Annotated in this window: 55 protein-coding genes (2 of these 55 cut by a window edge); 24 read left to right on the forward strand and 31 right to left on the reverse strand. The window is 71.1% G+C overall.

Translation table 11 applies throughout. From position 1 onward, the window contains the following. Nucleotides 1–294, reverse strand: partial view of a VOC family protein gene (locus tag O1W71_RS12550; RefSeq protein ID WP_269268186.1) — the 5' portion only. 162 nt of this gene lie to the left of the window's left edge; only the first 294 of its 456 coding nucleotides appear in the window; it begins with the start codon at nucleotides 292–294; its stop codon lies beyond the left edge, outside the window. A 101-nt stretch (nucleotides 295–395) separates the two neighbouring features. Here O1W71_RS12550 and O1W71_RS12555 point away from each other — a divergent pair, with 101 nt between their 5' ends. Beyond that, a complete protein-coding gene (locus O1W71_RS12555) occupies nucleotides 396–1370 on the forward strand; it encodes a helix-turn-helix transcriptional regulator (RefSeq protein ID WP_269268187.1) in 975 nt (324 codons plus the stop codon). A 26-nt stretch (nucleotides 1371–1396) separates the two neighbouring features. On the opposite strand, the gene O1W71_RS12560 is transcribed toward O1W71_RS12555, so the two are convergent. Both O1W71_RS12560 and O1W71_RS12565 read right to left on the reverse strand, forming a co-directional pair. Further along, nucleotides 1397–3316: a M3 family metallopeptidase gene (locus O1W71_RS12560; RefSeq protein WP_269268188.1), complete on the reverse strand. Its 1920-nt coding sequence runs from the start codon at nucleotides 3314–3316 to the stop codon at nucleotides 1397–1399. 26 nt (nucleotides 3317–3342) lie between these two features. Continuing rightward, entirely contained in the window at nucleotides 3343–3954 is a 612-nt protein-coding gene (locus tag O1W71_RS12565; protein ID WP_269268189.1) for an NUDIX hydrolase family protein, read from the reverse strand. Between the two features lie 57 nt (nucleotides 3955–4011). Here O1W71_RS12565 and O1W71_RS12570 point away from each other — a divergent pair, with 57 nt between their 5' ends. The 4 genes from O1W71_RS12570 (at nucleotide 4012) to O1W71_RS12585 (ending at nucleotide 12345) form a co-directional block, all read left to right on the forward strand. Next, complete coding sequence (locus tag O1W71_RS12570; RefSeq protein WP_269268190.1) at nucleotides 4012–4665, forward strand: alpha/beta hydrolase; 654 nt, start codon at nucleotides 4012–4014, stop codon at nucleotides 4663–4665. A 216-nt stretch (nucleotides 4666–4881) separates the two neighbouring features. After that, nucleotides 4882–6549: an ABC-F family ATP-binding cassette domain-containing protein gene (locus tag O1W71_RS12575; protein ID WP_269268191.1), complete on the forward strand. Its 1668-nt coding sequence runs from the start codon at nucleotides 4882–4884 to the stop codon at nucleotides 6547–6549. Nucleotides 6550–6737: 188 nt separating this feature from the next. Continuing rightward, on the forward strand, nucleotides 6738–11579 hold the full coding sequence (locus O1W71_RS12580; protein WP_269268192.1) for an Lhr family ATP-dependent helicase: 4842 nt from the start codon (nucleotides 6738–6740) through the stop codon (nucleotides 11577–11579). Continuing rightward, complete coding sequence (locus tag O1W71_RS12585) at nucleotides 11572–12345, forward strand: DNA-formamidopyrimidine glycosylase family protein (protein WP_114588815.1); 774 nt, start codon at nucleotides 11572–11574, stop codon at nucleotides 12343–12345. The genes O1W71_RS12580 and O1W71_RS12585 overlap by 8 nt, the downstream gene beginning before the upstream one ends. Before the next feature lie 35 nt (nucleotides 12346–12380). On the opposite strand, the gene O1W71_RS12590 is transcribed toward O1W71_RS12585, so the two are convergent. Further along, entirely contained in the window at nucleotides 12381–13028 is a 648-nt protein-coding gene (locus O1W71_RS12590; protein WP_112617752.1) for a YitT family protein, read from the reverse strand. A 230-nt stretch (nucleotides 13029–13258) separates the two neighbouring features. Between O1W71_RS12590 and O1W71_RS12595 the strand changes: the two genes are divergently transcribed. Both O1W71_RS12595 and O1W71_RS12600 read left to right on the forward strand, forming a co-directional pair. Further along, nucleotides 13259–13666, forward strand: a complete 408-nt coding sequence (locus O1W71_RS12595; RefSeq protein ID WP_023953942.1) for a UDP-3-O-(3-hydroxymyristoyl)glucosamine N-acyltransferase — start codon at nucleotides 13259–13261, stop codon at nucleotides 13664–13666. Nucleotides 13667–13688: 22 nt separating this feature from the next. Further along, complete coding sequence (locus tag O1W71_RS12600) at nucleotides 13689–14450, forward strand: LysR substrate-binding domain-containing protein (protein ID WP_269268193.1); 762 nt, start codon at nucleotides 13689–13691, stop codon at nucleotides 14448–14450. A gap of 28 nt (nucleotides 14451–14478) precedes the next feature. Here the strand turns inward: O1W71_RS12600 and O1W71_RS12605 are convergent, their stop codons facing one another. Then, complete coding sequence (locus O1W71_RS12605; protein WP_269268194.1) at nucleotides 14479–14778, reverse strand: hypothetical protein; 300 nt, start codon at nucleotides 14776–14778, stop codon at nucleotides 14479–14481. Nucleotides 14779–14853: 75 nt separating this feature from the next. Between O1W71_RS12605 and O1W71_RS12610 the strand changes: the two genes are divergently transcribed. Next, a complete protein-coding gene (locus O1W71_RS12610) occupies nucleotides 14854–15579 on the forward strand; it encodes a glutamine amidotransferase-related protein (protein ID WP_269268196.1) in 726 nt (241 codons plus the stop codon). Nucleotides 15580–15697: 118 nt separating this feature from the next. On the opposite strand, the gene O1W71_RS12615 is transcribed toward O1W71_RS12610, so the two are convergent. From O1W71_RS12615 to O1W71_RS12645, 7 genes are all read right to left on the reverse strand, one after another. Further along, a complete protein-coding gene (locus O1W71_RS12615) occupies nucleotides 15698–16549 on the reverse strand; it encodes a tryptophan-rich sensory protein (RefSeq protein WP_269268197.1) in 852 nt (283 codons plus the stop codon). Nucleotides 16550–16580: 31 nt separating this feature from the next. Next, a complete protein-coding gene (gene treZ / locus O1W71_RS12620; protein ID WP_269268198.1) occupies nucleotides 16581–18317 on the reverse strand; it encodes a malto-oligosyltrehalose trehalohydrolase in 1737 nt (578 codons plus the stop codon). Further along, nucleotides 18314–20764: a malto-oligosyltrehalose synthase gene (gene treY, locus O1W71_RS12625; protein ID WP_269268199.1), complete on the reverse strand. Its 2451-nt coding sequence runs from the start codon at nucleotides 20762–20764 to the stop codon at nucleotides 18314–18316. Before treY ends, treZ begins: the two co-directional genes overlap by 4 nt. Next, the gene (gene glgX / locus O1W71_RS12630) at nucleotides 20761–22974 is read right to left on the reverse strand and encodes a glycogen debranching protein GlgX (protein ID WP_269268200.1); all 2214 of its coding nucleotides are present in this window, start codon (nucleotides 22972–22974) and stop codon (nucleotides 20761–20763) included. Before glgX ends, treY begins: the two co-directional genes overlap by 4 nt. A gap of 127 nt (nucleotides 22975–23101) precedes the next feature. Further along, nucleotides 23102–23866 (reverse strand): hypothetical protein, encoded by a 765-nt coding sequence (locus O1W71_RS12635; RefSeq protein WP_269268201.1) that lies wholly within the window; start codon nucleotides 23864–23866, stop codon nucleotides 23102–23104. 89 nt (nucleotides 23867–23955) lie between these two features. Beyond that, nucleotides 23956–25272, reverse strand: a complete 1317-nt coding sequence (locus O1W71_RS12640) for a hypothetical protein (protein WP_269268203.1) — start codon at nucleotides 25270–25272, stop codon at nucleotides 23956–23958. A 166-nt stretch (nucleotides 25273–25438) separates the two neighbouring features. Next, entirely contained in the window at nucleotides 25439–25726 is a 288-nt protein-coding gene (locus tag O1W71_RS12645) for a WXG100 family type VII secretion target (RefSeq protein WP_112617469.1), read from the reverse strand. 209 nt (nucleotides 25727–25935) lie between these two features. Here O1W71_RS12645 and O1W71_RS12650 point away from each other — a divergent pair, with 209 nt between their 5' ends. The 5 genes from O1W71_RS12650 (at nucleotide 25936) to O1W71_RS12670 (ending at nucleotide 30546) form a co-directional block, all read left to right on the forward strand. Further along, nucleotides 25936–27342 (forward strand): HNH endonuclease signature motif containing protein, encoded by a 1407-nt coding sequence (locus O1W71_RS12650; protein ID WP_269268204.1) that lies wholly within the window; start codon nucleotides 25936–25938, stop codon nucleotides 27340–27342. Nucleotides 27343–27551: 209 nt separating this feature from the next. Then, nucleotides 27552–28382 carry a hypothetical protein gene (locus O1W71_RS12655; RefSeq protein ID WP_269268205.1) on the forward strand — a complete coding sequence of 277 codons (831 nt, stop codon included), beginning with the start codon at nucleotides 27552–27554 and terminating at the stop codon, nucleotides 28380–28382. Continuing rightward, nucleotides 28372–28788, forward strand: coding sequence for a phage holin family protein (locus tag O1W71_RS12660; RefSeq protein ID WP_112617740.1), 417 nt, complete (start codon nucleotides 28372–28374; stop codon nucleotides 28786–28788). Before O1W71_RS12655 ends, O1W71_RS12660 begins: the two co-directional genes overlap by 11 nt. After that, nucleotides 28785–29360, forward strand: coding sequence for a DUF3618 domain-containing protein (locus O1W71_RS12665; protein WP_269268206.1), 576 nt, complete (start codon nucleotides 28785–28787; stop codon nucleotides 29358–29360). Before O1W71_RS12660 ends, O1W71_RS12665 begins: the two co-directional genes overlap by 4 nt. Nucleotides 29361–29502: 142 nt before the next feature. After that, entirely contained in the window at nucleotides 29503–30546 is a 1044-nt protein-coding gene (locus tag O1W71_RS12670) for a YihY/virulence factor BrkB family protein (protein WP_269268207.1), read from the forward strand. 37 nt (nucleotides 30547–30583) lie between these two features. On the opposite strand, the gene O1W71_RS12675 is transcribed toward O1W71_RS12670, so the two are convergent. From O1W71_RS12675 to O1W71_RS12685, 3 genes are read right to left on the reverse strand one after another with little or no spacing between them, the layout of a single operon-like run. Next, nucleotides 30584–31057, reverse strand: coding sequence for a glutaminase (locus O1W71_RS12675; RefSeq protein ID WP_269268208.1), 474 nt, complete (start codon nucleotides 31055–31057; stop codon nucleotides 30584–30586). 9 nt (nucleotides 31058–31066) lie between these two features. Continuing rightward, complete coding sequence (locus tag O1W71_RS12680) at nucleotides 31067–31930, reverse strand: transposase (RefSeq protein WP_269268209.1); 864 nt, start codon at nucleotides 31928–31930, stop codon at nucleotides 31067–31069. Nucleotides 31931–31940: 10 nt separating this feature from the next. Next, the gene (locus O1W71_RS12685) at nucleotides 31941–32081 is read right to left on the reverse strand and encodes a hypothetical protein (protein ID WP_269268210.1); all 141 of its coding nucleotides are present in this window, start codon (nucleotides 32079–32081) and stop codon (nucleotides 31941–31943) included. A gap of 88 nt (nucleotides 32082–32169) precedes the next feature. Here O1W71_RS12685 and O1W71_RS12690 point away from each other — a divergent pair, with 88 nt between their 5' ends. Beyond that, nucleotides 32170–32514 (forward strand): DUF7882 family protein, encoded by a 345-nt coding sequence (locus O1W71_RS12690; protein WP_269268211.1) that lies wholly within the window; start codon nucleotides 32170–32172, stop codon nucleotides 32512–32514. Nucleotides 32515–32565: 51 nt separating this feature from the next. Here the strand turns inward: O1W71_RS12690 and O1W71_RS12695 are convergent, their stop codons facing one another. The 5 genes from O1W71_RS12695 to O1W71_RS12715 form a co-directional block, all read right to left on the reverse strand. Beyond that, nucleotides 32566–32883 (reverse strand): DUF7882 family protein, encoded by a 318-nt coding sequence (locus O1W71_RS12695; protein WP_112617734.1) that lies wholly within the window; start codon nucleotides 32881–32883, stop codon nucleotides 32566–32568. Nucleotides 32884–32944: 61 nt separating this feature from the next. Further along, complete coding sequence (locus O1W71_RS12700; RefSeq protein ID WP_269268212.1) at nucleotides 32945–33196, reverse strand: hypothetical protein; 252 nt, start codon at nucleotides 33194–33196, stop codon at nucleotides 32945–32947. 74 nt (nucleotides 33197–33270) lie between these two features. Further along, nucleotides 33271–33825, reverse strand: a complete 555-nt coding sequence (locus tag O1W71_RS12705) for a MarR family winged helix-turn-helix transcriptional regulator (RefSeq protein WP_240309765.1) — start codon at nucleotides 33823–33825, stop codon at nucleotides 33271–33273. 127 nt (nucleotides 33826–33952) lie between these two features. Then, entirely contained in the window at nucleotides 33953–35218 is a 1266-nt protein-coding gene (nhaA, locus tag O1W71_RS12710) for a Na+/H+ antiporter NhaA (protein WP_269268213.1), read from the reverse strand. Between the two features lie 78 nt (nucleotides 35219–35296). Next, nucleotides 35297–36607, reverse strand: a complete 1311-nt coding sequence (locus tag O1W71_RS12715) for a hemolysin family protein (protein ID WP_269268214.1) — start codon at nucleotides 36605–36607, stop codon at nucleotides 35297–35299. Between the two features lie 184 nt (nucleotides 36608–36791). On the opposite strand from O1W71_RS12715, the gene O1W71_RS12720 reads away from it, so the two are divergent. Next, nucleotides 36792–37643 carry a hypothetical protein gene (locus O1W71_RS12720; RefSeq protein ID WP_269268215.1) on the forward strand — a complete coding sequence of 284 codons (852 nt, stop codon included), beginning with the start codon at nucleotides 36792–36794 and terminating at the stop codon, nucleotides 37641–37643. Here the strand turns inward: O1W71_RS12720 and O1W71_RS12725 are convergent. Then, nucleotides 37628–38167 (reverse strand): YaeQ family protein, encoded by a 540-nt coding sequence (locus tag O1W71_RS12725; RefSeq protein ID WP_269268216.1) that lies wholly within the window; start codon nucleotides 38165–38167, stop codon nucleotides 37628–37630. The two genes, O1W71_RS12720 and O1W71_RS12725, sit on opposite strands and share 16 nt — an antisense overlap. A gap of 53 nt (nucleotides 38168–38220) precedes the next feature. Between O1W71_RS12725 and O1W71_RS12730 the strand changes: the two genes are divergently transcribed. Continuing rightward, on the forward strand, nucleotides 38221–39066 hold the full coding sequence (locus tag O1W71_RS12730; RefSeq protein ID WP_269268217.1) for an NAD-dependent epimerase/dehydratase family protein: 846 nt from the start codon (nucleotides 38221–38223) through the stop codon (nucleotides 39064–39066). 6 nt (nucleotides 39067–39072) lie between these two features. Here the strand turns inward: O1W71_RS12730 and xylB are convergent, their stop codons facing one another. Both xylB and xylA read right to left on the reverse strand, forming a co-directional pair. Then, on the reverse strand, nucleotides 39073–40389 hold the full coding sequence (gene xylB / locus O1W71_RS12735; protein ID WP_269268219.1) for a xylulokinase: 1317 nt from the start codon (nucleotides 40387–40389) through the stop codon (nucleotides 39073–39075). 47 nt (nucleotides 40390–40436) lie between these two features. Continuing rightward, the gene (gene xylA / locus O1W71_RS12740) at nucleotides 40437–41624 is read right to left on the reverse strand and encodes a xylose isomerase (RefSeq protein WP_114588790.1); all 1188 of its coding nucleotides are present in this window, start codon (nucleotides 41622–41624) and stop codon (nucleotides 40437–40439) included. Between the two features lie 88 nt (nucleotides 41625–41712). On the opposite strand from xylA, the gene O1W71_RS12745 reads away from it, so the two are divergent. From O1W71_RS12745 to O1W71_RS12760, 4 genes are read left to right on the forward strand one after another with little or no spacing between them, the layout of a single operon-like run. Further along, a complete protein-coding gene (locus O1W71_RS12745) occupies nucleotides 41713–42942 on the forward strand; it encodes an ROK family protein (protein ID WP_269268221.1) in 1230 nt (409 codons plus the stop codon). Nucleotides 42943–43001: 59 nt separating this feature from the next. Continuing rightward, nucleotides 43002–43358 carry a DUF6804 family protein gene (locus O1W71_RS12750; RefSeq protein ID WP_269268222.1) on the forward strand — a complete coding sequence of 119 codons (357 nt, stop codon included), beginning with the start codon at nucleotides 43002–43004 and terminating at the stop codon, nucleotides 43356–43358. Beyond that, nucleotides 43355–43597, forward strand: coding sequence for a hypothetical protein (locus O1W71_RS12755; protein WP_269268223.1), 243 nt, complete (start codon nucleotides 43355–43357; stop codon nucleotides 43595–43597). The genes O1W71_RS12750 and O1W71_RS12755 overlap by 4 nt, the downstream gene beginning before the upstream one ends. Beyond that, nucleotides 43594–44064, forward strand: coding sequence for a BLUF domain-containing protein (locus O1W71_RS12760; protein WP_269268224.1), 471 nt, complete (start codon nucleotides 43594–43596; stop codon nucleotides 44062–44064). The genes O1W71_RS12755 and O1W71_RS12760 overlap by 4 nt, the downstream gene beginning before the upstream one ends. Here O1W71_RS12760 and O1W71_RS12765 read toward each other — a convergent pair whose 3' ends face one another. From O1W71_RS12765 to O1W71_RS12775, 3 genes are all read right to left on the reverse strand, one after another. After that, nucleotides 44065–44274, reverse strand: a complete 210-nt coding sequence (locus O1W71_RS12765; RefSeq protein ID WP_112617918.1) for a DUF3072 domain-containing protein — start codon at nucleotides 44272–44274, stop codon at nucleotides 44065–44067. It abuts the gene before it with no gap. Nucleotides 44275–44644: 370 nt separating this feature from the next. Continuing rightward, on the reverse strand, nucleotides 44645–45541 hold the full coding sequence (locus tag O1W71_RS12770; protein WP_269268225.1) for an NAD(P)-dependent oxidoreductase: 897 nt from the start codon (nucleotides 45539–45541) through the stop codon (nucleotides 44645–44647). Between the two features lie 20 nt (nucleotides 45542–45561). Further along, nucleotides 45562–46992 (reverse strand): four-carbon acid sugar kinase family protein, encoded by a 1431-nt coding sequence (locus tag O1W71_RS12775; RefSeq protein ID WP_269268226.1) that lies wholly within the window; start codon nucleotides 46990–46992, stop codon nucleotides 45562–45564. A 186-nt stretch (nucleotides 46993–47178) separates the two neighbouring features. Between O1W71_RS12775 and O1W71_RS12780 the strand changes: the two genes are divergently transcribed. Continuing rightward, a complete protein-coding gene (locus O1W71_RS12780) occupies nucleotides 47179–47370 on the forward strand; it encodes a hypothetical protein (protein ID WP_269268227.1) in 192 nt (63 codons plus the stop codon). A gap of 7 nt (nucleotides 47371–47377) precedes the next feature. Here O1W71_RS12780 and O1W71_RS12785 read toward each other — a convergent pair whose 3' ends face one another. Together O1W71_RS12785 and O1W71_RS12790 are read right to left on the reverse strand one after the other, a co-directional pair. Continuing rightward, nucleotides 47378–48079: a FadR/GntR family transcriptional regulator gene (locus tag O1W71_RS12785; protein ID WP_269268228.1), complete on the reverse strand. Its 702-nt coding sequence runs from the start codon at nucleotides 48077–48079 to the stop codon at nucleotides 47378–47380. Then, nucleotides 48076–48684, reverse strand: a complete 609-nt coding sequence (locus tag O1W71_RS12790) for a TetR/AcrR family transcriptional regulator (protein ID WP_269268229.1) — start codon at nucleotides 48682–48684, stop codon at nucleotides 48076–48078. The genes O1W71_RS12785 and O1W71_RS12790 overlap by 4 nt, the downstream gene beginning before the upstream one ends. Nucleotides 48685–48754: 70 nt before the next feature. On the opposite strand from O1W71_RS12790, the gene O1W71_RS12795 reads away from it, so the two are divergent. Continuing rightward, entirely contained in the window at nucleotides 48755–50044 is a 1290-nt protein-coding gene (locus tag O1W71_RS12795; RefSeq protein ID WP_269268230.1) for an MFS transporter, read from the forward strand. Here the strand turns inward: O1W71_RS12795 and O1W71_RS12800 are convergent. Then, entirely contained in the window at nucleotides 50041–50316 is a 276-nt protein-coding gene (locus O1W71_RS12800; RefSeq protein WP_269268231.1) for a hypothetical protein, read from the reverse strand. The two genes, O1W71_RS12795 and O1W71_RS12800, sit on opposite strands and share 4 nt — an antisense overlap. Before the next feature lie 161 nt (nucleotides 50317–50477). Between O1W71_RS12800 and O1W71_RS12805 the strand changes: the two genes are divergently transcribed. Continuing rightward, the gene (locus tag O1W71_RS12805) at nucleotides 50478–51722 is read left to right on the forward strand and encodes a maltokinase N-terminal cap-like domain-containing protein (protein ID WP_269268232.1); all 1245 of its coding nucleotides are present in this window, start codon (nucleotides 50478–50480) and stop codon (nucleotides 51720–51722) included. 125 nt (nucleotides 51723–51847) lie between these two features. Here O1W71_RS12805 and treS read toward each other — a convergent pair whose 3' ends face one another. Both treS and O1W71_RS12815 read right to left on the reverse strand, forming a co-directional pair. Next, entirely contained in the window at nucleotides 51848–54145 is a 2298-nt protein-coding gene (treS, locus tag O1W71_RS12810) for a maltose alpha-D-glucosyltransferase (RefSeq protein ID WP_269268233.1), read from the reverse strand. Between the two features lie 62 nt (nucleotides 54146–54207). Continuing rightward, nucleotides 54208–54867: a YoaK family protein gene (locus O1W71_RS12815; protein WP_269268234.1), complete on the reverse strand. Its 660-nt coding sequence runs from the start codon at nucleotides 54865–54867 to the stop codon at nucleotides 54208–54210. Nucleotides 54868–54939: 72 nt separating this feature from the next. Between O1W71_RS12815 and O1W71_RS12820 the strand changes: the two genes are divergently transcribed. Continuing rightward, nucleotides 54940–55554 carry the 5' portion of a hypothetical protein gene (locus tag O1W71_RS12820; RefSeq protein WP_269268235.1) on the forward strand. Its footprint extends 237 nt past the window's final position, so 615 of the gene's 852 nt are visible here — the first part of the coding sequence; the start codon lies at nucleotides 54940–54942; its stop codon lies beyond the right edge, outside the window.

Below are 55554 nucleotides of genomic sequence, written 5' to 3' on the forward strand. Positions count from 1 at the left end.
CGAGACGAAGCACGCCTGATCGGTGATGGTGGCGTTGTCCTGACGCCGCGTCGAACCGCCGCCGGCGATGGATCCCTCGGTGCTGCCCGGGATGTCGTACGCCATCACACGGAAGCCGGTGTTCCCGGCGACGAGGCCGAAGACGACGGCATCCGCACCAGGGAGGTCGGCGGGCATACCGACCTCGGCGTACGTCGTGATCGAGACGTGTCCGTCGAAGGCGGCGCCGTAGAACTCGAGTGCCCGACGGGCGTCGCCGCGGAAGTTGAGGTGAGGGGTGGTCTGAATGGTCATCGCTGCTCCTGAGGAAAGGGCCGGCCCGATCGGCTCGACGACCTCACCCTGACAGCCCTTCCGGTCAGCTTTTGTCCGCAAGGGGCGGATACGGTGAGGCGATGACGACGACCTCGCGACTGCTGACCCTGCTGTCGCTGCTGCAGGCCCGCCGCGACTGGCCGGGCGGAGTCCTCGCCTCGCGGCTGGGGGTGAGCGATCGCACGGTGCGACGCGACGTCGAGCGCCTCCGCGAGATGGGCTACCGCATTCGGGCGACCACCGGGCTCGACGGCGGGTACCGGCTGGAGTCCGGCAGTGAGCTACCGCCGCTGCTGTTCGACGAGGACCAGACCGTAGCCGTGGCCCTCGCCCTGCGAACCGCTCCCGCCCTGGGCGCGGGCATCGGAGAGGCCGCGGCACGCGCGCTCGCCACGATCCGGCAGGTCATGCCCTCGCGACTCCGGCACCGCCTCGACGCCCTGAGCCCGACCGTCGTGGGCCGTCCGGGGGATGCCGCCGCCGCGGACGTCTCGCTCGAGGTTCTGTCGACGCTGGGGAACGCCATCCGCGACGGTGTCACGGTGCGGTTCGACTACGGCGAGGTGCGCGACGCGGATGCCGCGGGGTCCGCGCCGACCCGACGCGCGGAGCCGCATCATCTCGTGGCGTCGGGCGGCCGCTGGTATCTCGTCGCGTGGGACCTCGACCGCGACGATTGGCGCCTGTACCGGGTCGACCGCATTCGGCCGCGCACACCGCTCGGCGGTGGCTTCGCGCGGCGAACGGTGCCCGGCGGTGACGTCGACGCGTTCGTCTCCGCGCGCTTTCGCGGGTCGGACACGGCGGAGTGGCCCTGTCGCGGCTCCGTCGTAATGCACCTGCCGGCATCCGCGGTCGCGCCGTTCGCGGGCGATGGCACGGTCACCGCGCTCGACGACGGGCACTGTCGGCTCGAAGCCGGGTCGTGGTCGTGGACCGCGCTCGCGGCCTCGTTCGGGCGGTTCGACGCCGAGCTCGAGGTCGTCGGTCCGCCCGAGCTCGCCGACGCGTTCGCGTTCCTCGCCGCGCGCTACGCCCGCGCTGTCACCACCTGACGGATCACCGGCCCGACGGCCGCCGCTCAGACGCCCGCGAGCCAGGCCCGGTAGGCGTCGAACGAGTACGGGCGACCGAGGAAGGCGGCGACGAGGTCGGCCGCGTCGCGGCTGCCACCCGGCTCGAGGATGCGCTCGCGGTAGCGGGTCGCAACGGCCGGGTCCATGAGGTCGTCGCCGAACGCCGAGAGCAGGTCGCGGGCGATGACGAGGCTCCACTGGTACGTGTAGTAGCAGGCGCCGTATCCGGTGAGGTGGCCGAAGCCCGCGTACGTGTGCCCGTTCGGCAGCGGGTGCACCGGCGACGACGCGCGGTACCAGCCCTCGACGGCCGCCTGCAGGTCGCTCGGCCGCTCGACGTGCAGGCCGTACGAGACGTTGGCGTGTCCGAGCTGGCGGGTCACCTCGAGGGCGCGACCGAAAGCGTCGGCCACCCGCATCCGCTCGACGAGGTCGGCCGGGATCGGCTCGCCGTCGGCGTTGCGCGCGAACGTCGCCAGCACACCGGCATCCCACGCCCACTCCTCGAGCAGCTGGCTCGGCGCCTCGACGAAGTCCCACTCCGTCTCGATGCCGCTGAAGTCGGCCCAGACGGCGTCGGCGCCGCCGAGGATGCCGTGGACGAGGTGCCCGAACTCGTGGAAGAACGTCACGACCTGGTCGTGCTCGAGGAGTCCCCGCGAGAAGTTGCAGAGCAGTACGCCCTCGGGAAGCGAGCGGCCCGCGATGCCGGGCGCGAGGTTGAAGCACGCGGCGTGGTTGTACTTTCCTTCGCGCGGGTGAAGATCGAGGTGGATCCGACCGAGCCGGCGCTCGCCGCGGACGACGTCGTAGCTGCGGACGTCGTCGTGCCAAGCACCCGCGTCGACGGGGACGTAGGCGACGTCGAGCAGTCGCTCCGTGACATCGAGCACGCCCGCCAGGACGTTGTCGAACGCGAAGTAGGCGCGCACTGCCTGCGCGTCGACGGCGTAGTCCTCGCGCTTCAGCGCGCTGAGGAGGTACCAGAGGTCGGCCGCGGTGACCGCCTCGGCATCCGGCTCGTCGACGCGCAGCCGCGCGAGCAGCCGGTCGTACTCAGCGGCGGCGGCCTCGCGGGTGGCTGTATCGATGTCGTCGAGGAACGACCGGATCGCCGCGCTCGAGCCGATCATGCGCGTCTCGGTCTCGTAGTCGGCCCAGTCGCCGTAGCCGAGCAGCTCCGCGCGCTCGGCGCGCACGGCGAGCAGTTCGGCGAGCACCGGGTCGTTGTCGGGCCAGGCGAGGTCGTTGTAGACCGACAGCAGTGCCGTGCGCGTCGACCGGCGCACCGCGAACTCGCGCACCGGCATGAGGTCGGTGTACTCGGTCGTGAGGGTGATGAGGCCCTCGTCGTCGACCGGGTGAGCGTCGATGAAGTCCTGCGGCAGCCCCTCCAGCGCGTCGGCGGGGAGCTTCAGCTCGCGCCGGCCGTCGCGGATGTTGCGCGAGAAGGTCAGCGAGAGCTCGGTGTCACGCTCGGCCAGCGCCCGCAGCCGTTCGCGTGTCGCCTCGTCGCGGTCGACGCCGCCGCGGCGGAAGTCGCGCTGGATGTGAGCGAGCAGGCGGCGGGCGGCGGCATCCAGCCCGTCGGTCGCGAGGCCGTCGAAGACGGCGAAGAGAGCGGGGTCGAGCGCCCGCTCGGAAAGCAGGGCGTCGATGGCCTGCACCCGGGCCTCGGCGGCAACGCGGACGTCGGCATCGGGGTGCGACTCGCTCAGCAGGGATGCCTCGGACGCCGCCTCGGCGATCGCGATCGACGCCTCGTTCCACAGCTGCAGACGGGCCAGGGGCGACAGCTCACGCCCCGCGATCAGCTGCGAGTCGATCTCGCGGACGCGGGCGATGCGGGCATCCGGGCGCTCGGCGGCGAACGCGAGCCATCCGGCGGTGTCGGCGGGGAAGGCGAGGGGCTTCGGATCGGTCATGACCCGAGCCTACGCAGGAGCGGGCCTCAGCGAAGAGCACCCACCGAGGCGAGCGCGAGGCGGATGAGCGTGCCGCGGCCACCCTCCATCTCGGCGGCGAGGGCGTCGGATGCCGCTTCCACGGGGTCGAGCCATGTGACCTCGAGAGCATCCTGACGGGGCTCGCACGTGCCCGTGACCGGCACGACGAAGGCGAGCGACACGGCGTGCTGGCGGTCGTCGTGGAAGGGGCTGACCCCGGGGATCGGGAAGTACTCGGCGACCGTGAAGGGCGTGGGCGACGCGGGCAGGAGCGGGAAGGCCATGGGCCCGAGGTCGTTCTCGACGTGCCGGAACAGTGCGTCGCGGATCGTCTCGCCGTAGCGCACGCGGCCCGAGACGATCGTGCGCGTCATCTCCCCGACCGGCGTGGCACGGAGCAGGATGCCGACCTGGGTGACGGCCCCGAGCCCGTCGGTGCGCACCGGCACCGCCTCGACGTAGAGCATCGGCAGCCGGCGGCGCGCTTCGGTGAGCTCGACGTCGCTGAGCCAGGCCGGGTTCGTGGCTCCGCCGCCCGGGGCTCCGCGCAGCGGGTCGGCCGGGAGCGACGACTCGCCGCGCTCGTCGGGATCGGGATCGGGGGTGCGCACGGCCATGCCTCATGTATACCAATGACCCCCGGCGGTGTCGGATGAGGCTGGCAGGATGGTCGCATGTCGTCCGATCCGGTCCTCGATCCTGCGGCCGTGCGCTGGTCGGCCGCTCCCGCCGACCGCGATCGCCGCCCGTTACTGGTGATGGTGCACGGCTACGGCTCGGATGAGAACGATCTGTTCGCCCTCGCGCCGCACCTGCCGGCCGAGTACGTCGTGGCTGCGGTCCGCGCCCCGCTCACCCCGCCCTTCCCCACGCCGGGGTGGTCGTGGTACCCGATCGAGGGCCTGAACGGTCGCGATCCGCACGCGGCGACGGCATCCGCCCGCGCGCTGACGGCGTGGATCGACGCGGAGCGGGGCGATGCGGCATCCGTCGGGCTGCTCGGCTTCTCGCAGGGCGGGGTCATGGCGATCGAGGCGCTTCGCCTGCGCCCGGACGACTACGCGTTCGCCGTCACCCTGTCGGGCTACGCCAATCCTGGCGATCTCGACACCGACGCCGAGCTCGCCGAACGCCGCCCGCCCGTGTTCTGGGGTCGCGGGGCGCTCGACGATGTCATCCCGCCCGCACTCGTCGCACACACGGCGCAGTGGCTGCCCGGCCGGGTCGACCTGAGCGGCCGCGTCTACCACGATCTCGGACACGCCGTCTCGGCGGAGGAACTGCGCGACGTCGCGACGTTCCTGCACAAGCAGCTCCCGTCGGCGTAGACTTCCCGGGCCCCTGTCCCGAGTGTGAGGAACGACCGTTGATCGGTTTCGACGCGACCGCGCTGTGATCCCGCGCTGATCCGTCGACCCTTCGGGCGTCCGACCTGGCCAGCGCATTCTCCGATTTCCGCGCTGGCCGCCGGACCGTTCCATCCCCGGTCGGGGTGTCTTCGGTGTCGGTCGCGCCTGCGCCCGACGACATCCGAGGAGGCAGTCATGCCCCATCCCGCTCCCGCGGTCGTCCTCGACCGCATCACCCTCATCCACCCCGACGGCACCCCCGCCGTACGTGACGTGTCGGGAACCTTCGGTGCCGCGCGCACCGGCCTCGTCGGCCGCAACGGCTCGGGCAAGACCACGCTGCTGCGACTGATCGCGGGCGAGCTCGCGCCGACCTCCGGCTCGGTCATCACGTCCGGACGGGTCGAGCTGCTGCCGCAGCGCTTGACCCTCGACATCGGGCGGCGCGTCGCCGACCTGCTCGGAGTCGCTCCCGTCGTCGACGCCGTGCGCGCCGTCGAGTCGGGAGACGTCCACCCGCGCCACTTCGACACGATCGGCGACGACTGGGATGCCGAGGCACGAGCGGTCGCCGCGCTGACCGCGGCCGGTCTGCCGCCGGGAGCGCTCGACCGCCGCGTCGGAGAGCTCTCCGGCGGTGAGGCGGTTCTCGCGGCACTCGTCGGCGTGAGACTGCGCGGAGCCGAGATCGCGCTGCTCGACGAGCCGACCAACAACCTCGACCGCGACGCGCGCGAGCGGGTCGGCGAGCTCGTGCGAGCGTGGCGGGGTGCGCTCATCGTCGTCAGCCACGACACCGCGCTGCTCGAGCTGATGGACGACACCGCCGAGCTCTACGGCGGGGCGCTCGATACGTTCGGCGGGCCCTACTCCGAGTGGCGAGCCTGGCGCGACGACGAGCAGGCGGCGGCGCGCGCCGCGGAGACCGCCGCGGCGGCGGCCCTCCGGCGCGAGCGGCGCGACCGGGCCGAGACCGAGACGAAGCTCGCGCGGCGTGCCGCGATGGGAGCGAAGGCGCAGCGCGAGAAGCGCGTGCCTGGGATCGTCGCCGGCAACCGCGCGTCGGCCGCGCAGGTGTCGGCGGGTCGCGCGCGCGGCGAGGCATCCGATCGGGAAGCCTCGGCTCGGGCGGCCCTCGATGCGGCAGGGCGGCGGGTCCGCGACGACGACGCCGTGCGGATCGACCTGCCCGATCCCGGCGTCGCGGCGGGCCGGCGCCTCGCGACGATCGGCGATGGCGAACGCTCGTGGGTCGTGCAAGGGCCCGAGCGTGTCGCGCTCGTCGGGCCGAACGGCACGGGGAAGACAACGCTGCTCGAGGTGCTGGTGCGGTCGGCGGACGCTAACTCCTCAGAACCGGGTGCTGCGGCATCCAATCGTCGCTCGGGCGGCCCCGGCGCGCCCGATCTGAGGAGTTATGGCACGGCGGTCGCGCATACCGACCGCATCGGCTACCTGTCGCAGCGGGTCGACGGGCTGCGGGATGAGGCGACGGTGCTCGACAGCGTGCGCGCGGCCGCGCCCGCCGCCACCGACGTCGAGCTGCGGAACCGGCTCGCGCGATTCCTGCTGCGCGGCGACACCGTGCTGCGCCCGGTCGCGGCACTGTCGGGCGGGGAGCGGTTCCGGCTGGCCCTGGCCTGCGAGCTGCTGGCCGATCCCCCGCCGCAGCTGCTGGTGCTCGACGAGCCGACGAACAACCTCGACCTCGACACGGTCGAGCAGCTCGTGCAGGCTCTCGCCGCCTACCGCGGTGCCGTGCTGGTGGTCAGCCACGACGATGGCTTCCTCGCCCGCCTCGCGCCCACCCTGATGCTCGAGCTGCGCGACGGCCGGCTGAGCGAGGTCCCCGCTGGCCCGTGAGCCGAGGCCCCGTTGGGCCGGTGTCACCGTCGAGGTCCCAGTTGGGCCGGGAATCTGCGCCCGATTCCCGGCTCAAGTGGGACCTCGCGGGGTAGCGCGCGGGCAGCGGGGCACGGCGGGACCTGGCACGGCGGATGCCGCGGGCGCAAGGCCGCGCCGATGTCGGAGGTCCGCGCGAAGATGAAGGCATGGCCGATGTGCTCGCCCGATTCTCCGCGCCCACCGCGGACTGGTTCCGCGGCGCGTTCTCGAAGCCCACGTCGGCGCAGGCCGGCGCGTGGGACGCGATCTCCGCCGGCAAGCACGCCCTCGTGGTCGCGCCGACCGGGTCGGGCAAGACCCTGTCCGCGTTCCTCTGGGCGATCGACCGCATCTTCCGCGACAAGGTCGCGGCCGGCCCCGTCGACGACAAACCGGCGAAGCGCAGAAAGGCGGATGCCGCGCCGGCCGACACCCGCGTCCTGTACGTCTCACCGCTGAAGGCGCTGGGCGTCGACGTCGAGCGAAACCTGCGGTCGCCCCTCGTCGGCATCGGACAGTCGGCGCGCCGCCTCGGTCAGCCCGTCCCCGACGTGACGGTCGGAGTGCGGTCGGGCGACACCTCCTCAGCCGACCGGCGCGCCCTGGTCGCCCGACCGCCCGACATCCTCATCACGACGCCCGAGTCGCTCTACCTCATGCTCACCTCGCAGGCTTCCGAGACACTGCGCGGCGTCCACACCGTCATCGTCGACGAGGTGCACGCCGTGTCGGCCACGAAGCGCGGTGCGCACCTGGCCGTGAGCCTCGAACGCCTCGACGCGATCCTCGAGAAGCCGGCTCAGCGCATCGGCCTCTCGGCCACGGTGCGTCCCATCGACGAGGTGGCGCGCTTCCTCGGCGGAGCGGCGCCCGTCGAGATCGTCGCACCGAAGGCGTCGAAGGCGTTCGACCTGAACGTCGTCGTGCCGATCCCCGACATGCTGCATCCCCCGGCCCCGCCCGGCGCCGAGGATGCGGGCGGCCCCAGCGCTCCGGGCGGTCGCGACGATGACGAGGGCGAAGACGACGATGGCGACGGCGCCTGGTACCGCGCCCCGCAGGCGACGGAGGTCACGGGGTCGGTCTGGCCCCACGTCGAGGAGGCGATCGTCGACCGCATCCTGCAGCACCGCTCGACGATCGTGTTCTCGAACTCGCGCAGGCTCGCCGAACGCCTGACCGGACGACTCAACGAGATCTACACCGAGCGTCTCGGGGGCGACCTGCCCGAGCCCGCTGTCCCCGCGGGCATGATGGCGCAGGCCGGGGCCTCCGCCGGCGCCGAGTCGGTGCTCGCGAAGGCCCACCACGGCTCGGTCTCGAAGGAGCAGCGCGCCCAGGTCGAAGACGAGCTGAAGTCGGGTGTGCTCCGCTGCGTCGTGGCGACCTCGAGCCTCGAGCTCGGCATCGACATGGGGGCCGTCGACCTCGTCATCCAGGTCGAAGCACCGCCGTCGGCGGCATCCGGACTCCAGCGCGTCGGACGCGCCGGCCACCAGGTCGGCGAGGTCAGCCGGGCAGCACTGTTCCCCAAGCACCGCGGCGACGTGCTGCACACCGCGGTCGTGACCGAGCGGATGCTGGCGGGCAAGATCGAGGCGATCGCGGTTCCGCAGAATCCCCTCGACATCCTCGCCCAGCAGACGATCGCCGCGTGCGCGACCGGCACGATCGAGGTCGAGGCCTGGTTCGAGACGGTGCGGCGCAGCGCGCCCTTCCGCACGCTCCCCCGCTCGGCGTACGAAGCGACGCTCGATCTGCTCGCGGGCCGCTTCCCCTCCGACGAGTTCGCCGAGCTGCGTCCACGCCTGGTCTGGGACCGCGATCAGGGCACGCTCACGGGGCGCCCGGGAGCGCAGCGCATCGCGGTCACGAGCGGTGGCACGATCCCCGACCGCGGTCTGTTCGGCGTCTTCGTCGCCGGCGAGAGCCGTAACGCGCGCGTCGGCGAGCTCGACGAGGAGATGGTCTACGAGTCGCGCGTCAACGACGTCTTCACGCTCGGCACGACCAGCTGGCGCATCGTCGAGATCACTCATGACCGGGTCAACGTCGTGCCCGCGTTCGGCCAGCCGGGCAAGCTTCCGTTCTGGCACGGCGACGGCCTGGGGCGTCCCGCCGAGCTCGGCGAGGCGCTCGGGAAGTTCAGCCGCGAGGTGTCGGCGGCCGGTCCCGAGAATGCGTCCGAGCGGTTGCGCGAATCGGGGCTCGACGACTACGCGATCGAGAACCTCCTGGCGCATCTCGCCGAGCAGCGCGAGGCGACCGGCAGTCTACCCACCGACCGGACGCTGACCGTCGAGCGCTCCCGCGACGAGGTCGGCGACTGGCGCGTCATCCTGCATTCCCCGTACGGCATGCACGTGCACGCTCCGTGGGCGCTGGCCGTCAACGCACGCATCCGCGAGCGTCTCGGGGTCGAAGGCGCAGCCGTCGCGAGCGACGACGGCATCATCGCGCGGGTCCCCGACGCGGCTGCCGAACCGCCCGGCGCCGACCTCTTCGTCTTCGACGCCGACGAGCTCGAACAGATCGTCACGGACGAGGTCGGCGGATCGGCGCTGTTCGCCTCGCGCTTCCGCGAGTGCGCGGCGCGGGCCCTGCTGCTGCCGAGGCTCAACCCCAACAAACGCGCGCCGCTCTGGCAGCAGCGGCAGCGCTCGGCGCAGCTGCTCGAGGTCGCGCGGCGGCATCCGTCGTTCCCGATCATCCTCGAGACGCTTCGCGAGGTGCTGCAGGACGTCTACGACCTTCCCGCACTCCTGCGCATCACCCGCAGCATCGCCGACCGCCGCATCCGCCTCGTCGAGACGACGACATCGCAGCCGTCGCCGTACGCCCGCGATCTGCTCTTCGGCTACGTCGGCGCCTTCATGTACGAGGGCGATTCGCCGCTCGCCGAACGCCGCGCCGCGGCCCTGTCCGTCGATCCCGCGCTGCTGTCGGAGCTGCTCGGCAAGGTCGAGATGCGCGAGCTGCTCGACCCCGAGGTCATCGCGCAGTTCGAGCGCGAGGCCCAGCGTCTCGCTCCCGACCGACGCGCGCGCGGGGTCGAGGGCGTCGCCGATCTGCTCCGCATCCTCGGCCCGCTCGACCCCGGGGAGGTCGCAGCCCGCCTCGAAGAGTCCGCAGGCACCGGGACCGGCACCGGCACCGGCATCGGTCCCGCGGAGGAAATCGGAACAGCGGCGGATGCGACCGCCGCGCCCGTTCCGCCGGACGGCGAATCTCCTCCCGAGCACCGGGTCGCCGAGGCCGCCGACCTGCTGCAACAGCTCGTGACCGCCCGCCGCGCGATCCCGGTCACGATCGCAGGCACGCAGCGGACGGCGGCGATCGAGGATGCCGGCCGCCTGCGCGACGCGCTGGGCGCGGCGCTCCCCGTCGGAATCCCCACCGCCTTCCTCGAGCCGGTCGTCGACCCGCTCGCCGACCTCGTCGCACGGCACGCCCGCACCCACGGTCCCTTCCGCACCGCGGATGTCGCGGCGCGGCTCGGCATCGGCACCGCCGTCGCGCGACAGACGCTGCAGCGGCTCGAGTCGCAGGGGCGCATCGCGAGCGGCTACTTCCTGCCCGAGACCTCCGGCAGCGAGGCCGACGACCTCGAATGGTGCGACTCCGAAGTGCTGCGCCGGCTGCGGATGCGGTCGCTGGCGGCGATCCGCGGCAGCGTCGAGCCCGTGTCGCCCGAGGCGTTCGCGCGGTTCCTGCCCGTGTGGCAGCACGTCACCCGGCCGCTCGAGGGCGTCGACGGCGTCGCCGCCGTGATCGAGCAGCTCGCCGGTGTGCCGATTCCTGCGAGCGCCTGGGAGTCGCTCGTCCTGCCCTCGCGCGTGCGCGACTACGCACCCGGGATGCTCGACGAGCTGACCGCGACGGGCGAGGTGGTCTGGTCGGGGCACGGCACCCTGCCGGGGCGCGACGGCTGGATCGCGCTCCATCCCGCCGATATGGCGCCGCTCACCCTCGCGCTGGCCAACGCCGACTCCGAGGCCGACGAGTCGTCGACCTCGGGCGACCTCGACGTGCGCATCCTCGAAGCTCTCGCCGTCGGCGGCGGCTGGTTCGCGGGGCAGCTCGTCGCCGCGATCGGTGCCCCCAACGAGCAGAGCGTGCTCGACGCACTCTGGCGCCTCGCGTGGGCGGGGCGCCTGACGAACGACACGTTCACGCCGGTCCGCTCCCTCCTCTCGGGCGGTTCGCAGGCACACCGCAGCGCCCGCCGCACACCGCGGTCCCGCCTGTATCGCGGCACACCGCTCGCGCGCCCCACGACGCCGGCGGCGCCGCGCCCGTCGACGCTCGGCGGCCGGTGGTCGCTCCTGCCGGCCGTCGAGCCCGATCCCTCGCTCCGCGTCACGGCATCGGCGGGGCTCCTGCTCGACCGCTACGGCGTCGTCACTCGGGGCAGCGTCCAGTCCGAGGGGGTTCCCGGCGGTTTCGCGCAGGTCTACCGCGTTCTCGCGGGCTTCGAAGAGGCGGGCCACTGCCGCCGCGGCTATGTCATCGAGACCCTCGGCGCCGCACAGTTCGCGGCATCCGTCACCGTCGATCGCCTGCGTGAGTTCGCGGCGCTCCCCGACCCGCCGCCGCGGCGTGCGGTCACGCTGGCCGCGACCGACCCGGCGAATCCCTACGGCGCAGCCCTCGGCTGGCCGGCGCTCGAGGGCGTCTCGCATCGACCGGGCCGGAAGGCCGGCGGCGTCGTGGTGCTCGTCGACGGTGCGCTCGTGCTCTATCTCGAGCGCGGCGGGCGTTCGGCGCTCGCCTTCACCGACGACGAGGAGGTGCTGACCGCGGCCGCAGCCGATCTCGTGAGGACGGCGCAGGAACGCCGTCTCGACACGCTCACCGTCGAGCAGGTCAACGGCGAATTCGTCTACAACACCCCGACCGGGCGGGCGCTGCGCGCAGGCGGTTTCGTCGAGTCGTCGCGCGGCCTCACGCTGCGCCGGCTGACCGCGGGCTCACGGGCGGCGATGTCCGGAAGCAGCGAGCGTGCCTGAGGGCGACACCGTCTTCCGAGCCGCGCGGAAGCTGGGTGAGGCGCTCGTCGGACAGGAGGTCACCCGCTTCGACATCCGTGTTCCCGGCAGCGCGACAGCCGACCTGCGCGGTGAGACCGTCTCGTCGTCGATCGCCCGCGGCAAGCACCTGCTGCTGCGCATGGGCGCATTCAGCCTGCACTCGCACCTGAAGATGGAGGGTCGCTGGCACGTCTACCGCCACGGCGAGCGCTGGCGGGCACCCGCGTTCCAGGCCCGCGCGATCGTCGGAACGCGCGATCGGGATGCCGTCGGCTTCGAGCTCGCGATGGTCGAGGTCCTCCCCACCGCCGACGAGGATCGCCTCGTCGGCCACCTCGGGCCCGACCTGCTCGGCCCCGATTGGGATCTGGCCGAAGCGGTGCGTCGCGTGAGCGCCGACTCCCGAGCCGCACACGTCGCCCTGCTCGACCAGCGGAACGTCGCCGGCTTCGGAAATGTCTACGCGAACGAGCTGCTCTTCGTGCGCGGCATCCTGCCCATGACCCCCGCCACCGAGATCGACGCGGCCGCCGTGCTCGAGACCGGGTACCGGATGATCCACGCCAATCGCGATCGCGCGGCGCGCACCTTCACCGGCAACGACCGGCCCGGGCAGCGGATGTGGGTCTACGGTCGCGAGAACAAGCCCTGCCGCCGGTGCGGGACGCTGATCCGCGCCGGCGAGATCGGAGCGCTGCCGACGAGCGAGCGGAACATCTTCTGGTGCCCGCGCTGCCAGAGCTGAACCCCGCCGGGCCTGGAGCGATCCGACGCTTGCAGTCAGCGGCCGATGTACCGACCGGGGCGGTGGTTCAGGACGAGCACGACGCTCAGCACGACCGCTCCGGCAGCACTGAGCAGCACCGCCGGCCACGGCAGCACCAGCAGCGCGGACGCGATGATCACGACGTCGAAGATCATCTGGGTCCATCCCGCACTGAAGCCCATGCGCTCCTGCAGCACCAGGGCGATGATGTTGACCCCGCCGAGGCTCGAACGGTGACGGAACAGGATCAGCAGCCCGACGCCGGCGAGCAGGTTGCCGCCCAGCGTGCCGTAGATGGGTTCGATGCTCGCGAATTGCAGCAGGTGCTGGTGCACGAAGGTGAACGCCGAGACCAGGCCGATCGAGACGAAAGTGCGGATCGTGAACGACACCCCCTTCTTCCACAGGGCCAGCGCCGCGAACGGCGCGTTCACGACAGCGAACAGCACCGGGAACGACCATCCGGTCGCATAGCCGAGAAGCAGCGCGAGGCCCGCGGTACCGCCGGTGACCGAGCCCGACGACTGCAGCAGGTAGAGGCCGAGGGATGCCACGAACGTGCCGGTCACGATGCCGAGCAGATCCTCCGCGCGGGTGTGGCGCGTGAGCGCCGCCTCGAACACGAGGGAAGGTCCGGTCGACGGTGCGCGAGAAGGCTCCACCCGCCCATCCTCGCAAACCGGGGCGCGAGTGGAAGCAAGCCCCGCGGCGGCGGCATGTTATCGCGCGAAGGTCAGCTCGCACACCCCTTCGACCTCGGCGGCTGCGCATCGCACGCTTGTTCCAGCAAACCGGTCGACCTGCCGCTCCGAATGATTCGTGGGAATGAAAACGCGGGTCGCGGGGTTGTTTCCAGTACTCAGTACCGGACCCGGAACTGTCGGAGGGGATCGTGGGCAAGAACTACATCGACATCGAGAACGACCGCGGAGAGACGCTGCGTTACCGCAAGCACGCGAACGGTCGGGGCTTGATCGCGAACGGGGCCAAGGTGCACCCGACTGCACTGGTCGAAGCAGGCGCCTACGTCGAACCCGGAGTCCAGGTCGCGGCGGGCGTTCACATCGGCCGGGGCGTGTGGATCGAGCGCGAAGCCGTCATCGGCCCGAACGTCGAGATCGCACCGCACGCGCACGTCGGCTCCGGCGCCGCCATCGGCCCGCGGGCGAAGATCGGCATCCGTGCCTTCATCGGAGCGCACGCGCACGTCGCCGGTGGCTCGCTCATCGGCGACGACGAGAACATCGCCGACGGCGAGCACGTGGCGACCGACCAGCGCGGACTGCGTCTGGCCGCCTGACCCGCCGGGATACGCTTCAGGCATGACACCCGGACGTTCCTCGGGCCGCCCCGCTCGCAGCGGCGGCCGAGGCGGCGGTGCCCCCGGGCGCCGCGGCGCCCCGGCATCCGGGCAGCGGTCCGTGGCCCGCAAGGCAGACCGCACCTCGGGAACCCGCCGCGAGTCGGATGCCGCCACACCGGACCTGAGCGGCCTCGGCGCTTTCCGCCTCGGAGCGGCCCCGGGTGCCACACCCGGCAAGTGGATCGACGTGTGGAAGCAGCGGATGCCGGCGAACCCGGTCGATCTCGTCACCCTCGAGTTCGTCGACCAGGCCGCCGCCCTCGCGAGCGGTGAGGTCGACGCCGCCCTCGTGCGGCTTCCGATCGAACGCGCTGGGTTGAGCATCATCCCGCTTTACGACGAGATCACGGTCGCCGTGTGCAGTGCCGACTCGTCCCTCACCGTCGCCGATGAGCTGACCCTCGCCGACCTCGCCGGGGAGGTCGTCATGGTGACCGGTGATGACGCTCTGGGTATCGAGGTCCCCGGCGCCATCGCCCCCGCCTTTTCCGCCATTGCCACGACGGGTGACGCGGTCGCGACGGCGGCCACCGGCGTCGGCATCGTGCTCGTGCCGATGTCGCTCGCGCGACTGCATCACCGCAAAGACACCACGTACCGGCCCGTGGTCGACGCTCCGACGTCGACGGTCGCGCTCGCCTGGCCGACGGAGGCGACCACGCCGCTGGTAGAGACGTTCATCGGGATCGTGCGCGGCCGTACCGCGAACTCCTCGCGCTGACGCGCACCGCCAGCGCCGGTCGCCCGAATCACGCCCCGTGCAGCCGCCGCGCCCCGTCGGGGATCGCACCCGCAACCGGAGTGCGGCTCAGCAGGGCGGCGGCGTCGATCGGGTCGTCCGGCGCGGCGGCATCCGGATCCGCCTCGAGCTCGACCACGACGGGAGCGGGCAACCGGATCGCCGTGCGAGCGTCCCGCGCCCGCGACTCGATGCCGGCCGCGTCGACGGGGCGGCGCACCCGCCAGCCCCGGCGCGCGGCGGCGACGTCGAGCCGGTGGAGCACCGCGATGAGCTCGCTGGGGTCTGAGATGATCACGCGGGCGGTCATCCGGCCATTGTCCTCCGCTCGTCACGGAAGGTCATCCCCACCGGGTCGGCTCGGCGGGAACCATAGACTTTCGGCATGGCCCCGCTCGTGTACGTCTGCGTGCGCCCGCAGCAGGCGGCCGCGGATGCGGAGTACGCGTCGTTCCGCACCGCCATGGGCCTCGATGAGTCTCAGCTCGAGCGCTTTGATCTGACGCGCGACGCCCTGCCCGCGGACGCGTTCACGCGCTGGCGCGGCTTCGTCGTCGGCGGCAGCCCCTTCAACGCCACTGACGATCCCGGCGCGAAGCCGGAGGGCCAGCTGCGCCTGGAGGCCGACCTCGCGCGCATCGCCGAGGCGGCGGCATCCGCTCGGACGGCGGCGCTGTTCACCTGCTTCGGCATCGGCGTGGCCACGGCCTCCCTCGGCGGGACGATCTCGCGCGACTACCCCGAGGACACCGGACCGACCGACGTGACCCTGACGGATGCCGGCCGGGCCGACCCGCTGCTCGGCTCGCTCTCCCCGACCTTCGCCGCGCTCACCGCGCATAAGGAGGGGACGCAGACGCTTCCCGCCGGGGCGGTGCTCCTCGCCACGAACAGCGCCTGTCCCGTGCAGGCCTACCGCGTGGGAGATCGCCTGTACGCGACGCAGTTCCACCCCGAGCCGACGCCGCAGGACTTCACCGAGCGCATGACGATCTACCGCAACGACGGCTACTTCGACGCGGCGGACTACGACCGCGTCGCGGCCCGCGTGCTCGCGGCCCCCGTGACCGAGCCGAGCCGCTTCCTCGCCGCGTTCGCCGCGACGTTCTGACGCCGGGCGCGATACAACCGTCGGATCGGTGGTGCGGATGTCGCCTCCGACGACGTTCGAGGTGACACCAGCACCATGGGTCCGACGAATGTATCGGCGCGACCGGTCAGGCGACCGATCAGGCGGTGCGGGTGCGGCGCAGGATGCCGCGATGCTCGCGGCCGTTCGAGCGCCAGGCCGTCACGGCTGCGGCGGCGACGACCACGACGATGACGGCGACGGCGGCGATGGCCACCGGCGTCGAGTGGGGCTGATCGGTCGTGCGGGCGATGGCCACCCACGCCAGGCCCCACGACAGCGCAATGATCGGCGAGGGGCGCCCGCGCGAGAAGGCTGCGATGCCCGCGCCGACGGCGGCCACGAGCACGAGCACGGCCACACCCCACACGTCGGCCTGCATGCCCCACGACTCGGGGACGGTGCGGCTGAGCCACGCTGTGACGTTCGCGACCGTCGCCAGCGAGACCCATCCGAGGTGCAGGCCCACCGTGGCGTCCATGAGCAGCCGGTCGCCGACCGACTGCGGCCGCGAGCGCACCAGCAGGTGGAACGTCCAGCCGAGGGCGGCGAGGAGCGCCACGATCGCGACGACCGTCAGCGGCAAGGTCGTGAACTGCGCCGCGAGCAGCCATCCCCCGTTGAGCACGGCGGTCAGCGCGATCCACCATCCCACGAGCCGCTGCCGGTCGCGGGAGCGCTGCGCGGGCAGCGCCTGCCAGATCGTGTAGCCGATCATGAAGAGGTAGATGACCGACCAGATGCTGAACGCCTGAGTTCCCGGCGCGAGCACCGTCGAGTCGGCGTCGAGCGCGCCGCCCTGCAGATCGCGCACGTTCGTCCCGCCGAAGAGCCCGGTCCCGACCATCGCGGCGATGATCATGAAGACGACGGCCGAGATGACCGCGATCTGCCGGACGAGGTCCGACGACTGCTGCGGAGGGCGGGCGGCGTGGTGCGCTGTGGTGCTCATCCCTTCACGGTAGATCCGACCCCGCGGCCGGTCATCCGCTTGACAGATCCGGCCCCACAATGACGGCCGAGTTCGGCTCGACGACCAACAGATCGTCGACGATCCGGCTCGGCAGCGTCTCGAGCCACACCACGTCGCCGTTCGGCTCGACCCGCCACGGCGCCTTCGAGAGGTTAACAAGCACGCGTGCACGACCTCGCTGGAGGTCGTAGAGCCGGCCGCCCTCACCTTCCGCCGCACCGGCACCGCGCGCGGTGAATCGCGGGTCGGTCAGGTCGAGCACCGAACGGCGCAGCCGTCCGAGCTCGCGGTACAGCGCGAGCAGGCGAGCGTGGTCGCCTTCGCCGGCCTCCGTCCAGTCGAGCTTCGACCGCAGGAAGGTCGCCGGATCGTTGGGGTCCGGGACGAGGTCCTCGTCCCAGCCCATCTCGGCGAACTCCTGCTTCCGTCCGGCAGCGGTCGCCTCGGCGAGCTCGGGCTCGGGGTGCGACGTGAAGAACTGCCACGGCGTGGACGCGCCCCACTCCTCGCCCATGAACAGCATCGGCGTTCCCGGCGCGGTCAGCGTGAGGACGGCCGCGACGGCGAGCCGGTCGGCGTCGAGCGTCGCCGACAGCCGATCGCCGGCCGCGCGGTTGCCGATCTGGTCGTGATCCTGCGCGAAGGTCACCAGCCGCCACGACGGCGACTCGGGCGGAATCGGACGGCCGTGCTCGCGGCCCCGGAACGACGAGTAGGTGCCGTCGTGGAAGAAGCCCGAGTTCCAGGTCTTCGGCACGGCGTCGAGCGCGTCGAAGTCGGCGTAGTAGCCGACCGTCTCGCCCGTGAGCGCGACGTGCACGGAGTGGTGCCAGTCGTCCGACCACTGCGCCGTCATCCCGTGCCCGCCCGCCTCGCGCGGCAGGATCATGACAGGGTCGTTCATGTCGCTCTCGGCGATGAGCGTCAGCGGGCGCCCGAGGTGCGTGCCGAGCGCGTCGACGCGGTCGGCGATCTCGCCGAGGATGTGAACGGGGCTGTCGTCGTCGTGCAGCGCGTGCACGGCGTCCAGCCGCAGCCCGTCGACGTGGAAGTCGCGCAACCACATCTCGGCGTTGCCGATGATGTACTCGCGAACGGCATCCTCGTCGAGATTCACGCTGTCGCCCCACGTGTTGCGGCGACCGTCCCGAAGATACGGACCGTACTCGGGCAGGTAGTTGCCCGAGGGCCCGAGGTGGTTGTAGACGACGTCCTGGATGACGGCGAGACCGGCACCGTGCGCGGCATCGACGAATCGGCGGTACGCGTCCGGTCCGCCGTAGCTCTCCTGGACGGCATACCAGAGCACCCCGTCGTAGCCCCAGTTGTGGGTGCCGTTGAAGGCGTTGACCGGGAGGAGCTCGATGTGGGTCACGCCGAGCTCGACGAGATGGTCGAGGCGCCCGATGGCGGCGTCGAGCGTGCCGGCGCTCGTGAAGGTGCCGATGTGCAGCTCGTAGATGATGCCGCCGGCGAGCGACCTTCCCGTCCAGGCCTGATCGGTCCACGCGAACGACGACGGGTCGTCGATCGCCGACAGACCGTGGACGCCGTCAGGCTGCCGCCGCGAGCGCGGGTCGGGGCGCGCATCGTCGCCGTCGCCGAGGACGAAGCCGTACCGATCGCCCGGGCCGAGGTCGACGTCGGCCGACCACCAGCCGTCCGCCGAGCGCGAGAGCTCGACGTCCGCGGCATCCGGCCGTCGCAGCCGCACCCGCTCGGGGCGCGGCGCCCATACCTCGATCATGCGTTCTTCCCTTCGGCGGTCGGACGTTCGGCGGTCGGACGTTCGGCGGTCGAACGTTCGGCGGTCGGGCGTTCGGCGGCGAGCAGCGCCACCGGGTACGTGTCGAGCAGGTCGGCCAAGCGCACCGCGCCACCGTTCCAGGCACGGCCGGTCAGCTGGTCGACGTGGCGCCCCGGCGGAACCATCACGACCGTGTCGCCCCATCCGCCGCGCGCGGCGAGGCCGACGGGCAGGCGCGTCGCGACGGTGACGGCGCCGCCGCGGTCGAAGGCGATCGCGTGGTCGGCGGCGGAGCCGACGACCGGCAACAGCGCGTAGCGCGTGAACAGTTCGGGACGATCGCGACGCAGGCGGAGCGCCCGCGACACGACGAGGAGCTTCGCCGCACCGGAGTCGTCGATCTCGGGATGCCATCCGCCGTCGAGCTTCGTGAGCAGCTCGCGGCGCTCGGCGAAGTCGACGTCGCGACGATTGTCGGGGTCGACCAGCGAGAGGTCCCACAGCTCGGAGCCCTGATAGACATCGGGCACTCCGGGCGCGGTCAGCTGCAGCAGCTTGGCGGCGAGGGAGTTCGAGCGCCCGGGAGCCGTCAGCTCACCGACGACCTCCTCGACCACCGCACGGGCGTCACCCGAGGTCGCGGCATCCACCAGTGCGGCGATGCGAGCCTCGGCATCCTCGTCGGGATCCGTCCACGAGGTGACGATCCCGCCCTCGCGCGAGGCCTTCTCGGCATAGTCGCGCAGCCGCTCGGGCGACGCGGGCCACGCTCCGACGATCGCCTGCCAGAGCAGGTCGTCGAGGCGCCCGTCGCCGGTCGAGGCGATCACCCGGAGGCGCCCGAGGGCGTCGGACCAGCGGTCGGGCAGCTCGGCGATGACGGACAGCCGGGCGCGGACGTCTTCGCTGCGCTTGGTGTCGTGGGTGCTCAGCGCCGTGAGGGCCTGCGGCCACATCGCCTGACGGTTCGCCTGCGCGAGGTGGAAGCCCGCGACGTCGAGGGCGAAGACGCCCGGGTCGCCGCCCACCTCGGTGAGCGTGCCGAGACGCGGATAACGGTAGAACGCGCTGTCCTCGACACCCTTGGCCATGACCGGCCCGGTCGTCTGACCGAAGCGGCGACTCAGCTCGGTGTCGCCCGCCGTGACCAGCGGGGCGAGGGTCGCGATCGCGTCGGCGAGATCGGGGCGGGATGCGGATGCCGCGCCCACCGCCTCGGCGACGAGCTCGTCACCCACCGGCGGGTAGACGCGGTACACCGAGAAGCTCGTCAGGAGTTCGGCGAACGCGTCGCGCGCGACATCCGCTCCCAGCGCTTCGACCACATCATCGGGCAGGCAGCGCACGAGACGCCCCACCTCTGCGGCCTGCAGCGTATCGGCGACCGCACGCTTGGCCTCGCGCACGATCTCGTCGTACGACGCGGGGGCATCGGCCGAGCGGAGCGCGGCGTCGAGCTCGTCGAGTCGACCCTTGCCGGCGGGATCGATGAGCACGCGGTCGATCTCGGCCATCGCGTCGTACCCGGTCGTACCGGCGGTCGGCCACCAGGACGGCAGCTGCTCGGCGTGATCCGTGGCGGCGTGCTCGAGGATCTTCTCGACCACGACATACACGCCGCCGGTCGCCTCGGCGAGCTGCTCGAGATACCCGCCGGGGTCGGCGAGTCCGTCGGGGTGGTCGATGCGGAGGCCGTCGGCCAAGCCCTCGCGCAGCCAGCGGAGGATCTCGACATGGCTCGCCTCGAAGACCGCCGGCACGTCGACGCGTACACCCGCGAGCGTGTTCACGGCGAAGAAGCGCCGGTAGTTCAGCTCGGTCGCGTCGTCGCGCCAGAACGCGGCACGCCAGTGCTGCGCGGCGAGCACAGCATCCACGGTGGCGGGGTCGGTGGTCGCCGCCGCGGGTGCGGTTCCGTCGGCGAGCGGCAGCACGTGGTCGTAGTAGCGGGCGACACCCTCGGCGCCGTTCGCCTCGTCGGCTGTCGCCGGCGCGACCTCAACCTCACCGGCGGCGACGGCTTCGCGGAGCGTGGAGCCGAGGATCGGCAGACCGACCTTGCCCCCGCCGTACTCCCAGTCGATGTCGAACGCCTCGGCGTGGGCCGACCCGCGGCCGTGGCGGAGGACGTCCCACCACCAGGGGTTCTCGGCGGGGACCGCGACGCCCTGATGGTTGGGCACGATGTCGACGAGCACACCGAGTCCGGCATCCCGGGCGGCGGCCGAGAAGCGCGCGAGCCCCTCGGCGCCGCCGCGGCGCGGGTCGACGATCGTCGGGTCGACGACGTCATAGCCGTGGTCCGACCCCTCCGCCGCCGCGAGCAGCGGCGAGAGGTAGGCCCAGTCGACGCCGAGGTCGCGGAGGTAGTCCGTGACCTCGGCGGCCGCCACGAGGTCGAACGCCGGTCGGATCTGCAGCCGGTAGGTCGAGATCGGAGCGGTCATCGGCCCGGCAGCTCCGGAGTCGGTGCTTCGGCGGGGATGATGTCGATCGGCGTCGTGTACGCCGCGAGCGATGCCGCGACCGAGTGGTCGGTCTCGGGCTCGGGCTCGGTGTACTCACCCAGGACCACGAGCGACTTGGCTCGGACCTGCAGTGCGTTGCCGCCCTCGAGCGGGTCGGTGCCGACGAGCTCGCCGCTCGTGTCGATCAGCACCTCCCATCGGTCCGCGTACTGGTCGGAGGGCACGGTGAACTCCACCTCGTCGTCACCGGCGTTGAACAGCACGAAGAAGTGGTCGTCGGAGATGTCCTCGCCGCGACGGTCGCGCTCGCGGATGCCGTCGCCGTTGAGGAAGACGCCGACCGCCCGCCCGAACCCGGAGTCCCAGTCCTCGGGCTGCATAGCGGTGCCGTCCGGGCGCAGCCACATGATGTCGGGCACCGGGGCGCCCTCTTCGCGACGCACGGGGCGCCCGTCGAAGAACCGGCTGCGCCGGAACGTCGGGTGCAGGCGGCGCAGGCGCGCGAGGGCCGCGGTGAATTCGATGAGCGGCTGGTCGACCTGGTCCCAGTGGATCCAGGTCAGCTCGTTGTCCTGCGCGTAGCCGTTGTTGTTGCCCTGCTGCGTGCGGCCGAGCTCGTCGCCGTGGCAGATCATCGGCACGCCCTGGCTGAGGAGCAGCGTCGCGAGGAAGTTCCGCTGCTGGCGGGCGCGCATCGTCAGCACGTGCGGGTCGTCGGTGGGTCCCTCGACGCCCATGTTGTACGACCGGTTGTGCGACTCGCCGTCGTTGCCGTCCTCGCCGTTGGCGTCGTTGTGCTTCTCGTTGTACGACACGAGGTCGCGCAGCGTGAAGCCGTCGTGCGCCGTGACGAAGTTGATGGATGCCACGGGCCACCGGCCGTCGTGCTCGTAGAGGTCGGCAGAGCCGGTCAGGCGCGAGGCGAACTCGCCGAGCGTGGAGGCCTCGCCGCGCCAGAAGTCACGAACGGTGTCGCGGTACTTGCCGTTCCACTCCGTCCACTGCGGCGGGAAGTTGCCGACCTGATAGCCGCCGGGGCCGATGTCCCACGGCTCGGCGATGAGCTTGACCTGCGAGACGATCGGGTCCTGCTGCACGAGCTCGAAGAACGCCGACAGCCGGTCGACGTCGTAGAACTCGCGCGCCAGCGTCGCCGCGAGGTCGAAGCGGAAGCCGTCGACGTGCATCTCGGTCACCCAGTAGCGCAGCGAGTCCATGATCAGCTGCAGTGCGTGCGGGTTGCCGACGTTGAGGCTGTTCCCGGTGCCGGTGTAGTCGGTGTAGTAGCGCTTGTCGTCGTCCTCGAGCCGGTAATAGGCCTCATTGTCGATGCCGCGCATCGAGAGGGTCGGGCCCATGTGGTTGCCCTCGGCGGTGTGGTTGTAGACGACGTCGAGGATGACCTCGATGCCGGCGGCGTGCAGCGCCTTGACCATCGCCTTGAACTCCTGCACCTGCTGGCCGTGGTCGCCCGTGGCCGAGTAGGTGTTCTGGGGCGCGAAGAACGCGATCGTGTTGTAGCCCCAGTAGTTCGACAGGCCCTTCTCCTGCAGCGTGGAGTCGTTGACGAACTGGTGCACCGGCATCAGCTCGATCGCCGTGATGCCGATCTTCTTGAGGTGGTCGATCACGGCGGGATGCGCGAGCCCGGCGTAGGTCCCGCGGATGTCCTCGGGGATGTCGGGGTGCAGCTGCGTCAGGCCCTTCACGTGAGCCTCGTAGATGACGCTCTCGGCGTACGGGATCTTCGGCTGACGGTCGCCCGCCCAGTCGAAGAACGGGTTGACGACGACACCCTTCATCATGTGAGCGGCCGAGTCCTCGTCGTTGAACGAGTCCGGCTCGCCGAAGTTGTAGCCGAACACCGGCTGTCCCCAGTCGATCTGACCCTCGACGGCCTTGGCGTACGGGTCGAGCAGCAGCTTGCTCGGGTTGAACCGCTTGCCGTCGGCCGGGTCGTTCGGACCGTGCACGCGGTAGCCGTAACGCTGCCCCGGCTGCACGTTCGGCAGGTAGGCATGCCAGACGAAGGCGTCGACGTCGCGCAACTCGACGCACGTCTCGGTGCCGTCCTCATCGAAGAGGCAGAGCTCGACTTTCTCGGCGCCTTCGCTGAAGAGGGCGAAGTTCGTCCCGTTGCCGTCGTAGGTCGCTCCGAGCGGATACGCGGAACCCGGCCATGCCTGCATGTGATCTCCCCTGTTCGTGAGGCTCACACTACTCAGGCCGAATCACGCGACCCGGTGCCCTTGACAAGCGCGCGGCGGGAGTCCGTTCTCAACGAGGCTCGTCGCTCGGGCGGGCGTCAGCGCCCGGTCAAGCGCGGCGGGGCGCGAAGCGCGCGCCGACCATACCGGGCGGCGTCTGCCGCGCGTCCGTCGCGATGGACTCCGTGATGCGGCCCGCGGTCTCGAGCTCATCGATGGCGTCGCCGACATCCGCCAAGATGCGGGCGCGTGTGTCGTCATCGAGGGCGGCGATGGCCGCGGCGAGCCGATCCACCGTCCCCTTCCAGCGTGCGGAGCCGTCCGTCGGCTTGCGCCGGAAGATCACGAAGTACAACGCGCCCACGATGAGATCTGCCGCGATCGGCGCGATGCCCCACATGCCCTCGGCCTGATCCTGGGTCGCTGCGAGTATTGATACGACCAACGCAACGGCCGCTACCGGAGCGTGTATCCAGCCGACCGCGTGAGCGGATCCCGCGTCGACGCGGCCCCCATCACTCCCGCTCGTGAGCAGCCCGGCACCGGCGACCACGGCACCCGCGGCGAAGACGACACCAGCGGCGCCGACCGCGGCGATATCCGCTCGGCCGAACACCCACCCGAGAAGCAGCGCAGCGCCAACCACCGGCGCCGCCATCCCGACGAGGTTCCAGATCAGAAGCAGGATCGTCATCACGGGGTGCCTCCCCGGGTGGGCGGCCGACTCCCGGAACACCGAGGTGGGCGCCAAGAAGGCCATGACCCGACGCACCTCGGGCGCTTCCTGCCAGGCACGCGCTTCGAGACGCCACCAGTCGATGGGCTCCCACGTGCGGCGCGTTGCCGCGAAACGCGCGGCGGGCCCCGACGTCATGTCGCCTGCTCCGAACGCCCCTTGCCGATGGCGGCCATGCTCGACATGATCTCCCCTGTTCGTGAGTTTCACATCACTCAGACTGAGAGTCAGCGCTCGCCGCGGTCGGTGCCGAAGAACACGGGGTCGGAGGGAGATTCCCGGTCGGGGAGATACCCCTCAGGCAGGGGACCCTTGCCGAACAGCATCCGGCTGAGCTCGAACTTGTCGCCGGGCTTGCACGGCGACGTGGCGGTGACGACGACGTTCCCGTTGTCGACCAGCGTCACCGTGAGCAGGGAGTAGACGCCCTGCTCACGGACGATCACGTCGCTAGACGCGACCTCGCCCGACGCAAGATCCATGCCGTCGACATCGAAGCCTTCAGACACCAGGTGCTGCGCGACAGCGTCGCGCCTGCCAGCCACCTCTGCCGGGTCGATCGTGGTCGTGCGTGTCAGGTCGAACTTCCAGCCATCGTCGCACCCGACACCGGATGGCGTCATCCCGTACGTCCGCACCTCCCACGGCCCCTCGTTGATGACGGCCAGCACGCCATTCGTCGTCTCGCGGAAGTCGAGGTACAGGCTCTCCGCCTCCTGGTACAGCTCGTCTCCCGTCGGTTGCGCCACCGTCGCTCCACATCCCGTCAGGACGATGCCCGCCACGGCGGTCATCGTGGCCGCGAGCAGACCCAACGGTGCGCGGCGCGCGCGCGCAGCATCGGTAGCACTGATCAGCCCACGCGAGGCGAGGATGTCGACGGCCTCCCCGATCGTCGTGAGGGTCGCCGCCGCCGCTGCGGGTGGCAGCGCGTCGATCCGACGGTTCAAGCCTGCACCGGCACGCTCGATGTTGTCGCGGTTCTCATCCGTCGGCATCCGGCGGTGGCGGATCGTCAGAAAGGCGCCGAGCGCGAGGTCGACCAGCACGCTGGCAATGCCCCAGGCGCCGAGGAGTCGATCATCGAGGAGTGCCTGCACCGCTACGACCGCCACCGCTAACGCGGAGATCAGATGGACGATGCCGATCGTGCGCATGGCGCGCGGGTGCACGCTCTCAGGGCGGCCTCGCTGCGACAGCACCCCGAACAACGCGATGAGGGCGGCGACGCCCATCGCCGTGCCCGCCACCGCGAGATCCAGTTGGTCGCCCTCGATGAGCACCGCTCGCAACGAGGCGAAAGCGGCGACGGCGGGGATCACGAGGGAGGCGATCTGAGCGAAAGCGAGCAGCGGCTGCACGAAAGCGGGACGATCGGGCACGAGCGAGCTCCAGGCCTCACGCGGCGCCAACCGGGCCAGCGCCAACTGCACCTCGGGGTGCGCGCGGAACGCGGTGGCCTCGAGCTTCCACCACGACACTCGATCCCAGTCGGTCGCGTGCTGCGCCAGTTTCTGCGGCGTCTCCGCCGTCACTCGCGCCACCCGGGTTGCTCCTTCGCGTTCGCAGTGATCAGGTCTGCGGGGATGAAGTCGGGTGCCTGTCGCCGCTCGATCACATCGTCGACGATCACCGAACGCAACACCGCCTCAGTTCGGTGCGGACCAGGATGCAGCCCGGTCCGCACCGAATCGATGTCGCGCGAAGGGGTCAGCTGCCGGCGAGCTGCTGGTCGAGGTCCTGGATCGCGCGCATCATGCCCAGCAGCGACTCGGACATGTCGTTGATGCCGTCGACCGCGTTCTTCAGACCGGTGGTGAGCTCGGAGTAGCCCTCACCGAACTTGCCCGACGCGTGCTGCGTCTTGAAGTCATCGCCCAGAAGCGTGTCGACCTGCGACTTCAGGGTGTCCAGCTGACCCTGAATGTCATCACGAGCCTGCGCCAGCGAGCTCGCAACCTGCTCCATCTCGCCATAAGATGCACCGAAATCAGCCATGACGGCCCTCCTGAAAGTAGATGTCCCGACCCCCCTCCGGAGCCGACACAGAAAACCTATCGGGACCGATCACATCAGGTCGATGGGGAGAAGTCCCCACCCTGCTCCGCTTGGACATCAGCGTCTTGTGGCGGAGGCGCCGCTTGCGGCGTTGCGGCGCCTGTGGAAAGTCGCGGGCCGATGTCGAGGACCCGTGGCAACATTAGAACATGCATTCGAACGACGGACTCGGCAGCGGGATGGGCAGCGACGGCGACGTCGACGTCCTCGCTCAGCTCGTCGCGGATGCGAAGGGGGCGGCGGATGCTGCGCGGGCGGCGCAGATCCGTGAGGTTCGGGTGCTCGCGGCGGCTGGTGTGCTCGCGGAGAAGCAGGCTGCTGGGGCATCGGAGAAGGTCAAGGCGCGCGAGATGGCGTTGCGGGGCATCGCCGCGGAACTCGCCGGAGTGTTCGTCGCGACCGACCGGACCCTGCAGCGGCGCATCGACGAGGCGCGAGATCTGGTCGAGAACTACCCGGTGACGATGGCCGCGTGGGAGGCGGGGCGCATCGTGCGCGGGCATGTGCGGGCCATTCAGGAGGTCGGGTGCATCGTGCCCGTGGCGGAGCGGGCGGAGTTCGAGCGGGTTGCGGTCGAGCGGTGCGAGGGCGAGACGCCCAACCGGGTGCGCGAGGCGCTGCGGATGATCGCCGAGCGGATGCACCCGCGGACGTTCACCGAACGACACGAAGACGCCGCCGCGGGACGGTGCGTGCGAGTGCAGCCCGGGCCGGACGGGATGTCCGACCTGATCGCAACCCTGCCGACCGTGATCGCCGACGGAATCGTGGACCGGCTGACGCGGCAGGCCCGGGAGATCATCAACGCACGGGCCCAGGCTGATGCGCCTGGCACGCCTGACACGCGAGCCGACGCGAACGGCGGCTCACCCGATGCCAACACGACGATTCGCGACGGGTCGTCGTTCGTCGACGATGCCCGCACGATCGATCAGGTCCGCGCCGACGTGTTCTCCGACCTGCTCCTCGCCGGGTCGCCGGCCCTCGATCCCACCGGCACCGGTGACGGCGACGGAACCCTCGGGGCGATCCGCGCACACGTGCAAGTCGCCGTGTCCGCACTCACGCTGATGGGTCAAGACGACGGGCCCGCTGACCTGGCCGGACGCTCGCCCATCGACGCCGCCACCGCACGCGAACTCGCCGGCAACGCAACCTCCTGGGACCGACTGCTGACCCACCCGGTCACCGGAACCGTCCTCGAGTGCGACAGCTACCGCCCCACCGCCGCCATGATCCGGCTGCTACGTGCGCGCGACCGGCACTGCCGGTTCCCCGGATGCCGGCAACCCGCCATCCGCTGCGAACTCGACCACACCATCGCGGCATCCGACGGCGGTGTAACCCACGTGTGCAACCTCGCGAACCTCTGCAAGAGACACCACGGCGTCAAACACCACACCCGATGGCATGTCCGACAACTCCCCGGCGGACGGCTGATCTGGACATCACCCACTGGACGGGTCTACCGCGAAGACGCACCACCACCCCTCGTCGCATTCACGGTCGCCACCACGATCACAGACCCACCCGATCCGGGGTGCCCGCCGTTCTGATCCAGCGCGTGCCGAAACGCGCGCCCGCGTGCCAGAAGGTGCGCCCAAACCTGCCCCGGGACCGGATTCGGATCCGTTTCGCGCAGCGTCGGTACGGAAGGCGCGACCATCCCACAGCGCTTCGCCGTCGTCAAGCCCCGGGGCAAGACGAGGCGAAGAGGCGTTAGATCGGCACCCCACGAACGCAAGCGGTACCGAGAGGAGAACCGATGTCGCAGAACTATGGTGAGCCGACGTCCGGCTCGCAGGCAGGATCAGGGTCGGGAACGGCGGAGACGGCGAAGCACGAAGCCGGAGAGGTCGCGGGCGCCGCAAAGGCCGAGGCCGGGCACGTCGTCGAGACGGCCAAGCAGGAAGCGGCGGGTGTCGCGTCGGAGGCCAAGTCTCAGGCGAAGCAGGTCTATGCGCAGACGAAGCAGCAGCTCACCGAGCAGGCGGCGTCGCAGCAGCAGCGTGTCGCCGACGGGCTGCGGTCCATCGGCGACGAGCTGGATTCTCTGGCGCAGAACTCCGAGAACCCCGGCATCGCCACCGACCTGGTGCGCCAGGTGTCGACCCGCGTGAGCGGCGCGTCGGACTGGCTGTCGCAGCGCGACCCGGGCTCGCTGGTGAGCGAAGTGAAGAGCTTCGCCCGACGCAAGCCCGGCGTGTTCATCGCGGGAGCATTGATCGCGGGCGTCGTCGCTGGTCGCCTCACCCGCGCCCTCACCGAGAGCGCGAAGGAGGAGCATGACTCCGCCCCCGCCTCCGGGGCGACCGGAACGACTGTCGGCGGAGTGCCCTCGGCACCGTCGGCACCGTCCCCCGCCCCGGTGAACGCTCCGCTCGACGCGCCGATCGGCACGCCGGGCGCCGCCGCCACCGGCATCCCCGCAGCGCCGTCGGCCCCGTCGAACGCTCCCGTCGGAGCTCCGCTCGACGAGCCGATCGACGTCGCTCCGGACGCTGTCGAGCCCACCCCGCTGTACGACAGCTCCGTCGGGCGGACCGCCGACGAGCCGTACACCGAGGGCATCGGGGAGCGCCGAGATGACCGATAACCCCACGCCCTCGGAGCAGCAGGCGGCGAACACGTCGCTCGGCGATCTGCTGGGCGAGGTCACGCGCGACCTGTCGGAGCTGATGCGCCAGGAGATCAACCTGGCCAAAGCCGAGCTGAAGCAGTCGGGAACGCGCGCGGGCAAGGGCGCCGGAATGCTGGGCGGCGCGGGATACGCGGCGCTCATGGCGATCTTCTTCCTGTCGATCGCGCTCTGGTGGGCCCTCGGCCACCTGGTCGGGCTCGGCTGGTCGGCCGTCATCGTCGCCGTCATCTGGGGCGTCATCGCGGCCGTGCTCTACGCCCTCGGGCGCAAGCAGCTCGCGCAGGTCCAGGGCGCCCCGCAGACAGCCGAGACCCTGGGCAAGATCCCCGACGCATTGAAGAGAAATGAGGAGAACCGATGACCGATTCACCGGAAGCGATCCGCGCCGACATCGAGCGCAAGCGTCGCGAGCTGAGCCAAGACACCGACGCCCTCGTCGACAAGGTGACGCCCTCGAAGATCGCCCATCGTCAGACCGACAAGATCAAAGGCGCACTCGGATCCGTCCGTGACCGGGTGATGGGCGCGGCCGATGACGCCGGCTCGTCGCTGCACGACGCCGGGTCCTCCGTCGCCGGTGGCGTGTCCGGAGCTGCCCACAAGGTAGGCGCGAAGGCGGAGGGCAACCCTCTCGCCGTCGGGCTGATGGCCTTCGCCGGCGGTCTGCTCGTCGCCTCGCTCATCCCCGCATCCAGCAAGGAGAAGGGCATCGCGGCCGACGTCAAGGAGCAGGCGCAGCCCCTCGTCGAGGAAGCCAAGAGCGTCGTCCAGCAGGTCGGCTCCGACCTGAAGGAGCCGGTGCAGGATGCCGCGGCAGCGGTGAAGGAGACGGCTTCCGAGGCGGTCTCCCACGTCAAGAGCGACGCCCAGGACGGGGTCGGCACCGTCACCGATCGCGCCCAGGAGGCTCGCGACAACGTCAGCGGCAGCTGACATCCCCCGCAGCGCGAGCGCTGCATGAACCGTGCACCGGGGCGGCCGTCGTCGCCGGCCCGGTGCACGGTCGTGTTCCCCCGCGGCGCCGATCACCCCGCGGCGCCGATCACCCCCGCGTGCACGATCCCCCAGGAGAGACATGAGCAATCAGAGAACCGACGGACCCGACCCCGAGCACCCCGCGAAGCCGGACTCCATCACCGATGTCGAGAAGCCCTCGTGGAAACACGTGCTCAAGCGGACTATCCGCGAGTTCAGCCGTGACCAGTGCCCCGACCTCGCGGCCGGCCTGACCTACTACGCCGTGCTTTCGGCGTTCCCCGCACTCCTGGCCGTTTTCTCGCTCCTCGGCGTCATCGGACAGGGACAGCAAGCCGCCGATGCGGTGCTCGACATCGTCGGACAGATCGCGCCCGGAGGCGCCGCCGAGACCCTCCGCGGGCCGATCGAGGAGATCGCGGGCTCCCCCGCAGCGGGCTTCGCCCTCGTCTCCGGCATCGTGCTGGCGCTGTGGTCGGCCTCGGGTTACGTCGGGGCGTTCAGCCGCGCCATGAACCGCATCTGGGAGATCGACGAGGGGCGACCGTTCCTCAAGCTCAAGCCGCAGCAGCTCGGCGTGACTCTCCTCGCGGTCGCGCTCGTCGTCGTCGCGCTCGTCCTTCTCGTCGTCTCCGGCCCCGTGGCGGAGGCCATCGGCGACGCGATCGGACTGGGCAGCACCGCCGTGCTCATCTGGCAGATCGCCAAATGGCCCGTGCTCGCCTTCATCGTCATCCTGCTCGTCGCCGTGCTCTACTACTTCGGGCCCAACGCCAAGCAGCCGCGTTTCCGCTGGATCAGCGCGGGCGCCGTCATCGCCATCGTCGTGCTCGCCATCGCGACCGCGGGCTTCGGCATCTACGTCGCGAACTTCTCCAACTACGAGCGCACCTACGGGTCGTTCGCGGGCGTGATCATCTTCCTGCTCTGGCTGTGGATCACGAACCTCGCACTGCTGTTCGGCGCCGAGTTCGACGCCGAGCTCGAGCGCGGACGCGAACTGCAGGCCGGGATGCCGGCGGAGGAGACGATTCAGCTGCCGCCGCGCGACACCACCCGGATCGAGAAGACCGCGAAGCAAGAGGCCGAGGAGCGCGCGGAAGCGCGGCGCCTCCGCGCGACGCGAGGCAAGTCGGACGACTGAGGCTGTGCCGCGCTGCTGCCCGGGCCCCGAGAACGCCTCAGGGCAGCAGCGCGATCCGGTCGTCGAGGTAGGCGGCCAGCGGCATCCGTGCTCCCGCCGCGAACGCGACGGTCACGACACCGTCGTCGCCGCGCGCGAGCGGACCCGAAGCCCCGCCCGCATCGACGACGTCGAGATCGATCGGCGACCAGTCCAGATGCACCGGCTCGCCTTCGGCGAAGCCACCGCGGAACGCCGCCGCTGCGCGCTCGGAGCGGGCACGCTGCGCCTCGGCGGTGTACCCGCGGATCGCCTCGGCCCGGGCTCGCAGCAGCTCCCCGGTCGCGAACACCTCGTCGTCGGCGATGAGCAGAACACCGAGGTGCCACGCATCCCCGACCGGCAGGATGCGGGCGGCGCGGCCGAAACCGAGCAGGCGGCGCCCCTCACTCCGGACGCCGAGACGCTCGCGGGAAACACCGACCAGCCGACGGCGGGCGTCGGAGATCAGTTCGGTCGCAGCATCCGGCATCCTTCGATGCTATTGACCGTCGTCGTCGGCCGCGCGCACCTTGCGCTCCGCCGCCGCCAGCGCCTCCCGCGCCGACGCGACCACGTCGTCGAGCTCGTCGACGGCGGCGTCGGCCCGCTCGGCATCCTCGGACACCCGCGCGAGGTCTCGCCGGAGCTCGTCGGCCCGCTCGTGCAGCCTGTCAGCCCGTTCCCGGGCGCTCGAGCGACGCTCCTCCGCTCGTGCCAGCACGCGACCGGCCTCGCTCGCCTCGCGCTGCGCCTCACGCCTCCGCTTCTCGGCCTCGCGTCGAGCGCGGCGCTCGGCGAGGTCGTCACGCGGCCCGTCGGGCGCGTCGGGAACGCCGGGGATCGAACCGGCGACGCGGTCCGTCAGCGCGTCGGAGTCGAGCGCGCCCGGTTCGAGCGTACGCACCAGCCGGCCGGCCGCCACCACGGCCCCCGCCGCAGCATCGACGATCGCCGAGTTGACGGTCCGCTCCACCTCGTCACGGGCCGCTGCCGACAGCGGGACACCGGCGTCGTCAGCCAGGTCGGCGGACCGCCGCGCGAGCGCCGCGACGAGGGCACGCCGTTGCTTGCCGAGCCGGGCGAGTTCCGCCGCGTCGAGGTCGTCTTGAGCGTCGCGCAACGCGGTGGACAGTTCGAGCGCCTCACGGAACGAGGGGTCGTGGGCCAGCAGATTGACCGCCCACGCTGCCACCGTCGGCTTGCGGAGGCCCCGGATGCGGGAGCCGAGCGCCCCAGAAGCCTCGGCCGCACGAGCGTTGCGGGCCGCGACGAAGTCTCCCGGCGGCACGACGAGCAGCTCCGCGGCCACCGCGTCGAACCCGTCGTGCCCGCTGCCGCCGGTCTGCGCGCCGTTCGCCGTCATCCCGCCATTGTCACTGACGGCGCTTCGGAGCGCGCGGCATCAGCTCGCCGTCGACGACATCGAAGGCCGGGAGATCCGCGAAAACATCGTCGTCGAGCGAGCCGGCACCTCTCGGCTCGAGCTCGTCATCGGGGCGGGGATCGATCGTCATCGACATCAACTTTTCTCCGCTATCCACGGAGCGTCGAGGCCTTGACAACAAGATTGGGGTTCGTCTCGCGGCGGTTTAATGTGGTGTCGTGGGCACCATCTACTACGGAGACGGCGCATCGCCGATCCACATCGAAGACCGCACGCTGGCGCACCTCAAGGTGGTCATCGCCACGAAGCTGCGGCGCGGAGAGAGCTTCACGCTCTCGTGGCGACACCCCGACGGCGAGCCCACCGGGCGAAGCACGATCTGGCTGCACCCCTCGATCCCGCTCCGATTCGCTTTCGACGACCCCGAGCCGACGACGCTCAGCCGCGAGTGGGTCGAGGAGATGGCGAACTCGGCCAACTCGTCGGGCGGCATCATGATCGTCGCCGAGCATCTGGACGACCCCGACGCGGTCGCGCCGTCCGGAAGCGACACGACCGCCTGACGGGCGGTCTGCCTCAGGCGGTCTGCCTCAGGCGGTCTGCCTCAGGCGACGTCAGCCGACTTCGGGTGCGCCGTCGTCCACCGGCTCGGGAACGATGGAGAGTCCCGCCGGACCGCTCGCCACCTGCATGAGCTCCTCGACCCAATGCCGGTTGATCCGCGGCTGCCTGCTGCCCGAGAAGTGGAACTGCAGCGGCACGGACGGGTGGATCCAGTAGCTGCGGCGCTCACCCCCGCGGGGCAGATCGATGTCGAACATGAACGGCTCGGAACGGCGCAGCTTGTTCATGATGACGATGCGCAGGTGCGCCAGAGTACGGTCGTCGATCTCGACGGAGTTCCCCAGCGTGTCGTAGATGAATCGGCCCACGCAGTGAGCCTAACGCGCAACGGACGGTCCGATAAACGACGGACCGCCGGCGCGTGATCCGCTAACCGTCGATCTGAGCCGAGGTCTCGACCGCGAGCATCTCGGCCGCACCCTCTTCGACGCCGATGGGGACGACCACGGGGCGGCTGGCGCTGAAGGCCTCCCACTCCCGCAGGACCACGCGCTCGACGTCCACGACGGCGAGCGACGGGTGCGCGGCGGCCAGGCGCGAGACGACGCCCGAGAACGACGTCACCACCTGCCCTTCGATGGTGAAACGCTCCTCGATCGGGGTCACCGGGAGGGAACACATGTTCCCATCGTGTCATGCGGTTCCCCGCCTGACGAATGTCAATTCTCGGGCTTTCTCCGCTGACTAGCTACCGGTCAGGAGCGGTCGCTGCGCGCCTGCTCCGCCCGAGGGTCATGGGCGTGAGCGTCGACCTCGTCGACGGCCTGCTGGAGGCGTCCGAGGCACGCGATCACGGCTCGCGCCTCGTCGACGGTCATTCCGTCGACAGCGGCGATCATGCGCTCGTGCATCCTCCCGAGCGTCGCCCGCACCTCGTCGTCCGACTTCTCGGTGGCCACGACGTGGACACTGCGCCGATCGCTCGGATGCGCCTGGCGGACAACGTGGCCCGACTTCTGCAGCCGATCGATCAGGGCCGTCGTCGAAGCGGTCGAGATACCGAGGTAGCGGGCGAGTTCGGTCGGCCCGACGAGACGGCCCTCGCCCTGCGCCTTGATGAGGTAGCGGAGGACGAGCAGCTCGTTCTCACCCATCGACATCGAGTCGCGGGTCCGCCGCCGCATGGCGGCTTCGGCGGCGCGGTAGAGGCGGAAAGCCTGCAGAACGGCGATGCCGCGCTCGCGGGGCGTGCCGGGATCATCAGAGTCCGACGGATACCAGTAATGCGTGGGCGTCGGGACTTCGGGCACTTCGGCATCCTAAAACGAGCTCAGGGGTGTGCGCACGTGGCGCGCGCAGGGATTGACTCGATGGCCCATCCGTGAGACGGGATGATCCGAAACACGCACGACGCGGTCGGTCACTCGCCGCCGCCGGTCACTCGTCGCGGTCGTAGCCGAGCGCGGGGCCTTCGCCGTCGATCGTGTGTGAGCCGGGGGCGCCGGCGGCCTCTGCCCGGGCCCGGCGAGCGCTCCTGCTGAGCAGTACGGCGGCCCCCGCGGCCGACAGCAGCGTTCCGAGGAGCACGCCGAGTCGGGCGCCGTCGGTGTGGACGCCGTCGGCGAACGACAGGCCGGTGATGAGCAGCGACACCGTGAACCCGATGCCGCACAGCAGACCGATGGGCAGGAGGTCGCGCATCCCGACGCCGCCGGGGAGGCGCAACGGCGTGACGCGCGTGACGAGCGCGGTCGTCCCGAGCACCCCCGCAGCCTTGCCGACGACCAGGCCGACGACGATGGCGAGGACGACGGGCTGCGCGACGACCGCCAGGGGGTCGCTGGTTCCGACCACGCTGACGCCGGCGGCGAAGAACGCGAAGACCGGGAGCGCGATACCCGAGGAGAAGGGGCGCACCAGGTCGTCGTACGTGTCGGTGCGCGCCACGCTCTCGCCGTGCACCGGGCGGGCCGGGACGGCGAACCCGAGCAGCACCCCGGCGATCGTGGCGTGGACGCCGGACGCGTGGAGGAAGCCCCACACGACGAGTCCGAGCGGCAGCAGTACCCACCACCGCGCCCACCGCTGCCGGACGACGACGGCGAACACCGCCGCGGCCGCGAGCGCCACCACGAGTGCCACGATGTGGATCGTCGCGGTGTAGAAGATCGCGATGATCAGGATCGCGAGCAGATCATCGACGACGGCGAGCGTCAGCAGGAACGTGCGCAGCCCCGGCGGGAGCCCCCGGCCGAAGATCGCCAGCACCGCCAGCGCGAAGGCGATGTCGGTCGCGGTCGGGATCGCCCACCCGCGCAGCGCGTCGGCGTCGCCCGAGACGAGGATCACGACGGTGAAGAGGATCGCGGGGAGCAGCATCCCCCCGACGGCCGCGAGCACCGGCACCGCGGCCTCGCGCGGGCGGCGCAGGCTGCCCGCGACGAACTCGTGCTTCAGCTCGACACCGACGACGAAGAAGAACAGCGCGAGCAGGCCGTCCGCGGCCCAGGTCGACAGCGAGAGGTTCAGGTGCAGAGCCTCGGGCCCGATCGTGAACTCCGACAGCGCCGCATACGAGGCAGCGAGCGGCGAATTGGCCCAGATCAGGGCGAGCGCTGCAGCACCGAGCAGAAGTGCTCCGCCCGTCGTCTCGCGGGACAGCCAGCGGCGCAGCCGGGCTCGGCGGGGAAGAGCGTCGTACATGCGAGGAGCCTTTCGATCCTCCGTCGGCAGTCGCCGACGGACATGTCGACCAGACTTCCCGACGCACCGACCCCCAGTTTACCCTTCGGCAGGTTCGACCGCGGGACCCTCCGTCGACGCGCGCGCAACATGGAGCTCGGCGATGCGACGACGGTCCAACCGCGTCACCTCGATCGTCGCGCCGTCGACCTCGATGCGGTCGCCGACCCTCGCGAGGCGCCCGAGCTGCTCGATCACGAACCCGGCGACGGTGTCGGACGTCCCGCGCGGGATCGAGATGCCGGTGGCCTCCTCGAAGTCCTGCAGGTTCAGCCGCCCGTCGACGGGTCCGCCGTCACCCGAAAGCGGATGCGGCATCGCCTCGGTGTCGTACTCGTCGACGATCTCGCCGACGACCTCCTCGACGAGATCCTCGAGCGTCACGATGCCGTCGGTGCCGCCGTACTCGTCGACGACGACCGCGATCTGGCTGCCCTCCGCCCGCATCGACGTGAGTGTCGGCAGGAGGCGTGCGGTCGAGGGGAAGTACCGGAGCGGCCGCACGATGGACTGGAGCGGCTGCGCGTCGTCAGTGCCCGCGGCATCCAGCACGTCGCGCACGTGCACGAACCCGGCAACATCGTCGATCGTCTGATCGATGATCGGGTAGCGCGAGTAGGGCAGATCGCGCACGAGCGCGGCCGCGGCACCCACGGTCTCGCCGCCCGGCAACGACACGACCTCGGGGCGCGGACGCATCACCTCGCTCAGCTGACGGTCGCGGAGCGACAGCACGTCGTCGAGGATGCGCCGCTCGTCCTCGGGGAGCCCCTCGTGGCTCGACACGATGTCGCGGAGCTCCTCGTCGCTCAGCTCCTCGCCGGTCTTGTTCGGGTCACCGCCCAACAGCCGCACGAGAAGGTTTGTCGAGAGCGAGAGCAGCCAGATCACCGGGCGCATGAGCTTCGCGAATCCGTTGAGCACCGGCGCGACGCCGTACGCGAAGGCGGCGTTGCGCTGGATCGCCAAGCGCTTGGGCACCAGCTCGCCCAGCACGAGCGAGAGGTAGGCGATGATCAGCGTCAGGACAATGGTCGCCACGGTCATCGCGGCCGCCTCGGAAAGCCCCCACGAGACCAGCAGCGGAGCGAGCGAGGGCGCGATCGACGAGGCGCCGTACGCCGCCGAGGCGAAGCCCGCGACCGTCACACCGATCTGCACGGCCGACAGGAAGGTGTTGGGGTTCCGCGCGAGCGCGGCGACCTTCTCACCCCGCTTGCCGCGCAGAGCGAGCGCGTTGACCTGGCTCTCGCGCAGCGTGACGAGCGCCATCTCGGTGGCGGCGAACACGCCACCGATGAGCACGAAGACGACGACGAGGACGATGTTGAGGAGCAGGTCGCCGTTCACCGGCGGACCTCGCTCGCGGGACGGGGCGCGCCCGGGGTCACCCGGGCGCCGGGACTGTCGGAGTCGGAGGCCTTCGAGGCTCGATGCGTCATCGCATAAAAATAGCGGCATCCGCTCGGGATGCGCTGAACGCTTGACACAGGCCGAGGCCCCCACCACTCGCGGAATATGTCACGATGCAGGGATGGACGAGGGAGTTGCCGCGGAGCTCCGGGCCCTCCGCGTCCGCGCCTACGCGCCGGGCGGCGACATCGCCGATGATCCCGCCGCCCTGGCTCGGCTGGCGGAGCTCGAGGCGCGCGAACGCGAAGACCGGATGCCGCACGCGCGCGCGCCTGAACCCGATTCGGAGCCCGTGCGTCCGCCGATCATCGACGGGATCCCCGACCTGGCTACGCCCCGATCCGACGATCCGCGGGCTGACGAGTCGCAGACCGACGAGTCCCGGGATGACGACGCGGGGCCGACGGCTCCCCGCGCGCGACGGCTGCGCCCGCTGCTCATCTGGGCCGGTTCGCTCGTCGCGGTGGCGGTCGTCTCGGTCGGGATCACCGCGTTCGCCACGGCCCGCAGCGCCTCGACCGCGACCGCGCTGCCGCCGGACGCGGGAGTCTCGCACGTCACGACGCTGCTGCCGACGGGCGAGGAGATCCCCGACTTCATGCGCCCGTATGGCGACGGGGTCGAGGCGGGGTCGTTCGAGAAGTTTCTCGGCCTGTCGGTGTTCCGCACCACCGACATCTGGCGGGGAGGAGACAACATCTGCCTGTCGGTCGCGCGCATCGACGACGACCAGGGTGACGGCTCCGTCACCGGATCGTCGTATCAGGGCTGCTCCGCCGGCGCGTTCCCCGCGGCCGTCTCCTTCATCGTCTGGGACGATCAGCCCGAAGAGCTCCTCGAGCGCTATCCCGTCGGCACGGCGCTGCAGTTCGTCCTCACCGATGCCGGCGTCGACGTCTTCGTGTCCGAGGCCCCGACCTCCTCCGCTGCGCCGGAGGCTCCCGGTGAGGCAGGCATTCAGCCCGCGGGCTGAGTGATGACGTCGGACTCGGCGGTGACGCCGTTGAGTTCGACGTAGAGGTGGCGCTCGGTGACCGAGACCGTCACGGTGTTGCGGCGGTCGAGCGCCGAGACGAGCGTGTCGATGAAGCCCGGCTCGAAGCTGTGAAGGGCGATCTCCGAGACGCGGTGGATCTTCTTACCCGCCCACGCGGCCACGATGGGGCCGGGATTGCGCTGCGTGTAGACCGCGACGCGGTCGGCCTGCTTGCTCCCGAGGTGCAGCCGCGAGGCATCCGGCGCCCCCACCTCGATCCAGGCGACGATCGATCCGGTCAGGTCGCGCACGAGCACGGCGGGTTCGTCCTTCGCGGCGATCCCCTCGGTGAAGTCGATGCCCTCCTCGTACTCGAGGCAGTACGCCAGCAACCGGGTCAGCATGAAGGCGTCGGTCTCGGAAGGATGCCGCGCGACGCGCAGCGCGAACGACTCGTACACGCCTCGGTCGACGTCGGCGAGCGTCGCATCGAACGTGTGGATCGTCGCCCCGGCAGCCATGAGGATCGAGCCTAGCCGCCCCGGGGTGGGCATCCGTGTGCGACGCTGTTCCCATGCGGATCGCACTGACGGGATCATCGGGAAAACTCGGCACGGTCGTCGCTCGTGAACTCACGGCGGCGGGGCACGAGGTCATCGGCTTCGACGTGGTTGGCACACGCGGGCCCGCGTTCGTGCAGATCGATCTGACCGACTACGGCCAGGTGGTCGACGCTTTCAGCTCGGTCGGCGATCGCCACGACGGCGTCGACGCGATCGTGCATCTCGGCGCGGTGCCCGCTCCCGGGATCCGTCCCGACATCGCGACGTTCCACAACAACATGGCGGCGACCTTCAACGTCTTCCACGCCGCGACGCGACTCGGCATCGACCGCGTCGTCTATGCCTCGAGCGAGACGGTGCAGGGGCTGCCGTTCGACGTGCCGCCGCCGTACATCCCCGTCGACGAGGAGTATCCCGCGCGCCCCGAGTCGGTGTACTCGCTCGTGAAGCACCTCGAGGAGCAGCTCGCGATCGAGCTCGTGCGCTGGCACCCGGGCCTCTCGATCACCGCACTGCGCTTCTCGAACGTCATGGTGCCCGAGGACTACGCCGAGTTCCCGTCGTTCGACGCCGACCCGATGCGTCGCAAGTGGAACGTGTGGAGCTACATCGACGCGCGCGACGGCGCCCAGGCCGTGCTGCGCGCGCTCGAGAACGCACCGGCCGGCTTCGATCGGTTCCTCATCGCCGCCGCCGACACCGTCATGTCACGCCCGAACGCGGAGCTCGTGGCCGAGGTGTTCCCCGGGGTCGAGATCCGCGGCGACCTCGGAACGAACGAGTCGCTCTTCTCGACCGAGAAGGCCCGGCGGCTTCTGGGCTACGAGCCGAAGCACTCCTGGCGCGACCACGTCTGAGGCGACCTAACGATCACCCGCCGCGGCGACGCGGCGGGCCTGCTCGGCCGCGCCGAGCGCGACGTACTCGCCCGGCGCGGGCACCTCGACGTCGAGTCCGAAGACCGCGGGGGCGATCTGCTGCACGGCTGCCGACCGCGCTCCCCCGCCGACCAGCAGCACGCGCCGCAGCGGCACGCCCTGGTCGCGCAGCGCGTCCAGTCCGGCGCCGAGGCCCGCCAGCATCCCCTCGACCGCTGCACGGGCGAGGTTCTCCCGCGTGGTCGAGGCGAGCGTCATCCCGGTCAGCGAGGCCGTCGCATCCGGCAGATTCGGCGTGCGCTCGCCCTCGAAGTACGGCACGAGCGTCAGCCCTCCCGCCCCGGGCTCGGCCGACAGCGCGAGGTGCGACAGGCCGTCGTGGTCGACCCCCAGCAGGGCGGCGACGACGTCGAGCACGCGAGCGGCGTTGAGCGTGCATACGAGCGGCAGGTGGTGCCCGTCCGCCGAGGCAAAGCCCGCGACGGTCCCGGTGGCATCGACCGCGGGCGTCTCGCTCACGGCGAAGACCGTGCCGGACGTGCCGATCGAGACGACGACGTCGCCGACGCCCGCGCCGACGCCGAGAGCGGAAGCCGCGTTGTCGCCGGCGCCCGCGGCGACCCGGCGACCGTCCTGATCCTGGACCCACTCGTCCGCGGCGAGGACCCGCGGAACCACGGCGTCGTGCCCGAGAGCGGATACGAGCAGCTCCCGGTCGTACTCGCCCGTGACCGCACTCCAGTAGCCGGTTCCCGAGGCGTCGGAACGATCCGTGACGAGCTCGGCCAGCGCGGCGGCCCCGCCCGTGCCGTCGGAAACCGGGCCGAAGCCGCGCAGGCGCCAGGTCAGCCAGTCGTGCGGAAGGGCCACCGCCGCGGTCCGCGCGGCGTTCTCCGGCTCGTGCTCGCGCAGCCACCGCAGCTTGCTGATGGTGAACGAGGCGACCGGAACGAGTCCGGTGCGCTCGGCGAGCCGGTCGGCGCCGTATTCGGCCACGAGATCGGATGCCGCCTGCGCCGAACGGGTGTCGTTCCACAGCAGCGCGTCGCGCACGACGGCGCCCCGCTGGTCGAGCGCGACGAGGCCGTGCTGCTGGCCGCCGATCGACCAGGCGGCGACGTCCGCCATCCCGCCCGCGAGCTCGATCGCCGCCTGCAGGGCGGTCCACCACGACTCGGGGTCGACGCTCGTGCCGTCCGGGTGGGGCGCACGCCCCTCCCGGACGACCCGACCGGTCTCGGCGTCGACGATCACGACCTTGCACGATTGGGTCGACGAGTCGACACCCATGACCAGCGTCATGCCGGCATCCTCTTCTCTCGGGTTAGGGGACTCTCGCGGCGCCGGCGTCAGCGTGCGCCGAGCAGGTGCTCGGTCGCGAGCTGCTGCAGGCGGACGAAGCCGAAGCCTTTGCCGCCGAGGTACGCGTCGGCGTCGAAGTCCTCGTAGGCCGAGCGGTCACCGACGAAGTCGTCGTAGGTTTCACCCTCGCCGAAGGTCGGCTGGGCGAGCTCGGGAACGCGCGCCGCTTCGAGCGCCTCCTGCACCTCCGGGTCGGCGCGGAACGCCGCAGCCCGCTCCTTGAGCAGCAGGTAGGTGCGCATGTTCGCGGCGGCGGAGTCCCAGACGCCGGTCTCGTCCTCGGTGCGGCTCGGCTTGTAGTCGAAGTGGCGGGGTCCGTCGTACGCGGGGCCGCCGTTCGGGCCGCCGTTCTCGAGCAGATCGACGAGCGCGAACGCATTGTGCAGGTCGCCGTGACCGAAGACGAGGTCCTGGTCGTACTTGATGCCGCGCTGACCGTTGAGGTCGATGTGGAAGAGCTTGCCGTGGTACAGCGCCTGCGCGATGCCGGCCGCGAAGTTCAGGCCCGCCATCTGCTCGTGCCCGACCTCGGGGTTCAGACCGACGAGCTCGGGACGCTCGAGCGACTCGATGAAGGCGAGGGCGTGACCCACGGTCGGAAGCAGGATGTCGCCGCGCGGCTCGTTCGGCTTGGGCTCGATCGCGAAACGCAGGTTGTAGCCCTTCTCGACGACGTAGTCGCCGAGGAAGTTGACGGCCTCGCGGTAGCGCTCCAGCGCCTGACGGACGTCCTTCGCCGAGTCGTATTCGGCACCCTCGCGGCCGCCCCACATGACGAAGGTCTCGGCGCCGAGCTCGGCGCCGAGGTCGATCTGACGCAGCACCTTGCGGATCGCGAAGCGCCGCACCGCGCGGTCGTTCGAGGTGAAGCCGCCGTCCTTGAAGACCGGGGCGCTGAAGAGGTTGGTGGTCACCATGGGCACGGTCAGGCCGGTGTCGGCGAGCGCGCCCTTGAGGCGGTCGATCTGCGTCTGCCGCTCGCTCTCGCTCGACCCGAAGGCGAACAGGTCGTCGTCGTGGAACGTCAGCCCCGCGGCCCCGAGCTCGGCGAGCTTCTCGACGGCGTGGACGACGTCGAGGGGCGGCCGGGTCGGTCCGCCGAACGGGTCGGTTCCGTTGTAGCCGATGGTCCAGAGGCCGAAGGTGAACTTGTCGGCCGGGGTCGGGGTGCGCATGCGTGCTCCTTCGCTTCGATTGCTGCGACCTCAGCGTAGGTCGGTTTGTCTATTACGTCAACAAACTGTGTTCTCGTAGGCTGATGCCGTGAGTGTCGCGCCCGGAACCGCCGAACTCGTCCGGCGAGTGAACCTCGCCCGGATGCTCGTCACCGTGCACCGCGACGGTCCGATCTCGCGGGCCGCGCTCACCGCGGACCTCGGCCTCAACCGCTCGACCATCGGAGCGCTGACCGCCGAGCTCGCGCGCCTCGGCCTCGTCACCGAGACCGCCGGCGCCGCCGAGGGCCGCATCGGGCGCCCGTCCCCCGTCATCACGGCCCGCCCCGATGTGGTCGCCGTCGCCGTGAACCCCGAGGTGGATGCGGTGACACTCGCCGCCGTCGGCCTCGACCGGCGGATCCACGCGCGCCGCCGCGCACTCACGACGACCCTCATCACGCCGCACGCGCTGGCGTCGCTGATCGCCGCGACGATCGAGGAATGGCGCAGCGGACCGCTCGCCACGACCAGAGTCATCGGGGTCGGTGTCGCCGTCCCCGGGCTCGTCGACCCGGCTGCCGGCCTGGTCGTGCACGCGCCGCACCTGCGGTGGACGGACGCCCCGCTCGCCGATCTCGTCACCGCCGCGACGGGCGCCCCGACGACGGTGGGCAACGATGCCTCGTACGGCGCGCACGCCGAGTACCTCTTCGGCGCCGCGCGCGGCGTCGCCGACGTGATCTACCTCAACGGCGGAGCGAGCGGCATCGGCGGCGGGCTCGTCGTCGGCGGCGGACTCGTCGGCGGCGCGCGAGGCCTCGCGGGGGAGTTCGGGCACAATCCGGCGATCTTCGAGGATGCCGCGGACCGTCGATCCGGTGAACGCGCCGCCCTCGAAGACGAAGTGAGCCGGCACCGCCTGATCGCCTCGCTCGGGCTGCCCGGCGCCGACGACGCCGAGCTGCGGGCAGCGATCCACGGCGCCGCGAATCCGGCGGCACGCGCCGAGGTGCATCGACAGCGCCGCATCCTCGCGTCGGCCGTGGCAAGCGCGGTCAACGTCCTCGATCCCGCTGTCGTCGTCCTCGGCGGCTTCCTCGCGCCGCTCGTCGAGACCGACGTCGACGGCTTCGCCGACGCGGTCGCCCGTCAGACGATCTCCGGCTCGGCGCCGCTCGTGCGCACCGCCGAGCTGGGAGACGACCGCCTGCTCGTCGGCGCCGCCGAGACCGCCTTCGCCGCGCTGCTGTCGGATCCGGTCCCCGTCATGACCGGCGCCGACGCCGCCATGACGGATTCCGGCGTGGCGTCAAGCGCCGATCGGCCCGCGCGCTGAACTCGTACGATCGAGAAGACGCGCGACCTCGCGTCATCCGTCCCGAGAGAAACGTCCGCATGGCTTCGAGATCCGCCCGCCCCGCCGACCCGCCGCTGCGCCAGCGCAACGCGCTCGCCCCCGGCATCCTCGGGGCCGCTGCGCTCGTGGCCGGCATCCCGCTCATCGGTGGCGAGTTCGCGATGGTCATCTCCTTCGTCGTCGCGATCCTCGCGCTCATCATCGCGTGGTTCGCGATCCAGGCGCGGCAGTGGTGGTGGGCGCTGCCGATGGCGGTTATCGCGGTGCTGTGGAACCCGGTGTACCCCTTCTCGCTCGACCAGCCGGTCTGGCTGGCCGCGCATGTCGTCGGCGCGGCGACCTTCATCGCAGCGGGAGCCCTCGTATGGGTGCCCCGCCCCGAGGCCGCCCGGTGACCGGAACCGGAATCGTCTGGGCTCGCGTCGAGGACGGGTTCCACGTCGGAAGCCGTACCGGCGAGTTCGTGGGTTACATCGACCGGCAACCCGACGGCCGGTACCTCGCCTACGACTCACGCTCGGCCTGCGCCGGATCGTTCTCCGACCTGACCACGGCGATGCGCGCGCTCGCGGTGCGAGCGACGCCCGGCTCCGCGGCCGACGAACCGCCCATCGAACTCCGGGAGATCCGATGACCTCGACACCCGAGGGCCTGCTCTCGATCCTCTACACGAGCAACGCCCGCGCGCCCTTCGGCGACGACGACCTGGCGGCGCTGCTCGCGCAGAGCCGAGCGTCCAACGCGGCGCGAGACCTGACCGGGATGCTGTTGTACCGCGGCGGCCGGTTCGTGCAGGTGCTCGAGGGACCCGAGCCCGCCGTCCGCGATCTGCTCGCGACCATTCGGCAGGACTCCCGCCACTCCGACATGCGGGTCCTCATCGAGCAGCCCATCGCCCACCGCGAGTTCCGCGAGTGGACGATGGGCTATCAGCCGATCGCCGAGACGACGGGCGACGCTCCGACGGGGTTCCGCGACACCTTCGACGACCTCGAGAACTCGGACGACCCGAGCGCGACGCTGCGCGCCGCCCGGGAGCTGAGCCTGTGGTTCCGTGTGCGGTCGGCTCGTCCGCAGGGGAACGCGGACGCCGGGTCGTAGTTACGCGCCGCGTCCCGTGGCGTCCTGCAGGCGGTCGATCTGCTCGGACGCCTCGGCCTTGGTGAGGTTGCCCGGCAGCTCTTCGCCCGCCTCGCGCGCCAGCGTGTCGAGGTAACTCCGCTGCGGGCCCGTCATGGGCTCATCGCCGGTGACCCACGTGTCGGGATCCTTGACCGGCGAGCCCTCGCCGCCGCCCTCGGTGCCGCCCAGCGTGTCGGCCGCACCCGGCGTCTCGGCCGCGGGCTCCGGCGACGCCGGCGGAGTCGGGGCCGACGGCTCGCCGGGCGCCGGCGCCGTCGGCTCGGCGGGAACGGGAACGGTCGGCTCGGCGGGGGCCGGGAAGGTCGGCTCGTCGGGTGTGGGGATGCTCTGATCGCTCATTCCTCGACGCTAGGCCGACGGGCCCCAGAAGCCGAGGCACTTGCGCGTTCCGCGAAAAGCACTCAACGAGAGAACCCGGCCCGGGGACGTCGTTCGGGCAACGTCCCCGTGACCGGGTGTTCTTCGATGTTCGGCGATCGACCGCAAGGAATACGCAACGCGTGCACCGAGCAACCTCAAGAAAGGCGCAAGATCGGCCTCAGCCGCGGCGCGCAGGGGCGGCGAGCCGGATCACGGCGGAGTCGTCCGCCTCACCGAGGCCCTGAGCCTGTGCGAGGAGGTAGCTCTGCTCGGCCGCAGCGGCGAGCGGCGCTGGGAGTCCCGCCCGCCGCGCGGCGGCGCCGACGATGCCCATGTCCTTGACGAAGATGTCGATGCGGCTGAGCACCTCGGCGCCTTCGTCGTCCCAGGCCTGCAGCATGCGCGGGCCGCGGTTTCCGAGCATGAACGACGCGGCAGCCCCGGCCTGCAGCGCCTCGAGTGTGCGTTCGAGGTCGAGCCCCAGGCGGTCGGCGAGCGCGAGCGCCTCGGCGGCTGCAGCGATGTGCACACCGCACAGCAGCTGGTTGACGGTCTTCAGCGCCTGACCGTCGCCGGCGCGCTCGCCCACGATGGTGAGCGTCGACGCGAGCGCCTCCAGGACGGGCCTCGCGACAACGAGGGCTCGGGGGTCGGCCCCGACGACGATCAGCAGATCGCCCTCTCGCGCCCGGACCGGGCCACCGCTCAGCGGGGCGTCGACGAGGCCGATGCCCCGCTGCGCGAGCGAGGCCGCGACGTCGGCGACACCGTCGGTTCCGACGGTGCTCGTGAGAACGACGACCGCTCCCTCGGCGAGGGCGTCGACGATGCCGGCATCCCCGAACAGGACATCCGCGAGCTGAGCGGAGTCGCGCACCGCCACCAGGACGACCTGCGCACCCGCCGCAGCCTCCGCGGCCGAAGCAGCCGGGGTCACGTTCGCTTCAGCGGCCAGTGCGAGCCGGGCGGGGGCGATGTCGAAGCCGCGGACACGGAAAGTCTCCGCCAGGCGGGCGGCCATCGGCAGGCCCATGGCGCCGAGCCCCAGTACCGCAACCGTGGTGTTGTCGTTCATTTCGACCGTGCTCCTTCGTCTCAGGCGGATTGCGCGGGCGTCAGCGAGAGCCGCTCGACAGCGGCGGTGAGCGACCCGTCGTCGCCGACGTTGCCGGCGAACACGATGTAGGGGATTCCGGATGCCGGCCCGTCGGCTGCTTCCCAGACGGACACGATGCCGGGGAAGAGCGAACCGCGGACCCGCGCGCGCCGGATCTCGAGCCCGCGCGTCGCGACGTCGCTCGAGGTGATGCCGCCCTTCGCGATGACGAAACGGGGCGTGACCCGTGCGACGACCGTTCGGACGACCTCGACGACGGCTTCCGAGACCTGGCGGGAGATGTCGAGGCTCTCGTCGGGGTCGTCGGTGCGGACGAGCGTGCGACTGGTGTGCAGCACGACATCGCCGCGCAGCAGCGCGGTGGCGATGGTCGCGCAGGCGCGGTCGAGTTCGGCTCGCCGTTCGGAGGGATCGAGCAGTCGCGGGACGTCGAGTTCCACGACCGCCTCGAGCGGGCGGCGACGCACGAGGTCGGCGAGCTGGCGGCTGGTGAGACCGACGTGCGAGCCGACGACGACCAGTCCCCCGCGGGTCGCATGGTCGACGCTCAGGTCGGCGGCGGCGACGGGCGGCCGGCGGCGCTGGCCGATGCGGGCCCGGACGAAGGGCGGTCCCACCCGGTAGACGAACGATCGGCCCTCGGCCTCCACCGCCTCGAGACCGAGCGCCAGCTCGACGAGGTCCTCCTCCACGACGGCATCGACGACGATGGGCGCCCCCGCCGGGGCGGCGCGCAGCACCCCCGCCACCGCTGCCGTCCCCGCGCGGAGGTCATCGACCGTGACCTCGACGACGTCCGCAGCCGGGATGGCGCCGCCCGTCTTCTCCGCCACCCAGTCCGCCAGCCGCGATGCGCGGAAGCCGAAGGTCGAGTCGCGGGCGAACTCCGTCTCGCCGATGGGAGTGAAGCCCCCGTCCGACAGGATGCCGTGGACGCCGCGGACCGTCACGCGCCCAGCATCCGGGAAGGCGGGCACGACGACGACGTTCGTCGGAGCGAGCGCCCCGGAGCGACCGATCTCGTCGGCGATGGTGTCGGGCTCGAGCGGGAAATGCCCGCGGAGCGTCGAATCGCTGCGGCTGACGAAGTCGACGCGCACGCGCGCTGTCTCCGCGGCCGCGAGTGCCGCCCGCACGACCTCACGGTTGATGCGCTCGGCCTCCGCCGGCGCGAGGCTGCGCGAGTTGGTCAGGACGTACACCGCGGGAGCGCCGGACGAGAACGCCCACGCAAGATCGGCCACGTCCCACGCGCCGAGCACCGGCAGGTCGGCGACCGACTGGGTCCCGGTCGGATCGTCGTCGAGGACGACGAACACACGCCGACTGTCGGCCATGCGCTCCGCCAGGAGATCGAGGTCGGGGCGCGAGACGGCCGGCAGATCGGGCAGGGGCACCGTAGGGGCCACGTGTTCTCCTCGTCGTCGAGTGAGGTCAGCCGATGTCGGCTGCTGTCAGATGTATGACAGCATGCAGCAGCGAGGCATCCCCGTCAACTTCGCGGAGAAGATCACCCCGGGGCTTGCGCCAACCCCCTTGCGGATCGCACGCTGGCATCACTGGTCACCCGGTACCACGAACGTGAGGAGTCAGACATGCCCGACATCGAGCGAGAGCACGGCACCGAGGTTCCTGTCGCCGACGCCGAGGAACAGCAGCTGCCGGCCACGGCCGACGACAGCGCGGCCCCCGAGATCCCCGCCCCGAGCACGGAGGCCGACGAAGCCGACGTGTGGGAGCAGCGTCACGAGGTGCCGCTGGACGACGACGAACCGGAATCGGAGTGAGGCGCGCTCACCCTGCGACGTAGCGGCGGAAGTCGTCGAGCGTCTGCTGCAGGTGATGGTCCATCGCCGCCCTCGCGGCATCCGGGTCGCCCGTCCGCAACGCCTCGAGGACTCCGCGATGCTCAGCGATCGCGTGCTGCTGGATCTCCGGCACCCGCGACGTCTGCGTCCGGCGCTCGGCGAGCACTTCGGTCAGGGGCGCGAGCAGCACGGCGAGGAACAGGTTGCCCGAGGCGCGGAGGATCACGGCGTGGAAGCGCAGATCGGCGTCCACGAAGCGATCGACATCGGCCACGGCCGCACCCTCGACCATCTCGTCGATGCACGCGGCGCATTCCGCCAGGGCGGCTTCGTCGATGAGCGGCGCAGCGAGAGCTGCCGCCTCGCATTCGATGATCCGGCGCGTCGAGATGAGCTGTTCCGCCACCAGGGCGTCATCGCCGTGCGCGGCCCGGAAGCGGAGCGCGTCGGACACCGAGCGCCACTCTTCGACCGGCGCCACGCGCGACCCCACCCCCGACACCACCCGCACGATGCCCCGCGCGGACAGGGTGCGGAGCGCTTCGCGCACGGTCACGCGGCTGACGTCGAACTCGACGCCGATCTCCGCCTCGGTCGGCAGGGCATCGCCCGGGGCGAAGCGTCCCCCGATGATCCGGTCGAGCAGATCGTCGGCGACGGTGTTCACGAGCGACTTGCGACGGCTCACCGCCCCTCACCTCGCCGTTCGAAACCCGCCCAGCCGTTCTCGAGCACAGCGAACCCGGCATCGAGCGCCGCCTCGGGATCGTCGCTCTCGTTCACCATCGTCTGGATCTGGAGCACGAACCGCGCGAACGCACGGATGTAGGGGTCGGGCTGCGCCTCGCCGAGCTCTGCGGCGACCGCCACGGCGAGCGCCTCCTCGTGGCGCAGCCACATGCGCGCGGCGTAATCGCGCAGCGCGGGCGTGGCGTTGAGGAAGTCCATGAACACGCGCGCCACGTCATCGCCGTGCTCGGCGGCTCCGGCGCGGATCTCGCGGGCGTAGTAGTCACGGATCGATCGGGAGATCGACGTTCCCGGGGGGCGGTCCCGGACGGCCGCGACGAGGCGCTCGCGCTGTTCGTCGTCTTCGTCGAAGACCAGCGCCTCCTTCTGACTGAAGTGCGCGAAGACGGTCGTCGGAGAGACATCGGCCGCGTCGGCGATCTCACGGATGCTGACGTCGTCGAAACCCCGCTCGAGGAACATCATCGTCGCGACATCCGAGATCCGTTTGCGCGTGGCCGCCTTCTTGCGCTCGCGGCGTCCCGGCGGCGCAGTGTCGTTCATGAGGTCGATCCTAGGCGGTGAGCGCGAAAAACTGTATTGACACCAAATCTGGTATCAATACAGTTTCGGTATGACTTCAGTTTTTTCCCGTCCGCAGACCGCCGGCGTCGACCGCCGATGGGTGATGCTCATCCTGCTCACGACGCTCACGACGGCAGGCATGACCATCGTCCTCCCCGTGCTCCCGTTCGTCGTGCTGCGCTACGTCTCCGGCGAGGGAGACCTCGCGCTCTGGGTGGGCGCGCTCGAAGCCGTCAATGGGCTGTGCGCCTTCATCGCGGCCCCCTTCCTCGGTCGCCTGTCCGATCGGTTCGGTCGACGCCCGGTGATCATCGTCGCGTCGTTCGGGGCCGCGGTGAGCATGCTTCTCTTCGGCATCGGCGGCGCGATCTGGGTTCTGCTGCTCGCGCGCGTCATCCAGGGCGCGACGGCCGGAGACCTGCCCGCGCTGTTCGCCTACCTCGCCGACATCACCCCACCCGAGAAGCGCGCGCAGCGATTCGGCCTCCTGGGCGCCCTCTCCGGGATCGGCACCATGGTCGGCCCCGCCCTGGGCGGTCTTCTCGCTGCGGTCGACCTGGCCCTGCCCGTCTTCGTGACCGCCGGGATCTCGTTCCTCATCGCGACCCTCAGCGTCTTCCTCCTGCCCGAGAGCCTCGAACGCAGGAATCGCATCCCCGCGATCGCGGTATCGGACCTCAACCCGTTCGCGGTGTTCCGCCGCGCCTTCGTCCGCCCGGAGCTCCGCGGACTGCTCATCGCGTTCGCGCTCCTCGCCCTCCCCTTCGGCTTCTTCGTCAACAACTTCAGCGTGCTCGCGCTCGACTCGATCGGATGGGGTCCGACGGCCATCGGGCTCTTGGTCGCCGTCGTCGGTGTGATCGACATCGTCGTCCAGGGCGTCCTTCTCGGCTTCCTGCTGCCCCGGATGGGTGAACGCGGCGTCATCGTCGCCGGCATCGCCGCCCAGGCAGCCGGGCTCGTCGCCCTCGCCGTCGTCGCCTCGCTCATCGCGCAGCCCTGGCTCTTCGTCCTCGGCGCCCTCGCGCTCGCCGCGGGGCAGGGGGCATCGCAGGCGGCGCTCGACGGCGTCATGTCGAATGCGGTCGGTCCACACGAGCAGGGCTGGCTCGGCGGAGTCACCCAGTCGCTCACCGCGGCGATGGGCACGATCGCCCCGATCCTCGCGGGCGTGCTCTACGCCGTCGTCGCACACGCGGCGCCCTACGCTCTCGGCGCCGTGCTCATGGCCATTGCCGCGGCCACCGTGATGCGCGCGCCCATCGTCGATGCGGCGACGAACCGCCCCGCGCCCCTCATCGATGATCCGGCCGGCCTCGGGACCGGGGCGCGCCCCTAGACGTCGAGACGCGGGTGCGGCATCCCGTCCGCGTCGTCCGCACGTGCGGACGTGCGGCGTCCGTTCGCGAACGTCACGGCGACGAACGCCCCGAGCAGGAAGACCACCACGATCCCGGCGAAGGCGAGAACCCGCAACTGCCGCAGATGCCACCCCGTGGCCACCTGAACGAAGACGAGGGTCGCGATCACGGCGATCAACCCGAGACCGACCATGACGCGGATGCGGCGGGCGCGCCGCATCCGCGTGCTCACCGTGCCATGCAGGGACATACTCTCTCCGCGGGCGGGGTTCTCGGGTGCCCCGCTCCACCGGTCACTATCGGTCGCGTCGCTGCGAATGTGCGGGCCGGCGTTGGAACAGAGCATTACGCCTCTCCCCCGCGCGCGTCCAGCCCTTTTGCTCGGAGAATCCGAACCGACAGTGTGGGACCGTGCGATTGACAGACGAGCTCGGCGCCTGGGCGGCGCGACAGCGGTGGTATGCCGGCAAGAGTCACGAACCGCGGTTCCGCATCCTCGACACGCAACCCGCCCCCGGCGGGGCGACGCGCTACCTCCTCATGGACGACGCCGGCGCACTGCCGACCCTCTACAACGTGCCGCTCGCCCGCGTGTCGGCCCCGGCGGACGGCGACGACGTGGTCGCCCGTGACGGCGACGACTACCTCGTCGACGCCGCGAAGCACACCGGGTTCACCATCGGGACGCTGGCCGAGATGGGCGTGGACGTCTCGCGCGTGACCGGCTCCCGCGTGCTGACGGGCGAGCAGTCGAACACCTCGATCGTCTACGACGTCGACGGCGAGCCGACGATCATCCTCAAGCTCTTCCGGACCCTCCACCACGGCGAGAACCCCGACGTGACCGTGCAGCGCGTGCTGAGCGACGCCGGCTCGCCGTTCGTGCCGCGTTTCTTCGGAAGCCTCGACGCCGAATGGCCCGACAGCGGGCGCGACTCGGGTGCAGCCCGCGGCACGCTCGGGTTCGCCCAGGAGTTCCTCCGCGGCGTCCGCGACGGCTGGGCCGTCGCTCTCGAGGCCGCCCGCGAGAATCGCGACTTCACCGACGCGGCCCGTGATCTCGGCATCGCGGTCGCCGGCGTGCACGGCGCGCTCGGCGCAGCACTCGATTCGACGGAGGCCGCGGCGGAGCAGGTCACGGCGACCGGAGCCGCATGGCGCCGACGGCTGTCGATCGCCGCCAACGAGGTTCCGGCCGTGGCCGATCGCGTCGACGCGATCGGAGCCGTGTACGACGCGGCTCTCGCACGCCCGTGGCCGCGGCTCCAGCGCATCCACGGCGACCTTCACCTCGGGCAGGTGCTGGCAGTTCCGGCCGGGGGCTGGCGCATCGTCGACTTCGAGGGCGAGCCGCTGCGGCCCATGGCCGAGCGCGCCATCCCCGATCTGCCGCCGCGAGATGTCGCCGGGATGCTGCGGTCCTTCGACTACGCCGGCGCGGTCGGCGACGGCCCCGACCCGATCGGATGGGCGTCGGCCTGCCGCGCAGCCTTCATCGAGGCCTACGGCGCCGCACCCGGCGCGATCGACCTCGACCCGGTGCTGCTGCGCGCTCTCGTGCTCGACAAGGCCGTGTACGAGTCCATCTACGAGGCGCGGAACCGACCGGACTGGCTGCCCGTGCCGCTGGCCGGGATCGACGCCGCCCTGGCCTGAGCCGGGCTGCGGCGCCGCCCCCGGCGGATGCGCCGATACGTTCGTCGGTCCGACGGTGCCCGTGTCTACCGAACGGCCCGCCGAGGCGACACCAGCACCACCGATCCGACGGATGTATCGCGGACTCAGTCCTCGACGGGCTCGGGAGCGCGGAGCACCAGGAACTTCGCGCCGTAGCCGGGCAGCGAGACGCTGAAGCTCTGCAGGTCGTCGACGCGCCCGATGGTCTCGCCCGACGCGGTGTCGTAGACCTCGCTGCGGGGTACGAGCTGCTCGGAGCGCACGGTGCCCTCCGTCGGCTCGGGCGAGAAGTTCAGCACCGTCACCTGCATCGCGGCGTCCGCGTGAGGATCGCCCTCGTCGAGCCGGTGCACGAGCACGAGCATCCCGGCATGGGCGACCTCGGGGATGTCGACCTGTGACGCGGTCGCGATGCCGTGCTCGCGGCGCAGGTCGAGGATGCCCGACAGCCGCGACGCGAACGAGTGCGGATCGTCGAGCTGCGCGGGCAGCGCTCCGTAGAGGGCGCGGCCGCGCGGCATCCCCGATGCCGAGCGCGTGGCGGTCGGGTCGGCGTCGAGCAGGTCGTGCGCGCCCCGTTCGATCCAGCGGGTGTCCCCCGCGCCCAGCAGGTCGGCGACCTCGTCGACGGGCACCGTCAGCATGCCGACGAGATCCCAGCCCGACAGGGCGAAGACCCCGGGCTGCCAGGCGTTGTACGCGCACAGCAGCAGGTGGGCGTCGCGGATGCCGGGAACGTCGGCGTCGGTGATGTCGTCGAGGCGCGCGATGCCGCGGGATGCCGCGATGAGCGACGTCGTCGTGCACGCGATGCCGTTCTGCGTGAACACGCGGTTGTAGTCGGCCGTGCCCGTGAGGTGCTCGGTGAGGTCGGCGCGGATCTCCTCTGCGAGCTCGCCGCCCGTGATGTCGCGTCCGCGGAAGCGGTACTCGTCGTCGCCGTGCCGCGTCGCCCAGTGCACGAGCTCGTAGGTGAGCTCGTCGTGGTTCTGCATGCCGTGCACGAGCTGCACCGGCGCGACACCGAGTTCGAGCGACGAGGTCAGCGCGAGACGGAGGAACTCCGTCTGACCGGTCGCCAGGGCGTGGTGGTAGCCCGGGCGTCCGATGAAGTCGTACGAGAGATCGGCGCCCACCGCTCCGGTGTCGCGGATGTCCTCGATCGTCAGGTTCAGCTCCTGGAACGTGAAGCCGCCGACCTTGCGGACCATGCCCGCGATGATGTGGTTCGCCGCGTGCGAGAGGGGGTGCCCCTCCGACCATGCGGGAAGGCCCTCTGCGCTCTTCTCGACACCGAGGAAGCCGTTGGCGTCGAGGCGCAGCGCGCTGGTGCCGAGCTCGCCGAGCGAGTGGAGCGCGTCGCCGATGACCAGCCGCATGCCGGCGAAGGTCGGGTCGAGCCAGTTGATCGACGGCTGACCCTGCTTGAAGTAGTGCAGGTAGACCCAGCGCCGGGTGGCACCGTCGGGACCGATGACGGGCGCCGTGGCGCTCCAGTTCGTCTCCTTCACCCCCGGGGTGTAGAAGATGACCCGCTGCATCGCTCCGATGATGTAACCGCGTTCGGCGAGCTCGTGCTCGTTCGCGGGGTCGAGGTTGACGCTGTCGTATCCCTCGGGGACGTCGGGCAGCAGGTGCCAGTCCTCCGGCGGGATCTCGACCATGTGGTAGATCCCGGGGTAGTCCTTGAAGCCCATCTCGGCCAGGCGGAAGTCCGCACCCTTGCCGGTGTGACCCGGCACGATGTCGTCGATCACGCTGCCGCCGTGCGCGTCGGCGACGTCGCAGAGGGTCCGGAACTCCTCCTCGGTGCCGAAGGCCGGGTCGATCGACGTGCTGATGCGGTCGAAGTGACCGTCGACGCTGGGCGTCTCGCGCCAGTCGGTGATGCCGCCCGCGCGCTTGACCGGGCCCGTGTGGATCGCGGTGATGCCGATGCGCTCGAACACCGACCACAGCGCGTCGTCGCCGAGGGCGGCGAGGAAGGACTGCCCGGGCCGGGTGATGAGCGAGATCGGGTACGCCGTGAACCACACGTCAGTCGTCGAGATCGCGCGCCGTGCGTCGGGGCGGGCGTAGGGATTCCGCCACATAGCCGGCTGCCCCGACAGCTGACGCGCGAGCACGTCAGCATCCTTGAGCATCGACTGCCGCACGAGCCACTCGACGTACGAGGGGTTGCTGCCGTTCGCGGTCCGCGGGTCGGTCATGTTGCGGCGGACGCTGCCGCCGCGGAACTGGTCGCGCGGCCGCAGTCGCCGCGGGCGTGCCGGGTAGCGCTGTTCGTCGTAGCTGATCTCGGGAACTTCGAGATCGGTGTCTTCGCCGTCGGCGCCTGCCGCACCCGGGAGGGTGATCGGGGCGGTGTAGAGGTCCTCCGGCTGTTCGTCGTCGCGCGCCATGCCTCAACGCTAGGGGCGGCGCGGATCCGGCGGAAAGGGCTGGTGCCCGAGCGGGCGAAGCATTATGGGGTCCGCGCCCGACCGCGCGGCATCCGGAACACGGCCGCAGCCGCCGTGAGCACGCCGGCAGCACCCGTGGCGATCCACAGCGCGCTCGACGCGAGAAGCGACGAGGCGAGGCCTCCCGCCACCGCCCCCGCGCCGACGGCCGCCCACATGAGCAGGTGACGGGACCAGCCCCAGCGGTCCCCGCCGCGCAGCGCCCGCACGACGCCCTGGCCGACCTTGACCAGCGCTCCAGTCATGTAGGTGACCCCGAACGCGACATCCTGCCGTTGCGCCAGCACGGTGTTGGCGGCCCCCATCCCGAACGCCAGCAGCGACCCGGCGACGGCGGGCGCGGTCGTGGGAGCCAGCGCGGCCGCGAGCGCCGCGGAGGCGGTGATGACGCCGAGGATGTGCACGGTGCGGTCGGATGCCGGCGAGGTGAGCGCGGTGCCCGCCATGACGCCCATGACGAACGCGGTGATGAGCGCAGCCGCGAGGCCCGCGGCCGACCAGTCGACGTGCGCGAGGTCGACCGCCAGGCGGGTCGTGTTGCCGGTCATGAACGAGACGAAGTAGCCGCCGAGCAGAATGAAGCCGCAGCCGTCGAGGTACCCCGCGAGCGAGGCGAGAGCGACCGCGACGGCGAGACGACGCGCGCTGAGCTGACGGACCATGCCATCAGTCTCCTCCCCGCCCACCGCAGCCCGCACGACGCGAGCAATGGAAGAGGAGGAGAATCGGCGCTGATGACTGCATCCGATCCACCCACTGACGGCCTCGCCGGCCTGGACTTCGGCGCACGGCCCCACCAGCGCCTCACTCGGGCGGACGTCGATGCCGCGGTTCTGCGCTCGGCGGGCCTGGGCGACCTGGTCGACCGGCTCTGGCACGAGGGTGCCGCGGCCAGCAACGCTGCACGGCGCAGCGTCACAGCACATCTTCGTGAGCGCTTCGGCGCACGTGACCCGCACAGCGGAGTGATCCTGCGCGTCGTGTTCGTCTTGCTGCTGCTCTCGGTGCTGCCGATCGGCATGCTCAACGGCATCCGCCTCGGAGTCGAGAACACGGTGGTTCCCGGCGGGATCGTCAGCGTCGTCGTGGGGATCGGGGCTCTGGCGGCCGTGGCGGCCGCCGGCGGCCGACCGCTCGGGCGACCGGTCGCTCTGCAGAGCACGTTGCTCGCAGTCCTCGTGATCGCCGCCGCGGCCGTGGCCTGGGTGGTAACCGACGGGGGCATCCGGATGCTCTATCTTCTGGGCGCTGTGATCGCAGCGATCGCAGCGATCGTCGTCCGGCTCATGAGGGCACGCGGTGGCTCGATGACCACAGACATCGACAACGGGGTCGAGTTGGCGCACTTG

The organism is Microbacterium sp. H37-C3, from assembly GCF_027157935.1.
In the GTDB taxonomy this organism is placed as follows: domain Bacteria; phylum Actinomycetota; class Actinomycetes; order Actinomycetales; family Microbacteriaceae; genus Microbacterium; species Microbacterium plantarum.

What these genes read in the sequence shown, in the direction of transcription:
- O1W71_RS12555 (WP_269268187.1), top strand. Translation starts at nt 396, where the DNA reads ATGACGACGACCTCGCGACTGCTGACCCTGCTGTCGCTGCTGCAGGCC.
- xylB (WP_269268219.1), bottom strand. Translation starts at nt 40,389, where the DNA reads ATGACGCTGGTCATGGGTGTCGACTCGTCGACCCAATCGTGCAAGGTC.
- O1W71_RS12730 (WP_269268217.1), top strand. Translation starts at nt 38,221, where the DNA reads ATGCGGATCGCACTGACGGGATCATCGGGAAAACTCGGCACGGTCGTC.
- glgX (WP_269268200.1), bottom strand. Translation starts at nt 22,974, where the DNA reads ATGCAGGCATGGCCGGGTTCCGCGTATCCGCTCGGAGCGACCTACGAC.
- O1W71_RS12575 (WP_269268191.1), top strand. Translation starts at nt 4,882, where the DNA reads ATGCCCCATCCCGCTCCCGCGGTCGTCCTCGACCGCATCACCCTCATC.
- O1W71_RS12565 (WP_269268189.1), bottom strand. Translation starts at nt 3,954, where the DNA reads ATGGCCGTGCGCACCCCCGATCCCGATCCCGACGAGCGCGGCGAGTCG.
- O1W71_RS12610 (WP_269268196.1), top strand. Translation starts at nt 14,854, where the DNA reads ATGGCCCCGCTCGTGTACGTCTGCGTGCGCCCGCAGCAGGCGGCCGCG.
- O1W71_RS12750 (WP_269268222.1), top strand. Translation starts at nt 43,002, where the DNA reads ATGGCTTCGAGATCCGCCCGCCCCGCCGACCCGCCGCTGCGCCAGCGC.
- O1W71_RS12615 (WP_269268197.1), bottom strand. Translation starts at nt 16,549, where the DNA reads ATGAGCACCACAGCGCACCACGCCGCCCGCCCTCCGCAGCAGTCGTCG.
- O1W71_RS12760 (WP_269268224.1), top strand. Translation starts at nt 43,594, where the DNA reads ATGACCTCGACACCCGAGGGCCTGCTCTCGATCCTCTACACGAGCAAC.
- O1W71_RS12800 (WP_269268231.1), bottom strand. Translation starts at nt 50,316, where the DNA reads ATGTCCCTGCATGGCACGGTGAGCACGCGGATGCGGCGCGCCCGCCGC.
- O1W71_RS12605 (WP_269268194.1), bottom strand. Translation starts at nt 14,778, where the DNA reads ATGACCGCCCGCGTGATCATCTCAGACCCCAGCGAGCTCATCGCGGTG.
- O1W71_RS12720 (WP_269268215.1), top strand. Translation starts at nt 36,792, where the DNA reads ATGGACGAGGGAGTTGCCGCGGAGCTCCGGGCCCTCCGCGTCCGCGCC.
- O1W71_RS12790 (WP_269268229.1), bottom strand. Translation starts at nt 48,684, where the DNA reads ATGAACGACACTGCGCCGCCGGGACGCCGCGAGCGCAAGAAGGCGGCC.
- O1W71_RS12660 (WP_112617740.1), top strand. Translation starts at nt 28,372, where the DNA reads ATGACCGATAACCCCACGCCCTCGGAGCAGCAGGCGGCGAACACGTCG.
- nhaA (WP_269268213.1), bottom strand. Translation starts at nt 35,218, where the DNA reads ATGTACGACGCTCTTCCCCGCCGAGCCCGGCTGCGCCGCTGGCTGTCC.
- O1W71_RS12635 (WP_269268201.1), bottom strand. Translation starts at nt 23,866, where the DNA reads ATGACGTCGGGGCCCGCCGCGCGTTTCGCGGCAACGCGCCGCACGTGG.
- O1W71_RS12725 (WP_269268216.1), bottom strand. Translation starts at nt 38,167, where the DNA reads ATGGCTGCCGGGGCGACGATCCACACGTTCGATGCGACGCTCGCCGAC.
- O1W71_RS12780 (WP_269268227.1), top strand. Translation starts at nt 47,179, where the DNA reads ATGCCCGACATCGAGCGAGAGCACGGCACCGAGGTTCCTGTCGCCGAC.
- O1W71_RS12665 (WP_269268206.1), top strand. Translation starts at nt 28,785, where the DNA reads ATGACCGATTCACCGGAAGCGATCCGCGCCGACATCGAGCGCAAGCGT.
- O1W71_RS12570 (WP_269268190.1), top strand. Translation starts at nt 4,012, where the DNA reads ATGTCGTCCGATCCGGTCCTCGATCCTGCGGCCGTGCGCTGGTCGGCC.
- treY (WP_269268199.1), bottom strand. Translation starts at nt 20,764, where the DNA reads ATGACCGCTCCGATCTCGACCTACCGGCTGCAGATCCGACCGGCGTTC.
- O1W71_RS12650 (WP_269268204.1), top strand. Translation starts at nt 25,936, where the DNA reads ATGCATTCGAACGACGGACTCGGCAGCGGGATGGGCAGCGACGGCGAC.
- O1W71_RS12600 (WP_269268193.1), top strand. Translation starts at nt 13,689, where the DNA reads ATGACACCCGGACGTTCCTCGGGCCGCCCCGCTCGCAGCGGCGGCCGA.
- treZ (WP_269268198.1), bottom strand. Translation starts at nt 18,317, where the DNA reads ATGATCGAGGTATGGGCGCCGCGCCCCGAGCGGGTGCGGCTGCGACGG.
- O1W71_RS12645 (WP_112617469.1), bottom strand. Translation starts at nt 25,726, where the DNA reads ATGGCTGATTTCGGTGCATCTTATGGCGAGATGGAGCAGGTTGCGAGC.
- O1W71_RS12815 (WP_269268234.1), bottom strand. Translation starts at nt 54,867, where the DNA reads ATGGTCCGTCAGCTCAGCGCGCGTCGTCTCGCCGTCGCGGTCGCTCTC.
- O1W71_RS12560 (WP_269268188.1), bottom strand. Translation starts at nt 3,316, where the DNA reads ATGACCGATCCGAAGCCCCTCGCCTTCCCCGCCGACACCGCCGGATGG.
- O1W71_RS12675 (WP_269268208.1), bottom strand. Translation starts at nt 31,057, where the DNA reads ATGCCGGATGCTGCGACCGAACTGATCTCCGACGCCCGCCGTCGGCTG.
- O1W71_RS12655 (WP_269268205.1), top strand. Translation starts at nt 27,552, where the DNA reads ATGTCGCAGAACTATGGTGAGCCGACGTCCGGCTCGCAGGCAGGATCA.
- xylA (WP_114588790.1), bottom strand. Translation starts at nt 41,624, where the DNA reads ATGCGCACCCCGACCCCGGCCGACAAGTTCACCTTCGGCCTCTGGACC.
- O1W71_RS12795 (WP_269268230.1), top strand. Translation starts at nt 48,755, where the DNA reads ATGACTTCAGTTTTTTCCCGTCCGCAGACCGCCGGCGTCGACCGCCGA.
- O1W71_RS12770 (WP_269268225.1), bottom strand. Translation starts at nt 45,541, where the DNA reads ATGAACGACAACACCACGGTTGCGGTACTGGGGCTCGGCGCCATGGGC.
- O1W71_RS12700 (WP_269268212.1), bottom strand. Translation starts at nt 33,196, where the DNA reads ATGTGTTCCCTCCCGGTGACCCCGATCGAGGAGCGTTTCACCATCGAA.
- O1W71_RS12680 (WP_269268209.1), bottom strand. Translation starts at nt 31,930, where the DNA reads ATGACGGCGAACGGCGCGCAGACCGGCGGCAGCGGGCACGACGGGTTC.
- treS (WP_269268233.1), bottom strand. Translation starts at nt 54,145, where the DNA reads ATGGCGCGCGACGACGAACAGCCGGAGGACCTCTACACCGCCCCGATC.
- O1W71_RS12580 (WP_269268192.1), top strand. Translation starts at nt 6,738, where the DNA reads ATGGCCGATGTGCTCGCCCGATTCTCCGCGCCCACCGCGGACTGGTTC.
- O1W71_RS12685 (WP_269268210.1), bottom strand. Translation starts at nt 32,081, where the DNA reads ATGACGATCGATCCCCGCCCCGATGACGAGCTCGAGCCGAGAGGTGCC.
- O1W71_RS12670 (WP_269268207.1), top strand. Translation starts at nt 29,503, where the DNA reads ATGAGCAATCAGAGAACCGACGGACCCGACCCCGAGCACCCCGCGAAG.